This is a genomic window from Pseudoduganella sp. R-31 (assembly GCF_049913235.1).
Taxonomy (GTDB): Bacteria; Pseudomonadota; Gammaproteobacteria; order Burkholderiales; family Burkholderiaceae_D; genus Rugamonas.
Map to the genome: position 1 here is coordinate 4,429,213 of NZ_CP183986.1, position 57,671 is coordinate 4,486,883.

31 protein-coding genes (2 of these 31 only partly in view) are annotated in these 57,671 nt (G+C 60.0%); 9 read left to right on the forward strand and 22 right to left on the reverse strand.

Annotated features, from left to right (window positions below):
• Positions 1–2,735, reverse strand: partial view of a hemagglutinin repeat-containing protein gene (locus ACN9MY_RS20035; protein ID WP_426337648.1) — the 5' portion only. The gene continues 1,669 nt to the left of window position 1, outside the view; the window shows 2,735 of its 4,404 coding nt (coding positions 1–2,735); it begins with the start codon at positions 2,733–2,735; the stop codon falls past the left edge of the window.
• A 50-nt stretch (positions 2,736–2,785) separates the two neighbouring features.
• Here ACN9MY_RS20035 and ACN9MY_RS20040 point away from each other — a divergent pair, with 50 nt between their 5' ends.
• The 3 genes from ACN9MY_RS20040 (at position 2,786) to ACN9MY_RS20050 (ending at position 5,582) form a co-directional block, all read left to right on the forward strand.
• Positions 2,786–4,033, forward strand: a complete 1,248-nt coding sequence (locus ACN9MY_RS20040) for an AAA family ATPase (RefSeq protein ID WP_426318418.1) — start codon at positions 2,786–2,788, stop codon at positions 4,031–4,033.
• On the forward strand, positions 4,033–4,647 hold the full coding sequence (locus ACN9MY_RS20045) for a DUF4276 family protein (protein WP_426318419.1): 615 nt from the start codon (positions 4,033–4,035) through the stop codon (positions 4,645–4,647). The genes ACN9MY_RS20040 and ACN9MY_RS20045 overlap by 1 nt, the downstream gene beginning before the upstream one ends.
• Positions 4,648–4,850: 203 nt before the next feature.
• Positions 4,851–5,582, forward strand: a complete 732-nt coding sequence (locus tag ACN9MY_RS20050; protein ID WP_426318420.1) for a transposase — start codon at positions 4,851–4,853, stop codon at positions 5,580–5,582.
• A gap of 407 nt (positions 5,583–5,989) precedes the next feature.
• Here the strand turns inward: ACN9MY_RS20050 and ACN9MY_RS20055 are convergent, their stop codons facing one another.
• Together ACN9MY_RS20055 and ACN9MY_RS20060 are read right to left on the reverse strand one after the other, a co-directional pair.
• A complete protein-coding gene (locus ACN9MY_RS20055) occupies positions 5,990–6,271 on the reverse strand; it encodes a hypothetical protein (protein ID WP_426336028.1) in 282 nt (93 codons plus the stop codon).
• A gap of 13 nt (positions 6,272–6,284) precedes the next feature.
• Positions 6,285–11,348 (reverse strand): hemagglutinin repeat-containing protein, encoded by a 5,064-nt coding sequence (locus ACN9MY_RS20060; protein WP_426336029.1) that lies wholly within the window; start codon positions 11,346–11,348, stop codon positions 6,285–6,287.
• Positions 11,349–11,395: 47 nt separating this feature from the next.
• Between ACN9MY_RS20060 and ACN9MY_RS20065 the strand changes: the two genes are divergently transcribed.
• On the forward strand, positions 11,396–12,319 hold the full coding sequence (locus ACN9MY_RS20065) for an integrase core domain-containing protein (protein ID WP_426336030.1): 924 nt from the start codon (positions 11,396–11,398) through the stop codon (positions 12,317–12,319).
• A 334-nt stretch (positions 12,320–12,653) separates the two neighbouring features.
• On the opposite strand, the gene ACN9MY_RS20070 is transcribed toward ACN9MY_RS20065, so the two are convergent.
• Positions 12,654–12,995, reverse strand: a complete 342-nt coding sequence (locus ACN9MY_RS20070) for a hypothetical protein (protein WP_426318422.1) — start codon at positions 12,993–12,995, stop codon at positions 12,654–12,656.
• A gap of 10 nt (positions 12,996–13,005) precedes the next feature.
• Positions 13,006–17,988: a hemagglutinin repeat-containing protein gene (locus tag ACN9MY_RS20075; protein ID WP_426336031.1), complete on the reverse strand. Its 4,983-nt coding sequence runs from the start codon at positions 17,986–17,988 to the stop codon at positions 13,006–13,008.
• Positions 17,989–18,035: 47 nt separating this feature from the next.
• On the opposite strand from ACN9MY_RS20075, the gene ACN9MY_RS20080 reads away from it, so the two are divergent.
• On the forward strand, positions 18,036–18,959 hold the full coding sequence (locus ACN9MY_RS20080) for an integrase core domain-containing protein (RefSeq protein WP_426318424.1): 924 nt from the start codon (positions 18,036–18,038) through the stop codon (positions 18,957–18,959).
• Between the two features lie 473 nt (positions 18,960–19,432).
• On the opposite strand, the gene ACN9MY_RS20085 is transcribed toward ACN9MY_RS20080, so the two are convergent.
• Together ACN9MY_RS20085 and ACN9MY_RS20090 are read right to left on the reverse strand one after the other, a co-directional pair.
• A complete protein-coding gene (locus ACN9MY_RS20085; protein WP_426318425.1) occupies positions 19,433–19,855 on the reverse strand; it encodes a hypothetical protein in 423 nt (140 codons plus the stop codon).
• Between the two features lie 2 nt (positions 19,856–19,857).
• Positions 19,858–24,210 carry a hemagglutinin repeat-containing protein gene (locus ACN9MY_RS20090; protein ID WP_426336032.1) on the reverse strand — a complete coding sequence of 1,451 codons (4,353 nt, stop codon included), beginning with the start codon at positions 24,208–24,210 and terminating at the stop codon, positions 19,858–19,860.
• Here ACN9MY_RS20090 and ACN9MY_RS20095 point away from each other — a divergent pair.
• Complete coding sequence (locus ACN9MY_RS20095; protein ID WP_426336033.1) at positions 24,148–25,071, forward strand: integrase core domain-containing protein; 924 nt, start codon at positions 24,148–24,150, stop codon at positions 25,069–25,071. The genes ACN9MY_RS20090 and ACN9MY_RS20095 overlap by 63 nt on opposite strands.
• A gap of 296 nt (positions 25,072–25,367) precedes the next feature.
• Here ACN9MY_RS20095 and ACN9MY_RS20100 read toward each other — a convergent pair whose 3' ends face one another.
• The 4 genes from ACN9MY_RS20100 to ACN9MY_RS20115 all read right to left on the reverse strand — a co-directional run bounded on the left by ACN9MY_RS20100 (position 25,368) and on the right by ACN9MY_RS20115 (position 43,778).
• On the reverse strand, positions 25,368–25,769 hold the full coding sequence (locus ACN9MY_RS20100; RefSeq protein ID WP_426318428.1) for a hypothetical protein: 402 nt from the start codon (positions 25,767–25,769) through the stop codon (positions 25,368–25,370).
• Positions 25,766–40,828: a hemagglutinin repeat-containing protein gene (locus tag ACN9MY_RS20105; RefSeq protein ID WP_426336034.1), complete on the reverse strand. Its 15,063-nt coding sequence runs from the start codon at positions 40,826–40,828 to the stop codon at positions 25,766–25,768. The genes ACN9MY_RS20100 and ACN9MY_RS20105 overlap by 4 nt, the downstream gene beginning before the upstream one ends.
• A gap of 5 nt (positions 40,829–40,833) precedes the next feature.
• Positions 40,834–42,480 (reverse strand): ShlB/FhaC/HecB family hemolysin secretion/activation protein, encoded by a 1,647-nt coding sequence (locus ACN9MY_RS20110; protein WP_426162280.1) that lies wholly within the window; start codon positions 42,478–42,480, stop codon positions 40,834–40,836.
• 233 nt (positions 42,481–42,713) lie between these two features.
• Entirely contained in the window at positions 42,714–43,778 is a 1,065-nt protein-coding gene (locus tag ACN9MY_RS20115) for an alkene reductase (protein ID WP_426336035.1), read from the reverse strand.
• Between the two features lie 105 nt (positions 43,779–43,883).
• Here ACN9MY_RS20115 and ACN9MY_RS20120 point away from each other — a divergent pair, with 105 nt between their 5' ends.
• Positions 43,884–44,762: a LysR substrate-binding domain-containing protein gene (locus tag ACN9MY_RS20120; RefSeq protein ID WP_426336036.1), complete on the forward strand. Its 879-nt coding sequence runs from the start codon at positions 43,884–43,886 to the stop codon at positions 44,760–44,762.
• Here ACN9MY_RS20120 and ACN9MY_RS20125 read toward each other — a convergent pair.
• The 6 genes from ACN9MY_RS20125 to ACN9MY_RS20150 are packed head-to-tail and all read right to left on the reverse strand — an operon-like array spanning position 44,722 to position 51,923.
• Entirely contained in the window at positions 44,722–47,889 is a 3,168-nt protein-coding gene (locus ACN9MY_RS20125; protein ID WP_426336037.1) for an efflux RND transporter permease subunit, read from the reverse strand. The genes ACN9MY_RS20120 and ACN9MY_RS20125 overlap by 41 nt on opposite strands.
• Before the next feature lie 9 nt (positions 47,890–47,898).
• Positions 47,899–49,077: an efflux RND transporter periplasmic adaptor subunit gene (locus tag ACN9MY_RS20130; RefSeq protein ID WP_426336038.1), complete on the reverse strand. Its 1,179-nt coding sequence runs from the start codon at positions 49,075–49,077 to the stop codon at positions 47,899–47,901.
• The gene (locus tag ACN9MY_RS20135) at positions 49,074–50,303 is read right to left on the reverse strand and encodes a TolC family protein (RefSeq protein ID WP_426162285.1); all 1,230 of its coding nucleotides are present in this window, start codon (positions 50,301–50,303) and stop codon (positions 49,074–49,076) included. The genes ACN9MY_RS20130 and ACN9MY_RS20135 overlap by 4 nt, the downstream gene beginning before the upstream one ends.
• A 54-nt stretch (positions 50,304–50,357) precedes the next feature.
• Complete coding sequence (locus tag ACN9MY_RS20140) at positions 50,358–50,678, reverse strand: hypothetical protein (RefSeq protein WP_426162286.1); 321 nt, start codon at positions 50,676–50,678, stop codon at positions 50,358–50,360.
• A gap of 9 nt (positions 50,679–50,687) precedes the next feature.
• Positions 50,688–51,182: a DinB family protein gene (locus ACN9MY_RS20145; protein ID WP_426162287.1), complete on the reverse strand. Its 495-nt coding sequence runs from the start codon at positions 51,180–51,182 to the stop codon at positions 50,688–50,690.
• A 15-nt stretch (positions 51,183–51,197) separates the two neighbouring features.
• A complete protein-coding gene (locus ACN9MY_RS20150; protein ID WP_426318434.1) occupies positions 51,198–51,923 on the reverse strand; it encodes a substrate-binding periplasmic protein in 726 nt (241 codons plus the stop codon).
• 93 nt (positions 51,924–52,016) lie between these two features.
• Here ACN9MY_RS20150 and ACN9MY_RS20155 point away from each other — a divergent pair, with 93 nt between their 5' ends.
• Positions 52,017–52,853 (forward strand): universal stress protein, encoded by an 837-nt coding sequence (locus ACN9MY_RS20155; protein ID WP_426318435.1) that lies wholly within the window; start codon positions 52,017–52,019, stop codon positions 52,851–52,853.
• Here ACN9MY_RS20155 and hppD read toward each other — a convergent pair whose 3' ends face one another.
• Positions 52,854–53,921, reverse strand: a complete 1,068-nt coding sequence (gene hppD, locus ACN9MY_RS20160) for a 4-hydroxyphenylpyruvate dioxygenase (RefSeq protein WP_426318436.1) — start codon at positions 53,919–53,921, stop codon at positions 52,854–52,856.
• A 122-nt stretch (positions 53,922–54,043) separates the two neighbouring features.
• Here hppD and ACN9MY_RS20165 point away from each other — a divergent pair, with 122 nt between their 5' ends.
• On the forward strand, positions 54,044–54,562 hold the full coding sequence (locus ACN9MY_RS20165) for an Lrp/AsnC family transcriptional regulator (protein WP_426318437.1): 519 nt from the start codon (positions 54,044–54,046) through the stop codon (positions 54,560–54,562).
• Between the two features lie 6 nt (positions 54,563–54,568).
• Here ACN9MY_RS20165 and ACN9MY_RS20170 read toward each other — a convergent pair whose 3' ends face one another.
• From ACN9MY_RS20170 to ACN9MY_RS20185, 4 genes are all read right to left on the reverse strand, one after another.
• On the reverse strand, positions 54,569–56,281 hold the full coding sequence (locus ACN9MY_RS20170) for an FAD-binding oxidoreductase (protein WP_426336039.1): 1,713 nt from the start codon (positions 56,279–56,281) through the stop codon (positions 54,569–54,571).
• Positions 56,278–56,970 carry a PepSY domain-containing protein gene (locus ACN9MY_RS20175; RefSeq protein WP_426336040.1) on the reverse strand — a complete coding sequence of 231 codons (693 nt, stop codon included), beginning with the start codon at positions 56,968–56,970 and terminating at the stop codon, positions 56,278–56,280. Before ACN9MY_RS20175 ends, ACN9MY_RS20170 begins: the two co-directional genes overlap by 4 nt.
• 93 nt (positions 56,971–57,063) lie before the next feature.
• On the reverse strand, positions 57,064–57,417 hold the full coding sequence (locus ACN9MY_RS20180; RefSeq protein WP_426336041.1) for a hypothetical protein: 354 nt from the start codon (positions 57,415–57,417) through the stop codon (positions 57,064–57,066).
• A 6-nt stretch (positions 57,418–57,423) separates the two neighbouring features.
• A protein-coding gene (locus ACN9MY_RS20185) for a copper-binding protein (RefSeq protein WP_426162295.1) crosses the window boundary here: on the reverse strand, positions 57,424–57,671 show its 3' portion. The gene runs 100 nt beyond the window's last position; only the last 248 of its 348 coding nucleotides appear in the window; its start codon lies beyond the right edge, outside the window; it ends in the stop codon at positions 57,424–57,426.

Sequence of the window (57,671 nt, forward strand, 5' to 3'; positions counted from 1 at the left end):
ACGCCGGCATTCAATGCGCGACTGTAAACGCCGCCCGTGCCCCAGTCCTTCAGAGTTTTCTGTGCCTCTTCGCTTGCTTTTGTGGCAGCCAACTTCTGTTCGTCCGTGCTTTTCGGATCTTTCAGCGTATCTTCCGCGTCTTTTTGCGCTTTCGCCGCGCCGATTGCGATGTCACCGGCGATCTGCTTACCGGTCGCAATCACGGTTCCCGTTGCGGCCGACATGGCTTGCTGATCTTTCAGCAGCTTCTGCAAATCTGGCAGCTTGTCGAGCGCGGTGTTGGCTTTGGTCGCATCGGTATTGATGCCCAGGTCCTTGACGGAATTGGTCGTCACGCCACCAATGGTGATCTTGCCGTCGGTGACGGTGGCGTAGGTAGTAGAGCTGTCGCTGCCCTTCTCAACCGTCGGCAATCTTGGCGCGACGTTGCCGTCCTTGGCCGTGCCGAATGCCTGCGTCTGCTGGCTTACCGGCAGGATCTTGCCATCTTCCCCCCTGAGCAACTTGCTGCCGCCGCCAGTGCCACCTGCCACACTGACGTTGCTGGCCGAGTACGTCATCTTGTTTTCGATATTGGACGTGGTCAGCTTGTTGGTCGTCAAATCGGAGGCGGCTGCATTGGTGCTGGCGATGGCGCCGCCTTTCAGGTCGATCGTATCGGCCTTGACGTGGTAGCCGCCGTCGCCTGCGAACAGGCCCGATTGCTGGCCAACGCCGGCGTAGGTGCCTTTGCCGTTTTGCTGAGACACGTTGCCCGAAGCACTCCACGCGTTGCCGATCGCGACCTGCACGCGTACACCAACGTTGGTCTGCTTGCTGTCGAACGCACTGGTGTCCTGCAGGCTTTCCACTGCCAGCTTGCCGCCAACGTCGGTGTTGATGGTGTTGGCTGTGGCCGTTGCGCCTTTCAGCGTGGTGTCGCCCTTGCTGCGAATGTTGATCGTGTCGGCTTTGAGCTCGGTATTGTTGTTGATCGTGCTGTCGTTCTTGTTGTGGCCCTTGCCCATGTTGGCCGCGGCGTAGACGTACACGCCGGTCTGTGCGCCAACCTGGAAGCCAACACCCGCCTCAACACCGGAGCTCTTGTTCTTGCCGTCGCTGTGCAGCGTGCTTTGGCTGGCGTCGAGCACGATGTTCTGTGCTGCGTCAAGGCTCAGGGTCTTGCCGGCATTGAGCGTGGCGCCGGTGGCGTGGATGTCGCCGCCGGTGGCCGTCAGGTTGACGTTGCGGCCGCCATTGATGGTGCTGCCCTGCGCAGTGCTGTCGTTGCCGTTGCTGGAATTGCTGCTGCTGGCGAAGCCGATGCCGGCCTCGCCCTTGACCAGGATGCCGCTGCCGGCGCCACCCCTCAGGCTTTCGATCGCGCTGTAGGCCTGGTAGCCGTTGGCGGCGGCCGCCATGCGCTGCATCTCTTTCAGGCGGCCGTCGGATTTGCGCGCTGCTTCCACGTTGTTGGCCAGGTCAATCAACGGGGAGCTGATGCGGGCGAAGGTGCCGATCTTCAGGTCGCTGTTCGATTCCTGGTGGCTGCCGGTGTTTTGCAGCGCCGTGATGTCGATCGACTTGGCGGTGATGTTGACGTCATTGCCGGCCAGGACGTTGCTCGAGGCCTGGGTGTACTTCTTCCCTGCGCTCAGGTTCACGTCGCCGTTCAGGCTGGAGACGTTGGACGCCACCTGGGTCACCTGGTCGCTGTTGTCCTTGTGCTTTTCGTTGTGGTAGCCGGAGAAGCGCTCGGTGTCGGAAATGACGACCTTGCCGATGGCCTTGTTGTTGCTCTGGTTGGCGTTGTGCAGCGTGTCCTGCGCGCTGGTGATGGTCAGGTCGCGCGCAGCGTTGATCGACAGCTTGCCGTCCGAGACCACGCTGGCGCCGGTCAGTGCGATGTCGCCGGTCTGCGTGGCCATGGTGGTGCTGCCGCCCACCGACAGCTTGGTGCCGGTCACGGTGTCGGTGGCGCCGTTGCCTTTGCCATTGTTGTTGAGCGAGCCAATCACCTGCGTCGAGCGCGTGTCAATACTGAAGCCCGACTTCTTGGTGTCCTGCGACCTGCTTTCCGTGTTGTGGGCCACGTCGAACTTGATGCTGTCCTTGGCCAGGATCAGGGCATTGCCTTCGGCGCTGATCTGGGCGCCCTGGCTGGTGATCGAGCCGTCGGTGGCGAGGATGGTCAGGTCTTTTCCGGCAAGGAGCGTGCTGGTGCGCGCTTCGCTGGTGGCGTGGTTTTGCGTGCTGTTCGTCTTCTTCGTGCCGAACTGGGTGTTGACGACCGCCAGCGCTGCCGCGGCGCCTTCTGCCGCGCCTTCCGCCTTGGCGAATTCCTTGCCGACGAAACTGCCGGACTTGGAGTTTTCGGTGCTGGTCTTGTAGGCGTCCTTGAAGGCAGCCAGTGGGTTGACCGTGAAGCCTACGCCAAAGCCCGAGGATTTGCCCTGGGTATTGGCCTGGCTTTGCATGGTGTTCTGCGCTGCGGCCAGGTCGACGTTCTTGCCGATCAGGGTCAGGTTTTCCTTGGCGGCGATGTCGGAGGCGACCACTTGCAGAGTTTCGCCGGACTTGAGCTTGACGCTGCCGTCCAGCGCGCCGATGCTGGAGGCGTGCTGCGTGACCGTCTCCTGCGCGCTTTGCGAGGAAGTGTTCGACTTGCCATAGCCAGTACTGAGGTTGCCCGACGAGTAGCTGACTGTCTGGCCGATGGCGTCGGTATCTAGAATGCAAGGCCTATCTGTTAAAATCCTCGTCTAAACTGAGCCCGCCTTAGCGGATCATAATTTGAGGGAAAGTGATGAGCGTGCAAGCAAAGCCAGGTCAGAAGCGAGGCATCCCGCGCATTGAATCTTTGCGTGTTGAAAACTACCGCGCGCTGCGTAAAGTCGAATTAGACAATCTGACGCCGATGACAGTTCTGCTTGGGCCTAACGGAAGCGGTAAGTCCACCATTTTCGATGTATTTAATTTCCTCTCCGAATGCTTTCAGTTTGGCTTGCGTCACGCGTGGGACCGACGCGGCCGTGGAAAAGAACTTAAAAGCCGCGGCTCCACGGGCCCTATCGTTTTTGAGCTGAGGTATCGCGAGCAACCGAAGGATCCCGTTATTACGTATCACTTGGCGATTGATGAGGGATCGAAGGGACCGGAAGTTGTCGAAGAATGGTTGCAGTGGCGTCGCGGACAGCATGGCCAGCCGTTTCGCTTTTTGGACTTCCGCCGCGGAGCGGGGCGTGCGGTAAGCGGCGAACTGCCTGACGCTGAAGACCAGCGCAAGGACACCACACTCCGCTCACCGGATTTGATTGCAGTAAACACCTTGGGGCAATTGGCCGAGCACCCACGGGTCGCAGCGTTACGAGAGTTCATCACAGACTGGTATGTCTCGTACCTTTCGATCGACCAGACCCGCAATCAACCCGAAGCTGGTCCGCAAGAGCGGTTGAGTAAGGGCGGCGAGAATCTACCGAATGTAATCCAGTATCTCAAAGAGCAACACGGCGAACGCCTTGAGCACATTTTTTCCGTTTTGCGCCGCCGCATCCCACGTCTGGAACGTGTAGAGGCCGAACCAATGCCGGACGGGCGACTGCTATTGCAAATTAAGGACGCGCCGTTTGAGCAGCCGGTGCTCTCTAAGTTTGCCTCTGACGGAACCATGAAGATGCTGGCCTACCTGACCATTTTGTATGACCCGGAGCCACCGCGTTTTATTGGCATCGAAGAACCGGAAAACTTCCTGCATCCTCGCCTGCTGCCGGAGCTAGCCGAAGAATGCCGCGCCGCAGCCGAACGCTCGCAGTTGCTTATCACCAGCCACTCGCCTTTCCTGCTAAACGCTATGCGCGCCGAGGAGGTTCGAGTTCTGTACAGGGATGAGCAGGGATTTACCCAGGCAGTCAGAGCAAGTGACATCCAGGGTATTTCAGAGTTCGTGAACGCTGGCGCGTCCTTAGGGCACCTGTGGATGGAGGGGCATTTCGGCTTAGGCGATCCTTTGATCAACCAAGGCGCTCCGCGGCCGGCGAAAAAGGGGCGCATCTGATGATGGAAAAGCTGATTGTTTTCGTCGAAGAATTTTCGATGGAAGCAGCACTGGAAAGGCTTTTGCCCAACCTAATTGGCGACTTGGAATATCAGATCATTCGCTTCCAATGCAAAGATGATTTGCTCAAGCAAGCGCCCATTCGCCTGAGAGCATATGCGTCCTGGCTACCGGAAGGCTGGCGTATTCTTGTGTTGGTGGATCGTGACGACGACAACTGTGTGGCGTTGAAAGCGATCCTGGAACAGATGGCGGCAGCGGCAGGCTTACGGACCAAAACCGCGGCAGGCATTGGCCGGCGTTTTCAAGTAGTAAATCGCATCGCCATTGAGGAACTGGAAAGCTGGTTCTTCGGCGATTGGCAAGCAGTGCAAGCCGCCTATCCGAGAGTCCCAGCAACCATCCCCCAAAAAGCCAGCTTCCGTGACCCTGACGCAATTGCCGGGGGTACGTGGGAAGCATTGGAGCGAGTTCTCAAGAAAGCGGGCTATTTCAGCACTGGCATACGCAAGCTGGAGCTGGCTCGCGCCATTGCCAGCGAGATGGTCCCTAACAGGAATAACTCGCGAAGTTTTCAGGCATTTGCCAATGCCATTGCGGCGGCCATGGTGTGACGCCGGCTGGTCATTTGGTTCGCCTCTAGGCCTTTGCCGTCCACGTGTATTACCTCTATTGGCTGTTGCACTTCTTCGACCAATTCTTGGCGTGGCTATTGTTGGCAAGGCTTAGGTCGTATCGTTTCCGACGCGTTTCCCGTGCCAGTCCACAGCGCCACCACCGCCGCAAGCCAACTTGGGTAGTGGCTGAAGTCATCCGCTTGAAAGCCCTGACTGATTTGAGCTGCCAGAAGCTGGCCGACACTTTTAACCGCCTGTATGGCAGCCAACGCGGCGTCACAGTCAGTAAGAGCTGGGTAGCCTTGGCCATCAAAAGGCACCATTACAGCATCGCCGATCTGCGCGAGCAATGGAAGCGACAGCAACCTGCCCATTTGCCCCGCAACAGAATCTGGGGACTGGACTTGACAGGCAAAGCCGATGAAGCGGGCAATATCCACCCGATACTTGGCGTAATCGACCATGGCAGCCGACTTGCGCTCTGCATGCAGGCATTGCCTGACAAACGTTCGGTCACGATCCTACGCTGTCTGTTGCAAGCCATCGGCAGCTATGGACTGCCACGCGTGATCAAAACGGATAACGAAGTGATTTTTCGTTCGTGGATATTCAGGACAACATTGTCCCTACTTGGCATTCGCCAGCAATTTAGTCAGCCGGGCATGCCTTGGCAGAACGGCCGTATTGAACGGCTGTTTGGCACATTGAAGGAAAAGCTGCATCAACTGAGAGTGGAAGATTCCGCGGCACTGCGACTGGCCATCAACGACTTCTGCTTCTGGTACAACGTGGTCAGGCCGCACCATCATTTAGATGGACGCACACCTATGGAAGCTTGGCACGGCATCGATCCGTATCGGCAAAGGCCAAAGCGCGCCTACCTTTTTGAAGCCTGGGACGGCTTATTGAAAGGCGTGTGGTTGCGACATTAGCCGGATGGTAATCTTTGGAAGGAGACGGGAGTGATCGTCCAGGACTTTCCTCGCCCTGGACTTTTTCTTTGCTCATTGATTGAGCAATGATGGTAGATCTGTCGGGTCATAGGGAGAAGATGCCGGGTTTGCATCGTGGAGGTGCCATCAAGCAGCGACTTTCGTTGAAAAATCGCTGCTTTAATTGTTGCCCAATCCTTTGTGGACGTGTGGATGGGGCAGTGACGGCGCTGTCCACGGCCGCCGCGGCCGCGATCGTCAATTTCGCGCGAACTATGGTGATCTGCATAAAAAGTGGACAAAAAAAATGGCGCGATCCTCCTGGGCGACCGGCTCGCATCAGCCGGCGTCCACGAAAATCGCGCCTCTTTTCTGAGAAAACGGGCTAACCCGTAGGCCCGCTTCCCTTATTGATCATTTGGACAGGACACAAATACCACTCGATATATGTCATTAAGCCAAGCATGCACCTCTTCAAGCGATTCAAACTCGTTAAACGTGAGGGAATTCACAAGCCGCGTAACATCATCTTGACTCGAAAGCAGCGATTCAAATTGCTTCTTAAGCTCTACGATATCGAACTTCTTGCTTCCATCCTTAACGTCATCAGCAAGCTCATCAACTTCAAACCACTCAACGTGACAATAGTCACGCAAAACTGACCTAATTGGCTCCGGCAATTCGTTCATTAAATATCCCTTCTCATTCTTTGGGTTCCGGGAACATCGTGTTGAACTCCCAGCTCCCCTTTGCGTCTTGCTTGTAACGTATGATCATATATGAATCCTTCCCAAAGATTGTATTTCCCGAACCAAGTGGGGCATTCTTTGGCCCATATCTCGTAACGCCAGTAACAAAGTCCCTAAAATCATCACCGAACATGTCACGCAATGGGATTTCAACTTGTGCTCGCCCTGTTGTTGACGCCGACGTGACGTCGATAAATTGCTGACTCCTTCGAGCATAGTCTTCAGCAAATACATATGCCTCATTGGTCTTAACTTTGGTCGCGTGCCGAGCATACTGATGCTCTCCACCATGTACGCCGTCAACGGTAGTTCCCGTCATGGGATCAAGGCCCTCTACGGCACGCTCTTTCAATTGTTGGCCGCTCACAGCAGGCCCGTGCCGCTGAACGCCGTGTCCTTGGTCAATAAGCTCCTGAATTCTGGCCTCAGTTTGGCTGACTATAACTGCCTCACTTGCGGAACTCTCCACCGAATCGACGATCAGCGGCCGGCCGGAATTCGTTGACGGTAATGCCGACTCCCCACCCGCTACCTGCGAAGGGAGCGAACTCGCATTAGTACCTATCTTTCCCGTTTGTACGTCAGATGTCCCATTAGCCACTAATTTCGCATCAAGCGCGCCCTGTGGAATCACGCTGCGGCCAAGATCATCGAAAGTCAACTCGACAGGAATAGCTCTATTTGCATTGGCAGCCGAAGCAATTGCATCAACAGTAGAAGGCGCCGATTTAGCTATCCCTGCCTCTTGCACGAAAGACGGCACTGGCTTCGGTGAAACTGAAGAAGCGATAGTCTGGTCAACAGACGCCGTCGACGCATTTCCTACCGATACCCCCGCTTTCACTTCGTTAGTCGTGGTCACCGCTGGAACTTCCCAGCTTTGGACGCCTGGGCGCCATGGCATCTTACTATTTGAACCGGCAATATTGAAGTCCAAGCTTGTGCCCGCGACTAAATCGCCCTGTGCAACAGTCGATTTACTCATTGTGCCGCCGAGAGTTACTTCGGACTTCGCCGAATTAAATCCCATGACTGCTTCTGCCGCCTTAGCCTCGCTGCCAATTTTTGGCAATCCAAACATTGCATCAACTGCTTCTGTCGAAGCTCGCGCGGCCCTCGTCGCATCGGCTACAGAATTCATCGTACGGGCAGTAACCCATAGCTCCTCCGCACCAGCAACCAAAGCATATCCCCGTGCAAGCACCCCCATCGGCAATGTCAAAATGTTCAACGCGCGCTCAGTCTCATATGCTTGCCTCGCACGGTAATCCTTGGTGCCTTGATCGCTTTCGATTAAAGCAGAGCTCCAAGCAGTTACAGCTGAGGGAGGTGTCCAACCGACTGCCGCGCCGGTAACCCCGTCGCGATGCTGTCCAGCACTGCGATCCAGTTCCACGTAACCCGACTGTGGAACATCTTTCTTCGTCTGGGCTAGATCCTTCTTCGCCTGGGGCAAATCGCCCACCCGAAGCAAGTTATACTCGCGCACGATAGTATGCGATTTTCCGGCGGCAACTTCCGCAGCTTCTATACTCGAATTGGCCATTGCCCACAATTCAGCCGCACGAGCTTTATCACCCTGTTGATCCAGATTCTTGGCAATACGGAGGAATTCGCTGGCTTCGGATCGAAGTTTGCTCTCAACACTCTTGCATTGTGTCAGGTTAGAACATTCAGCAACCTGATCGAGTGTCCGACGACGATACTCTGGGAACTCTAGCGTGGTAACTTTGCTCGGGTTTTTCAGTGCGTTGTTTTCGACAGCGTTGGATGCCACTTGCCCACCGATCGCGGCATCAAGCATGCTTCCGCCATTGGTACCTGACAGCAGTGCCCCAATAGCGCTCGATAATGCGAGAACGTTATTTGCTTGTTCCGGCGTGAGATTGTCACGTTGCAGCACTCCGTTTTCATCAAAGGCCTGCGGATAAAGTTCCTTTGTCAGCACCTGGGCTGCGAGTTCGCCTCCACCGCCGGCCAGCGCACCGCCTGCCGCATTGCCGCCATTCGCATAGGCCAAGGCGGCGCCCAGCACCGCATGGCTCAGGTTTTGCAGCGTCTGGTTTTCGTTGCCATCTTTCTTGAAGTATTCGCCAATTTCGGCGGCAAGATACGGCGCGGCGGCATTCGCAGCGATCTGCGTAACGCTTTGCCCTGCCACCGAGCCGACCAGAATGCCAGTGACGACATTCAATGCGCGGCTCTTGTCGCCGCCGACGCCCCACTCTGCCTGGACCTGTTTGGCGGCATCAATTGTTTTTTCTGCTTCCGCTCTTTGCTCTGCCGTGATATTCGGCTTTTTCAACGTTTCTTCCGCGTCTTTTTGCGCTTTCGCCGCGCCGATTGCGATGTCACCGGCGATCTGCTTACCGGTCGCAATCACGGTTCCCGTTGCGGCCGACATGGCTTGCTGATCCTTCAGCAGCTTCTGCAAATCTGGCAGCTTGTCGAGCGCGGTGTTGGCCTTGCTCGCATCGGTGTTGATGCCCAGGTCCTTGACCGAATTGGTCGTCACACCACCAATGGTGATCTTGCCGTCGGTGACGGTGGCATAGGTCGTGGACCTGTCGCTGCCTTTCTCCACCATCGGCAATCCTGGCGCGACGTTGCCGTCCTTGGCCGTGCCGAAGGCCTGAGTCTGCTGGCTTACCGGCAGGATCTTGCCATCTTCACCCCTGAGCAACTTGCTGCCGCCGCCAGTGCCACCGGCCACACTGACGTTGCTGGCCGAGTACGTCATCTTGTTTTCGATGTTGGACGTGGTCAGCTTGTTGGTCGTCAGCTCGGAGGCGGCAGCATTGGTGCTGGCGATGGCGCCGCCTTTCAGGTCGATCGTGTCGGCCTTGACGTGGTAGCCGCCGTCGCCGGCGAACAGGCCCGATTGCTGTTCCACGCCTGCGTAGGTGCCTTTGCCGTTTTGCTGAGACACGTTGCCCGAAGCACTCCACGCGTTGCCGATCGCGACCTGCACGCGTACACCAACGTTGGACTGTTTGCTGTCGAACGCACTGGTGTCCTGCAGGCTTTCCACGGCCAGCTTGCCGCCAACGTCCGTGTTGATGGTGTTGGCCGTTGCCGTTGCACCTTTCAGCGTGGTGTCGCCCTTGCTGCGGATGTTGATCGTATCGGCTTTGAGCTCGGTGTTGTTGTTGATCGTGCTGTCGTTCTTGTTGTGGCCCTTGCCCATGTTGGCCGCGGCGTAGACGTACACGCCGGTCTGTGCGCCTACCTGGAAGCCAACGCCCGCTTCAAGACCGGAGCTCTTGTTCTTGCCGTCGCTGTGCAGCGTGCTCTGGCTGGCGTCGAGCACGATGTTCTGCGCTGCGTCCAGGCTCAGGGTCTTGCCGGCATTGAGCGTGGCGCCGGTGGCGTGGATGTCGCCGCCGGTGGCCGTCAGGCTGACGTTGCGTCCGCCATTGATGGTGCTGCCCTGCGCTGTGCTGTCGTTGCCGTTGCTGGAATTGCTGCTGCTGGCGAAGCCGATCCCGGCCTCGCCCTTGACCAGGATGCCGCTGCCGGCGCCACCGGTCATGCTGTTGATCGCGCTGGCTGCCTGGTAGGCGTTGGCGGTTGCCGCCATGCGCTGCATCTCTTTCAGGCGGCCGTCGGATTTGCGCGCTGCTTCCACGTTGTTGGCCAGGTCAATCAACGGGGAGCTGATGCGGGCGAAGGTGCCGATCTTCAAGTCGCTGTTCGATTCCTGGTGGCTGCCGGTGTTTTGCAGCGCCGTGATGTCGATCGACTTGGCGGTGATGTTGACGTCATTGCCGGCCAGGACGTTGCTCGACGCCTGGGTGTACTTCTGCCCTGCGGTCAGGTTCACGTCGCCGTTCAGGCTGGAGACGTTGGACGCCACCTGGGTCACCTGGTCGCTGTTGTCCTTGTGCTTTTCGTTGTGGTAGCCGGAGAAGCGCTCGGTGTCGGAAATGGCGACCTTGCCGATTGCCTTATTGTTGCTCTGGTTGGCGTTGTGCAGCGTGTCCTGCGCGCTGGTGATGGTCAGGTCGCGCGCGGCGTTGATCGACAGGTTGCCTTCCGAGACCACGCTGGCGCCGGTCAGTGCGATGTCGCCGGTCTGCGTGGCCATGGTGGTACTGCCGCCGACCGACAGCTTGGTGCCGGTCACGGTGTCGGTGGCGCCGTTGCCTTTGCCGTTGTTGTTGAGCGAACCAATCACCTGCGTTGAGCGCGTGTCGATGCTGAAGCCCGACTTTTTCGAGTCCTGCGACCTGCTTTCCGTGTTGTGGGCCACGTCGAACTTGATGCTGTCCTTGGCCAGGATCAGGGCATTGCCTTCGGCGCTGATCTGGGCGCCCTGGCTGGTGATCGAACCGTCGGTGGCGAGGATGGTCAGGTCTTTTCCGGCAAGGAGGCTGCTGGTGCGCGCTTCGCTGGTGGCGTGGTTTTGCGTGCTGTTGGTCTTCTTCGTTCCGAACTGGGTGTTGACGACCGCCAGCGCTGCCGCGGCGCCTTCTGCCGCACCTTCCGCCTTGGCGAACTCCTTGCCGACGAAACTGCCGGACTTGGAGTTTTCGGTGCTGGTCTTGTAGGCGTCCTTGAAGGCAGCCAGCGGGTTGACCGTGAAGCCTACGCCGAAGCCGGAGGATTTGCCTTGGGTATTCACCTGGCTTTGCATGGTGTTCTGCGCTGCGGCCAGGTCGACGTTCTTGCCGATCAGGGTCAGGTTTTCCTTGGAGGCGATGTCGGAGGCGACCACTTGCAGCGTTTCGCCGGATTTGAGCTTGACGCTGCCGTCCAGGGAGCCAATGCTGGAGGCGTGCTGCGTGACCGTCTCCTGTGAGCTTTGCGAGGAAGTGTTCGACTTGCCATAGCCCGTACTGAGATTGCCCGACTTGAAGCTGACGCTGAAGCCGGACTTCTTCTCTTCCCTGGTGCTGGCGGACTTGCTGGCTTCCTCGGCGCTGACGATGCGCAGGCCACCTTTGGCGTCGATGCTGAGGTCTTTGTCGGCCAGCACGGTGCTGGCCTTGATCAGGGTGTCGCCGCGCCCGGCCAAGCTTTAGCTGTGGCAAGATCGCGCCTTTCCAATCTCGAAGTTCTGCAATGGATTTGCTTCTTGCGATTGCGCTGTCGCTGAACCTGGCACAAATGATTACAGGCCGGCATTTCCTTTGGACTCTGATGCTCGCTGTTCGCCGTCCAAAGAGTGGTGGTCGCCGCCATCGTCGCATCAAACCTGCGCAGACCAATCGACGCAAACCGCAGTGGGTGGTGGATGCCATCATTCGCTTGAAAGCCTTGCAGCCAAAGGCCAGCAACCGCGTGATGGCAGCCCAGTTCAACAGGTTCTATGCGGCATCGCGCCGCATGACCGTTTCCAGCTCCTATGTCCACTACACCGTGCGGGATAACCAGTTGGCCATTCTGCGAAAGCGCCGCGAAATCAAAGCGCAGATCCCATCTAACCAGCCCTGCAATGCGATCTGGGGTATCGACATGAGCGGCAAAGTCGACGCAGCGGGCACGCTTCACATGATGTTCGGCATTCTCGATCACGGCAGCAGAAAAGCACTGTCATTGGTCACCCTCCCTAACAAAACATCGTGGACGCTGCTTGGGTATCTTTGCCTGGCAATTGGACGCTATGGCAAGCCTCTTGCGATTCGCAGCGACAACGAGCGTGTTTTCACTTCGCGCGTGTTTCAGTGGGCGCTGCGCGTTGCCGGCATTCGTCATCAGCGCATTAAGGCTGGCTGTCCTTGGCAGAACGGCCGCATCGAGCGCTTCTTCGGCACACTGAAGCAATCACTCGATTGTTGGCAGGTGGAGAACCAGCGCCAATTGCAAAACGCGCTTGATGTCTTCCGCGATTGGTATTGTTGCATTCGTCCGCATGCACATTTGGACGGTGCGACGCCAGACGAGGTTTGGCAAGGGGTAGATCCGCATCGACGCATGCCAATGCGCGTGGAATGGTTCGCGGCGTGGGATGGCTTGCTGACTGGGTTTCGAATACGCCGACGGTGATGTAGTTCGCAGTTTCTAAGAGTGACGGCGCTGTCCACAGCCGCCAGGGAGGCGATCGTCAATTCATCGCGAACTATGGTGATCTGCTTAAAAAGTGGACAAAAAAATGGCGCGATCCTCGTGGGCGACCGGCTCGTGCCAGCCGGCGTCCACGAGAATCGCGCCTTATTTCTGAGAAAACGGACTATTCCATTGGCCCGCTTCCCTTATTGATCATTTGGACAGGACAGCAAATTGCTGCTTGAATCGGGCGACAACTACCTTGACACGCGCCGCCTTATTGATCGTTTGGACAGGACATGAGAAAACGGGCTAGCCCGTAGGCCCGCCTCCCTTATTGATCATTTGGACAGGACAATAACGGATGGTCGTGTAAGTACCTGTTAAGTTCACTGATGGCAATTCCTGGCGCCCCAACATTAAGCCATTGAGCAAACTCGTCGGGAAATGCGCTCACCCATTTACCATCTTTCATGATCGTATCTACGCGATTACCAAACTCTGAGACAAATCTCAAATGGTATTGGGCAATTGTCCACAGCTTTGCAAGCTCTCGATCCGCTGGCGCACCTTCGAAATCTTCGCTGGTATACGCGGACTCCCCTTCCAAGAGCAAGAGAATGTCCACGGCACGGCCGGCGTTGACAGCTCTCGCAATTAAATCTGATTTGTTCATATCATCAATTCTAAGGCGTAAATTTAACATATTCGGAGCTTGTGAAGATTACATTTTTATATCCCATTGCGTGCATCGATTTCCCAAGAGGAGTCTGCCACACAGCATCCGCAGGGGTAGCCCCCGCATCTCTGGCCGCCCGAAAAGCTTTAAGATTCGTCAACCCGAGTTGTGCCGATACTGAGTTTACGTCATTTATACCGGCAGCTTCAATCGCGTTTGAAATCATCTCGCTCCCCACGCCACGACCAACTATAGAAGTCTCGTACCAATGGATGAATAAATCGCCGTTAGTTGAATTGAAGGTCCCGAGCAAATTGCTTCGTGCCGCAACACTATTCACAACTGCGCCTGTAGTCTTATCAAACTTTTGCCGTGAAGTCAGTTCGATCTCTACGGTAGTGCTCAACGGCTTCACTGAGGTTTCATAATTCAACCCCGTGCGATTCGCTGGAATGAAGCCACTTCCCTCATTTCCTCCAGATTCCGCTGCACCCAGTTTTCGAGTACCAGCGTCTTGCGAGCCTCCTGACGAAAGGCCACCCTTCCCAACGTTATCGTTACTCTGCAAGCCAGAAAGCGATTGCCCTGGCTCTCGCAACGCGACGGAGGGATTGACCGCGTTCTCCGCTGAATCAATAGCCGACGAATTACCTGAATTTGTTGAGGTCGGAACCGGCTCAGCATTTGCCTTAGGTAGTTGCAAGCTCGCTTTGGTAACAAGGTTTCCGCCCTTCGAGTCAGAAACGCCGTTAGCCACTGACCGCGCGTCAAGCTCACCCAGCGGAATAACGCTACGGCCGAAATCATTGAACGTCAGCTCAACAGGGACAACCCTGCTTGCGTTCGAAGCGTCGGCAATGGCTCCAATCGCTGCAGGATTTGCTGTTTGAGCTCGAATCGCGGACGAAGAACTCGTCGGACTCGAAGTCTGCTGCTTTGCTATTGCCGAAGAAGCAGCGGCCCGACCATCGAGAGTCGTTGCTACCTTGGTTACTGCTCCCGTTTGGGACCAACCCCATTTCCCATCCGCCATTTCACCAAGTAGCGATCCGTCTCTCCCCATCAATTGGGTCACACTTCTTGGTAACGCGGCACCATCTTCGGCCATACCTGCTACCAGCCTGGTTCCTGTTCCCAGCCCTCTCGTAAAGACGCCTGCTTCGGCAGCGACCGGAATGAGTGACCATGCGGATGCACCAAGTTGTTCAGGATCTTTTCGGTAAATAGCAAAGATAGTTGAAACGCCAGGCGCCGAGTCAATCATGCCGCCTGCATAGTGACCAGCAGTCGCAAGTGCGCCCTTCGTCACGACAGATCGCAGGAAATCGGACTTCGGAATATAGGGTGTTTCGATACCCATCGCATCGACGTTCGAGCCAAAAATCAGCTCTTTGGAGATGCCCACCACGTCCATGGCTAATTTCCCAGGCCCAGCTAAACTCCCCACCGTCATCTCATAGCCAGCTAATCCGAGGCCCTTTGCTGCCTTCCCAACCGGGTTGAACGTAAAGAAGCCTTCCTCCTCTCCAATGCTCTGCGCTTTTCCAGGAGTCCTGTTCGCCGCTCTTATGAGTTCGGCCACCTTCTCATCGTTTTCCTTCGACAGCGCGAGATATTTCCGATTGATGGCGGTCGCTTCCGTAAACGAACATTTGCCATGATTCCGCTGGGCGCAGAGCGCAAGCTCTTTGTCCTTTTCGTCCATTTGCTTCCGGCTCAAATTGTTGTTCTCGACAGCATTCGTCGCAATCTGACTACCGACTGCGGCATCAAGGAGACTACCGCCTGCGGTACCAGACATCAAAGCGCCAATAGCGCTCGATAAAGTGCTAATGTTATTTGCTTGTTCCGGCGTGAGCTTGTCACGTTGCAGCACTCCGTCGGCATCGAATGCTTGCGGATACAGTTCCTTTGTCAGCACCTGGGCCGCGAGTTCGCCTCCGCCGCCTGCCAGAGCACCACCTCCAACGCTGCCGCCGTTCGCATAGGCCAAGGCGGCGCCCAGCACCGCATGGCTCAAGTCCTGCAGCGTCTGGTTTTCGTTGCCCTCTTTCTTGAAGTAGTCGCCAATTTCAGCGGCAAGATATGGCGCGGCGGCGTTCGCCACGATTTGTGTGCTGCTTTGTCCGGCTACCGAGCCGACCAAAATGCCGGTGACAACGTTCAGCGCACGGCTCTTGTCGCCGCCGATACCCCACTCTGCCTGGACCTGTTTGGCGGCATCAATTGTTTTTTCTGCTTCCGCTCTTTGCTCGGCCGTGATATTCGGTTTTTTCAGCGTATCTTCCGCGTCTTTTTGCGCTTTCGCCGCACCGAGTGCGATGTCACCGGCGATCTGCTTACCGGTCGCAATCACGGTGCCCGTGGCTGCAGACATCGCCTGCTGATCCTTCAGAAGCTTCTGCAAATCAGGCAGTTTGTCGAGCGCAGTGTTGGCTTTGCTCGCATCGGTATTGATGCCCAGGTCCTTGACCGAATTGGTCGTCACGCCACCGATGGTGATCTTGCCATCTGTGACGGTCGCATAGGTGGTGGAGCTGTCGCTGCCCTTCTCCACCATCGGCAGGCCTGGCGCGACGTTGCCGTCCTTGGGCGTACCGAAGGCCTGCGTCTGCTGGCTTACCGGCAGGATGTTGCCATCTTCACCCCTGAGCAACTTGCTGCCGCCGCCAGTGCCGCCAGCCACGCTGACGTTGCTGGCCGAGTAGGTCATCTTGTTTTCGATGTTGGACGTGGTCAGCTTGTTGGTCGTCAGCTCGGAAGCGGCTGCATTGGTGCTGGCGATGGCGCCGCCTTTCAGGTCGATCGTATCGGCCTTGACGTGGTAGCCGCCGTCACCTGCGAAAAGGCCCGATTGCTGGCCAACGCCGGCGTAGGTGCCTTTGCCGTTTTGTTGAGACACGTTGCCCGAAGCACTCCACGCGTTGCCGATCGCGACCTGCACGCGTACACCAACGTTGGTCTGCTTGCTGTCGAACGCACTGGTGTCCTGCAGGCTTTCCACGGCCAGCTTGCCGCCAACGTCGGTGTTGATCGTGCTGGCCGTTGCCGTTGCGCCTTTCAGCGTCGTGTCGCCCTTGCTGCGGATGTTGATCGTGTCGGCTTTAAGCTCGGTGTTGTTGTTGATCGTGCTGTCGTTCTTGTTGTGGCCCTTGCCCATGTTGGCTGCGGCGTAGACGTACACGCCGGTCTGTGCACCGACCTGGAAGCCAACACCCGCCTCAACGCCAGAGCTCTTGTTCTTGCCGTCGCTGTGCAGCGTGCTCTGGCTGGCGTCCAGCACAATGTTCTGTGCTGCGTCCAGGCTCAGGGTCTTGCCGGCATTGAGCGTGGCCCCGGTGGCGTGGATGTCGCCGCCCGTGGCCGTCAGGCTGACGTTGCGGCCGCCATTGATGGTGCTGCCCTGCGCGGTGCTGTCGCTGCCGTTGCTGGAGTTGCTGCTGCTGGCGAAGCCGATCCCGGCCTCGCCCTTGACCAGGATGCCGCTGCCGGCGCCACCGGTCATGCTGTTGATCGCGCTGGCGGCCTGGTAGGCGTTGGCGGTTGCCGCCATGCGCTGCATCTCTTTCAGTCGTCCGTCGGATTTGCGCGCTGCTTCCACGTTGTTGGCCAGGTCAATCAGCGGTGAGCTGATGCGGGCGAAGGTGCCGATCTTCAGGTCGCTGTTCGATTCCTGGTGGCTGCCGGTGTTTTGCAGCGCCGTGATGTCGATCGACTTGGCGGTGATGTTGACGTCATTGCCGGCCAGGACGTTGCTCGACGCCTGGGTGTACTTCTGCCCTGCGGTCAGGTTCACGTCGCCGTTCAGGCTGGAGACGTTGGACGCCACCTGGGTCACCTGGTCGCTGTTGTCCTTGTGCTTTTCGTTGTGGTAGCCGGAGAAGCGCTCGGTGTCGGAAATGGCGACCTTGCCGATGGCCTTGTTGTTGCTCTGGTTGGCGTTGTGCAGCGTGTCCTGCGCGCTGGTGATGGTCAGGTCGCGCGCGGCGTTGATCGACAGGTTGCCTTCCGAGACCACGCTGGCGCCGGTCAGCGCGATGTCGCCGGTCTGCGTGGCCATGGTGGTGCTGCCGCCGACCGACAGCTTGGTGCCGGTCACGGTGTCGGTGGCGCCGTTGCCTTTGCCATTGTTGTTGAGCGAGCCAATCACCTGCGTCGAGCGCGTGTCAATACTGAAGCCCGACTTCTTGGTGTCCTGCGACCTGCTTTCCGTGTTGTGGGCCACGTCGAACTTGATGCTGTCCTTGGCCACCATCAGGGCATTGCCTTCGGCGCTGATCTGGGCGCCCTGGCTGGTGATCGAGCCGTCGGTGGCGAGGATGGTCAGGTCCTTGCCGGCAAGGAGGGTGCTGGTGCGCGCTTCGCTGGTGGCGTGGTTTTGCGTGCTGTTGGTCTTCTTCGTGCCGAACTGGGTGTTGACCACCGCCAGCGCAGCCGCGGCGCCTTCTGCCGCGCCTTCCGCTTTGGCGAACTCATTGCCGACGAAACTGCCGGACTTGGAGTTTTCGGTGCTGGTCTTGTAGGCGTCCTTGAAGGCAGCCAGAGGGTTGACTGTGAAGCCTACGCCAAAGCCGGAGGACTTGCCTTGGGTATTCACCTGGCTTTGCATGGTGTTCTGCGCTGCAGCCAGGTCGACGTTCTTGCCGATCAGGGTCAGGTTTTCATTGGCGGCGATGTCGGAGGCGACCACTTGCAGCGTTTCGCCGGATTTGAGCTTGACGCTGCCGTCCAGGGAGCCGATGCTGGAGGCGTGCTGCGTGACCGTCTCCTGTGCGCTTTGCGAGGAAGTGTTCGACTTGCCATAGCCAGTACTGAGGTTGCCCGACGAGTAGCTGACGCTGAAGCCGGATTTCTTCTCTTCCCTGGTGCTGGCTGACTTGCTGGTTTCTTCGGCACTGACGATGCTCAGGCCACCTTTGGCGTCGATGCTGAGGTCTTTGTCGGCCAGCACGGTGCTGGCCTTGATCAGGGTGTCGCCGCGCCCGGCCAAGCTTTAGCTGTGGCAAGATCGCGCCTTTCCAATCTCGAAGTTCTGCAATGGATTTGCTTCTTGCGATTGCGCTGTCGCTGAACCTGGCACAAATGATTACAGGCCGGCATTTCCTTTGGACTCTGATGCTCGCTGTTCGCCGTCCAAAGAGTGGTGGTCGCCGCCATCGTCGCATCAAACCTGCGCAGACCAATCGACGCAAACCGCAGTGGGTGGTGGATGCCATCATTCGCTTGAAAGCCTTGCAGCCAAAGGCCAGCAACCGCGTGATGGCAGCCCAGTTCAACAGGTTCTATGCGGCATCGCGCCGCATGACCGTTTCCAGCTCCTATGTCCACTACACCGTGCGGGATAACCAGTTGGCCATTCTGCGAAAGCGCCGCGAAATCAAAGCGCAGATCCCATCTAACCAGCCCTGCAATGCGATCTGGGGTATCGACATGAGCGGCAAAGTCGACGCAGCGGGCACGCTTCACATGATGTTCGGCATTCTCGATCACGGCAGCAGAAAAGCACTGTCATTGGTCACCCTCCCTAACAAAACATCGTGGACGCTGCTTGGGTATCTTTGCCTGGCAATTGGACGCTATGGCAAGCCTCTTGCGATTCGCAGCGACAACGAGCGTGTTTTCACTTCGCGCGTGTTTCAGTGGGCGCTGCGCGTTGCCGGCATTCGTCATCAGCGCATCAAGGCTGGCTGTCCTTGGCAGAACGGCCGCATCGAGCGCTTCTTCGGCACACTGAAGCAATCACTCGATTGTTGGCAGGTGGAGAACCAGCGCCAATTGCAAAACGCGCTTGATGTCTTCCGCGATTGGTATTGTTGCATTCGTCCGCATGCACATTTGGACGGTGCGACGCCAGACGAGGTTTGGCAAGGGGTAGATCCGCATCGACGCATGCCAATGCGCGTGGAATGGTTCGCGGCGTGGGATGGCTTGCTGACTGGGTTTCAAATACGCCGACGGTGATGTAGTTCGCAGTTTCTAAGAGTGACGGCGCTGTCCACAGCCGCCAGGGAGGCGATCGTCAATTCATCGCGAACTATGGTGATCTGCTTAAAAAGTGGACAAAAAAATGGCGCGATCCTCGTGGGCGACCGGCTCGTGCCAGCCGGCGTCCACGAGAATCGCGCCTTATTTCTGAGAAAACGGACTATTCCATTGGCCCGCTTCCCTTATTGATCATTTGGACAGGACACGCAGCGGACTTGGAAGATGGCCGCCAACCAGTTTGCCATCCTGTTTGGGGAACGTTTTACCAACGCGATCAATTAACTAAACCGCGACCCCGGCACACAAAATTCCTGACAGGTCCCGTGGGCGACCGGCTCGTGCCAGCCGGCGTCCACGAGAATCGCGCCTTATTTCTGAGAAAACGGACTATTCCATTGGCCCGCTTCCCTTATTGATCATTTGGACAGGACAGGACAGCAAGCATTGAGCTAGCTCACTCCTTTTTCCTTCAAATGCAATTGATACAGAACGTCGGAAAGAAGAATTATGTCTCTTGCAGCGTCACGTTCCAGCGACGGAAGTTCGTTACGAATAATCTCCGTCGCCATTTGAAAATCATCGACCTCTCGCGCTTTCATCTCGAGCTGTGTCGGGTAAATGATAAATCTATTCTGCTGAAGTCGGTCAATTACCCATTTCGTCTCACCTCCATAGCAACGAATGCCTTCTTGCATCAGTAAGAAGATCCGGTCAGCATCCTCGGGGTGCATATGAAATGAGGCATACAACAATGCCATTCCATCATCTGCACTCGGCCCTGCTCCAAACCATCCTCTTCGTCCAACCTCACTAAGAAGATCCATAAAGATCCAAGCCGCCGACGTTCTCGCACTATATGGACGATCTCCCATTGTTAAAATCCTTTCTTTTGCAATTGCGGTACCTTGGGGTTTTCAAGATCTGGATGATAAGTCCTCCACGACACACCTTTCTCATTGAGTGATTTCAGCATTTGCAGGTACTCTGCTTGCGGAACCGGCGAATTAGAGAGCAGTGGATCGTAAAAGTAGCGACCATCAGTGTAGACCGTATGATATGAGAAGTTCAGAGTTCCATTCGCACCAGGTACATTGATTCCGTTACCCATTTGCCAATCGTACTCCTTTGGCCATTTGGCATCGCGGCCTGAGAACACAACGAGTTTTCCTTCTCCTCTGGCGGCCTTGCTTAACTCAAGTGCACAATCTGTGCAGTAATAATCCTTCTTCATAATCAGGCTGTTTGACGCCAATAGCTCGCTTGCACCCGCATTTGGCATTTTTGTAGGGCCGGATAGTTCAGCTAGCAACGAACTTGAGTCAAATGAGTAAGTAATCTCGACAGGAGCTACCCTCTTAGAGTTAGCTGCCGAAGCAATTGCTTCAATTGTTTTCGGAGCCGAGTAGTTAGGGACGGCAGTTGACTTTTGTGTTGCCTTAGCAACAACAGGCTCGCCAGTCGATACTTTCGGACCACTTCCCACCCATACCCCTGCTTTCGCTTCAGAAGTCGCGGCGCCAGTTGGAATTTCCCAGAACTGCGGTGCGGTGCCCAGTTCACGATCTAAGGCCATCCTTGCCATGCGCTGCTCGCCAAGGAATGCTTCTCCGAGGGTACCCAAGTATTTACTCCCACTCGCAGCAAACCTTGCAGGAATTAACACCGATACTTCACTCCCCAATCCGAGCAACAGCCCTTCCGAGGTGCTCTTGGACACCGTGTCGTGGAATGATTCAGGCCGCTGAACGGGCCCGATCACTGACATGTTCAAATCTCGAATCGGCCCTTTATCTGTGCTGATGGCATAGACCACGCCTCCATACGAACCGCTCACCAGATTACCCATTGCACTGGCTTGCCCGGCATAGAAGTTGCACTGCACCTGATTACCCGAAAGGCAAGCCTTCAGCAAGTTGTCATCACGCTGTCGCGAGCGCGAAGTCAGTTCATCGCGCGTCTTGCACGCATTGCTGTCACCCGAATTACAAGCTACAACTGCACGTTCGTAGCGTTCTTTCTCCGACAGAGTTACAAGGTTCGGTTTTTTGTGATCGAGGTAGTTGTTTTCGACAGCGTTTGTCGCAACTCTTCCGCCGACGGCTGCGTCATACATGCTGCCACCGGCGACTCCGGACAGCAACGCGCCGATCGCGCTGGACAGCGCCGTAACGTTGTTTGCTTGCTCCGGCGTGAGCTTGTCACGTTGCAGGACTCCGTTGGCATCGAATGCTTGCGGATACAGTTCCTTTGTCAGCACCTGGGCCGCGAGTTCGCCTCCGCCGCCGGCCAGCGCACCACCTCCAACGCTGCCGCCGTTCGCGTAGGCCAAGGCGGCGCCCAGCACCGCATGGCTCAAGTCCTGCAGCGTCTGGTTTTCGTTGCCCTCTTTCTTGAAATACTCGCCAATTTCAGCGGCAAGATATGGCGCGGCGGCATTCGCAGCGATCTGCGTAACGCTTTGCCCAGCAACCGATCCGACCAGGATGCCGGTGACGACATTCAGTGCGCGGCTCTTGTCGCCCCCGACGCCCCACTCCGCCTGGACCTGTTTAGCGGTATCAATTGTTTTTTCTGCTTCCGCTCTCTGCTCTGCCGTGATATTCGGTTTTTTCAGCGTTTCTTCCGCGTCCTTTTGCGCTTTCGCCGCACCGATTGCGATGTCACCGGCGATCTGCTTGCCGGTCGCAATCACGGTTCCCGTTGCGGCCGACATGGCCTGCTGATCTTTCAGGAGCTTCTGCAAGTCGGGCAGCTTGTCGAGCGCGGTGTTGGCCTTGCTCGCATCGGTGTTGATGCCCAGGTCCTTGACCGAATTGGTCGTCACGCCCCCGATGGTGATCTTGCCGTCGGTGACGGTGGCATACGTGGTGGAGCTGTCGCTGCCCTTCTCCACCATCGGCAATCCTGGCGCGACGTTGCCGTCCTTGGCCGTGCCGAAGGCCTGCGTCTGCTGGCTTACCGGCAGGATGTTGCCATCTTCACCCCTGAGCAACTTGCTGCCGCCGCCAGTGCCGCCAGCCACGCTGACGTTGCTGGCCGAGTAGGTCATCTTGTTTTCGATGTTGGACGTGGTCAGCTTGTTGGTCGTCAGCTCGGAAGCGGCTGCATTGGTGCTGGCGATGGCGCCGCCTTTCAGGTCGATCGTATCGGCCTTGACGTGGTAGCCGCCGTCACCTGCGAAAAGGCCCGATTGCTGGCCAACGCCGGCGTAGGTGCCTTTGCCGTTTTGTTGAGACACGTTGCCCGAAGCACTCCACGCGTTGCCGATCGCGACCTGCACGCGTACACCAACGTTGGTCTGCTTGCTGTCGAACGCACTGGTGTCCTGCAGGCTTTCCACGGCCAGCTTGCCGCCAACGTCGGTGTTGATCGTGCTGGCCGTTGCCGTTGCGCCTTTCAGCGTCGTGTCGCCCTTGCTGCGGATGTTGATCGTGTCGGCTTTGAGCTCGGTATTGTTGTTGATCGTGCTGTCGTTCTTGTTGTGGCCCTTGCCCATGTTGGCCGCGGCGTAGACGTACACGCCGGTCTGTGCGCCAACCTGGAAGCCAACACCCGCCTCAACACCGGAGCTCTTGTTCTTGCCGTCGCTGTGCAGCGTGCTTTGGCTGGCGTCGAGCACGATGTTCTGTGCTGCGTCAAGGCTCAGGGTCTTGCCGGCATTGAGCGTGGCGCCGGTGGCGTGGATGTCGCCGCCGGTGGCCGTCAGGTTGACGTTGCGGCCGCCATTGATGGTGCTGCCCTGCGCAGTGCTGTCGTTGCCGTTGCTGGAATTGCTGCTGCTGGCGAAGCCGATGCCGGCCTCGCCCTTGACCAGGATGCCGCTGCCGGCGCCACCCCTCAGGCTTTCGATCGCGCTGTAGGCCTGGTAGCCGTTGGCGGCGGCCGCCATGCGCTGCATCTCTTTCAGGCGGCCGTCGGATTTGCGCGCTGCTTCCACGTTGTTGGCCAGGTCAATCAACGGGGAGCTGATGCGGGCGAAGGTGCCGATCTTCAGGTCGCTGTTCGATTCCTGGTGGCTGCCGGTGTTTTGCAGCGCCGTGATGTCGATCGACTTGGCGGTGATGTTGACGTCATTGCCGGCCAGGACGTTGCTCGAGGCCTGGGTGTACTTCTTCCCTGCGCTCAGGTTCACGTCGCCGTTCAGGCTGGAGACGTTGGACGCCACCTGGGTCACCTGGTCGCTGTTGTCCTTGTGCTTTTCGTTGTGGTAGCCGGAGAAGCGCTCGGTGTCGGAAATGGCGACCTTGCCGATGGCCTTGTTGTCGCTCTGGTTGGCGTTGTGCAGCGTGTCCTGCGCGCTGGTGATGGTCAGGTCGCGTGCGGCGTTGATCGACAGGTTGCCGTCCGAGACCACGCTGGCGCCGGTCAGCGCGATGTCGCCGGTCTGCGTGGCCATGGTGGTGCTGCCGCCCACCGACAGCTTGGTGCCGGTCACGGTGTCGGTGGCGCCGTTGCCTTTGCCGTTGTTGTTGAGCGAACCAATCACCTGCGTCGAGCGCGTGTCAATACTGAAGCCCGACTTCTTGGTGTCCTGCGACCTGCTTTCCGTGTTGTGGGCCACGTCGAACTTGATGCTGTCCTTGGCCAGGATCAGGGCGTTGCCTTCGGCGCTGATCTGGGCGCCCTGGCTGGTGATCGAGCCGTCGGTAGCGAGGATCGTCAGGTCCTTGCCGGCAAGGAGGCTGCTGGTGCGCGCTTCGCTGGTGGCGTGGTTTTGCGTGCTGTTGGTCTTCTTCGTGCCGAACTGGGTGTTGACAACCGCCAGCGCAGCCGCGGCGCCTTCCGCCGCACCTTCCGCCTTGGCGAATTCCTTGCCGACGAAACTGCCGGACTTGGAGTTTTCGGTGCTGGTCTTGTAGGCATCCTTGAAGGCAGCCAGCGGGTTGACTGTGAAGCCTACGCCGAAGCCGGAGGATTTGCCTTGGGTATTAGCCTGGCTTTGCATGGTGTTCTGCGCTGCGGCCAGGTCGACGTTCTTGCCGATCAGGGTCAGGTTTTCCTTGGCGGCGATGTCGGAGGCGACCACTTGCAGCGTTTCGCCGGATTTGAGCTTGACGCTGCCGTCCAGCGCGCCGATGCTGGAGGCGTGCTGCCTTGCCGCCTCCGCGTCCAGCGAGGCTTTGGTCGTGGCAAGATCGCGCCTTTCCGATCTCGAAGTTCTGCAATGGATCTGCTTCTTGCGATTGCTCTGCCCTTGAACCTGGCACAATTGATTACAGGCTGGCATTTCCTTTGGATTCCAATGCTCGCTGTTCAGCGTCCAGAGAGTGTTGGCCGCTGCCACCGTCGAATCAAACCTGCACAGTCCAATCGACGCAAACCGCAATGGGTAGTGGACGCCATCATTCGCCTGAAAGCCTTGCAGCCAAAGGCCAGCAACCGCGTGATGGCAGCCCAGTTCAACAGGCTCTATGCGGCTTCGCGTCGCATGACCGTCTCCAGCTCCTACGTTCATTACACCGTGCGAGATAATCAGTTGGCCATTCTGCGAAAGCGCCGCGAGATCAAAGCGCAGATCCCTTCTGGCCAGCCCTGCAATGCGATCTGGGGCATCGATATGAGCGGCAAAGTCGACGTAGCAGGCACGCTGCACATGATGTTCGGCATTCTCGATCACGGCAGCAGGAAGGCACTGGCATTGGTCGCCCTCCCTAACAAAACATCGTGGACTTTGCTCGGCCATCTCTGCCTCGCAATTGGGCGCTATGGCAAGCCGCGCGCGATTCGCAGTGACAACGAGCGCGTCTTTACTTCGGGCGTATTTCAACTGGGACTACGCATCGCTGGCATCCGTCATCAGCGCATCAAGCCTGGCTGTCCTTGGCAGAACGGTCGCATCGAACGCTTCTTCGGCACGCTGAAGCAATCACTTGATTGTTGGCAGGTCGCGAACCAGCGCCAATTGCAAGCCGCGCTTGATGTTTTCCGCGATTGGTATTGCTGCATTCGGCCGCATGCACATTTGGACGGCGCGACGCCAGACGAGGTTTGGCAAGGGATAGATCCGCATCGACGAACGCCAATGCGCGTCGAGTGGTTCGAAGCGTGGGATGGCCTGCTGACTGGGTTTCGAATACGCCGGCGCTGATGTAGTTCGCAATTTCGAAGAGTGACGGCGCTGTCCACGGCCGCCGGGGCCGCGATCGTCAATTCATCGCGAACTATGGTGATCTGCTTAAAAAGTGGACAAAAAAATGGCGCGATCCTCTTGGGCGACCGGCTCGCATCAGCCGGCGTCCACGAAAATCGCGCCTCTTTTCTGAGAAAACGGGCTAGCCCGTACGCCCGCCTCCCTTATTGATCATTTGGACAGGACAGCGCGCCTTCCTACACAGCCTTTTTCACATTGCCCGAGTCAGAATTGCCGGTATTTCGAGGTGCCCATCATTTGGACAGGACAAATCGGAAGCAATCTTCTTCATCCTGCTCCAGTTGATTCACTCGCGTCACTTCACCTTGGCCATTCACGTAAATCCATTCATCCCATTGATCAACGGGTATAAAGCAACGAAATTTTTGCTCGATCGCTATTTCAATAATTCTATCCACGACATCTGAATTCGGAACGGTGTACCGATATAGTTGCAATAGTTGAGCAGCGTCACCTAATACGCGAGAATGTACACAAACACAATCCAGCATTGAACCATCTAACTCTTCCGTTAATCCGTTAAATTCGTCAATGCTAAATATTTTGATTCGTTCAATCGAACATTCGAACACTCTACTCAAATGGAGACTGAGCTGATCAGGAGTACATGCTTCGGCCAACAATAGATCAATCATTTATTTATTTCCTTATAAGCTTGAAGGGCGGCGGCTTTTGCCTCGGGGGTAATACCCATGTTTTTCATAATTTCACCTGCTCTTGGTGTGTCACCAAACTTATTCAAGACAGCATACGCTTTGTATCCACCGCGGTCCATTGGGTAAAGCCCAGGACCGGATTTCGGATAAAGAACACCGTCATGCGTACCATAGGTGCGGCCATTTACGATGTATGTATCGCCAACCTGTTGCGCACGATTTGCTCTAATTTCGGCAACGTCCGCTGCCACATCAACAACAGCTCGATCAATGAGCGTATTCTCATCTTTTGCAACGGAAGATTGCGTGACTTTATCAGCATAATGCCGGGCTACAGGAGATTTTAAATCGGCAGGTGATTTATTGGCAGACTTCTTTTCGGCCTTACCCGCGGCTGCAATGTTTTGCTCATCGATATCCGCTGTAACTGGCGACTTATCAGGCGCAACAGTTTTCACCTCATATAGTGGATCATTTGCCGCTATCTCACCTTTGCTGACTTGCTTAGTCTCCCCAGATACAAGCTTCTGCTTGTTAGTTTGCGATACAGCAACTCCTTTTGGCAGCGCAATGCCTTTCTGAATTCCCCTTGCAATTAAAGGTGCACCTTTTCCCACAATCAATGAAGTCAGCAGCATTCGCTCTTTACGAAGCCAAAGCGCGTCCCTAACAAGACTGTCGCAAGTGCTAGAGCTCACCCCTGCGCAATTCTGCTGCCGAAAATTCGCGATTTCCTCCGCCTTTTGAACGTCACTACCAAACAAAGAGGCGTCACCATAGACTGTCCCTAACCTGTTCACATTGTCTTGTCGGCCAAAGAAGATCTTGTATTCGTTGTAGTCCAATTCATTGCTGATTTCACGTGTCGATGCCGCTTGGCTTTCAAGGTCCCGCACGCACTGCACATCACCGGCAAGAGTACAGGACTCGATTTTCGCAATATTCGCGTTTGACTTGGCGATGTACTTGTTACGGATATCTCTATAGTCAGCATCCGGACAGCCTCCCTTTTGTTTGGTGCATTCCTCAAGCTCCTTATTCATCGCAGCCATTTCAGGGCGCTTCAAGAAGTTGTTCTCGACTGCGTTAGTCGCCACCTGACCACCTATTGCGGCATCGCGAACGTTTCCACCGGCCGCACCGGACATCAACGCGCCGATGGCGCTGGACAAGGCTGTGACGTTATTCACTTGCTCGGGCGTGAGCTTGTCACGTTGCAGCGCCCCATTTGCATCAAATGCCTGCGGATACAGCTCTTTCGTCAAGATTTGCGCGGCCAGTTCGCCGCCGCCGCCGGCCAGTGCACCACCAACTGCGCTCGAGTTGTTTGCAACCGCCAAAGCTGCGCCCAGCACTGCATGACTCAAGTCCTGCAGCGTCTGGTTTTCGTTGCCCTCTTTCTTGAAGTAGTCGCCAATTTCAGCGGCAAGGTATGGCGCGGCGGCATTCGCAGCGATCTGTGTGCTGCCCTGTCCCGCTACCGAGCCGACCAGAATGCCAGTGACGACATTCAGTGCGCGGCTCTTGTCGCCACCGACGCCCCACTCTGCCTGGACCTGTTTGGCGGCATCAATTGTTTTCTCTGCTTCCGCCCTCTGTTCAGCCGTGCTGTCCGCTTTGGCCAGGATTTTTTGCGCTTCTGCTTCCGCTTTGCGTGCTTCGTCCACGAACTCACTGGCGGCTTGCTTTGAGGTTGCGATCACCGTGCCGGCGGCGGCCGACATGGCTTGCTGATCCTTCAGGAGCTTCTGCAGGTCAGGCAGCTTATCCAACGCGGTGTTGGCCTTGCTCGCGTCGGTATTGATGCCCAGCTCCTTTACTGAACTGGTCGTCACGCCGCCAATGGTGATCTTGCCGTCGGTGACGGTGGCATAGGTGGTGGAGCTATCGCTGCCTTTCTCCATCATCGGCAAACCAGGGGTGGTATTCCCGCCCTTGCTACTGCCAAAGAGCTGCTTTTGCTCACTCCATGACTTGGTGCTGCCGTCTTCATTTTTCGCACCGAACTCGCTGCCGCCGCTAACGCCACCCGCCATGCTGACGTTGCTGGCCGAATAGGTCATCTTGTTTTCGATGTTGGACGTGGTCAGCTTGTTGGTCGTCATCTCGGAGGCTGCAGCATTGGTGCTGGCGATGGCGCCGCCTTTCAGGTCGATCGTATCGGCCTTGATATGGTAGCCGCCGTCACCGGCGAACAGGCCCGATTGCTGGCCGACGCCAGCGTAGGTGCCCTTGCCACTTTGCTGAGACACGTTGCCGTTGGCGCTCCAGACACCAAAGCCTACCTGCACGCGTACCCCTACGTTGGACTGCTTGCTGTCGAACGCACTGTTGTCCTGCAGGCTTTCCACGGCCAGCTTGCCGCCAACGTCGGTGTTGATCGTGTTGGCGGTTGCCGTTGCACCTTTCAGCGTGGTGTCGCCTTTGCTGTGGATGTTGATCGTGTCAGCTTTGAGCTCGGTGTTGTTGTTGATCGTGCTGTCGTTCTTGTTGTGGCCCTTGCCCATGTTGGCTGCGGCGTAGATGTACACGCCGGTCTGGGCTCCGACCTGGAAGCCAACGCCCGCTTCAACGCCAGAGCTCTTGTTCTTGCCGTCGCTGTGCAGCGTGCTCTGGCTGGCGTCCAGCACGATGTTCTGGGCTGCGTCCAGGCTCAGGGTCTTGCCGGCATTGAGCGTGGCGCCGGTGGCGTGGATGTCGCCGCCGGTGGCTGTCAGGTTGACGTTGCGGCCGCCATTGATGGTGCTGCCCTGCGCTGTGCTGTCGTTGCCGTTGCTGGAATTGCTGCTGCTGGTGAAGCCGATCCCGGCCTCGCCCTTGACCAGGATGCCGCTGCCGGCGCCACCGGTCATGCTGTTGATCGCGCTGGCTGCCTGGTAGGCGTTGGCGGTTGCCGCCATGCGCTGCATCTCTTTCAGGCGGCCGTCGGATTTGCGCGCTGCTTCCACGTTGTTGGCCAGGTCAATCAACGGGGAGCTGATGCGGGCGAAGGTGCCGATCTTCAAGTCGCTGTTCGATTCCTGGTGGCTGCCGGTGTTTTGCAGCGCCGTGATGTCGATCGACTTGGCGGTGATGTTGACGTCATTGCCGGCCAGGACGTTGCTCGACGCCTGGGTGTACTTCTGCCCTGCGGTCAGGTTCACGTCGCCGTTCAGGCTGGAGACGTTGGACGCCACCTGGGTCACCTGGTCGCTGTTGTCCTTGTGCTTTTCGTTGTGGTAGCCGGAGAAGCGCTCGGTGTCGGAAATGGCGACCTTGCCGATTGCCTTATTGTTGCTCTGGTTGGCGTTGTGCAGCGTGTCCTGCGCGCTGGTGATGGTCAGGTCGCGCGCGGCGTTGATCGACAGGTTGCCTTCCGAGACCACGCTGGCGCCGGTCAGTGCGATGTCGCCGGTCTGCGTGGCCATGGTGGTACTGCCGCCGACCGACAGCTTGGTGCCGGTCACGGTGTCGGTGGCGCCGTTGCCTTTGCCGTTGTTGTTGAGCGAACCAATCACCTGCGTTGAGCGCGTGTCGATGCTGAAGCCCGACTTTTTCGAGTCCTGCGACCTGCTTTCCGTGTTGTGGGCCACGTCGAACTTGATGCTGTCCTTGGCCAGGATCAGGGCATTGCCTTCGGCGCTGATCTGGGCGCCCTGGCTGGTGATCGAACCGTCGGTGGCGAGGATGGTCAGGTCTTTTCCGGCAAGGAGGCTGCTGGTGCGCGCTTCGCTGGTGGCGTGGTTTTGCGTGCTGTTGGTCTTCTTCGTTCCGAACTGGGTGTTGACGACCGCCAGCGCTGCCGCGGCGCCTTCTGCCGCACCTTCCGCCTTGGCGAACTCCTTGCCGACGAAACTGCCGGACTTGGAGTTTTCGGTGCTGGTCTTGTAGGCATCCTTGAAGGCAGCCAGCGGGTTGACTGTGAAGCCTACGCCGAAGCCGGAGGATTTGCCTTGGGTATTAGCCTGGCTTTGCATGGTGTTCTGCGCTGCGGCCAGGTCGACGTTCTTGCCGATCAGGGTCAGGTTTTCCTTGGCGGCGATGTCGGAGGCGACCACTTGCAGCGTTTCGCCGGATTTGAGCTTGACGCTGCCGTCCAGGGAGCCGATGCTGGAGGCGTGCTGCGTGACCGACTCCTGCGCGCTTTGCGAGGAAGTGTTCGACTTGCCATAGCCAGTACTGAGATTGCCCGACTTGAAGCTGACGCTGAAGCCGGATTTCTTCTCTTCCCTGGTGCTGGCGGACTTGCTGGCTTCCTCGGCGCTGACGATGCTCAGGCCACCTTTGGCGTCAATGCTGAGGTCTTTGTCGGCCAGCACGGCGCTGGCCTTGATCAGGGTGTCGCCGCCGCTGGTGACGACCACGTTGCCGCCTTTGATGGTGCTGCCGACTACCAGCGTGCTGGCGTTGTAGTCGGTGGCGGTGCTGCTGCGCTTCTTGGTGAGGCTACGCGATTCGCTGTGCATCGCAATATCGGACAAATGCGTCTCGCTCACGCTGGCAATATTCAAGTCGTTGCTGGCCTTGAGCGTCAGCGTGCCGCCTGCCGCAACGGTGCTGCCCATGACATTCAAGTCGCTGCTTTGACTAATACCTGCGCTAACCAGCAGGTCGCTGGAGGAAGAGATCTTTGCACCAACCACTGCTTGATTCTCGTGGATATCCCTGGACCAGTTCTTCCCTCGCTGCCCTTGTTCATTGGTCTTCACTTCGTCAGTAACGGCGCGAATGTTCACACTGCCGCCTGCCAGCAGCTTGCCTGCATCCATTGAAACCTGGGTACCGGTGAGGTTCAGGTTACCCGTCGCTGCCATCAGCAAGTCTCCGCCGACATTGACGCGGCTAAGCTGATTGTACGTGGCACTGTTGTTGATCGTGGTTCCGTCAATCTTCCCGTATTCGGTACTGCCGGTCTTGACGGTATCGAAGCTGATATTGTTGCCGGCGAAAATGGAAGCACTCGCGCCAGCGTTGATCGTGCCTGCCAGGTCGGTTAAGTTGCGGCCCGCGTCCATTATCAATCCACCGGTCGCACTAATCACGGCCTGGTTTGAGAGCGAAGTGTAGCTGCCGCCGTTCACTTTGGACGACCACTTGCTGTCCACAGTCAGGGTCTCGTTCTTGATGTCACGCCCAGCTTGCAGCGCCACATCGCCGCCTTTGATGGTTCCGCCGCGATTGATAATGTCTTCGCCAGCCAGCAGCAAGGTGCGGCCATTGCCGCCGTCAATCACGCCGCCCTGGTTCATGATGGTTTCGCTGACGTTGATCGTCACGCTAGCACCAGTAACGAGTGCGCCACTATGCTTGATTGCGTTAGCGTCGACGTGTGCGAGATAAACCTTCGGCACCAGCACAGTTTCGATGGAGCCGTCCGGCAGTTGCACGGCCTGGCTTTCCAGCCAAACGATATCGCTGGTCAGATGGCTGACTTGCTCAGGGCTCAGGGAAATGCCTGGACGCAAACCGAATTGCTGTGCGAAGCTAGCTGCGTTGTTCAGCATCTGCTTGTACAGGCTGTCATCGGCAGGGCCGGCACTTGGGGCCCGCCCGGTCAGCTCGGAGAGCTGCTCACGAACCAGTCGTTGTTCATAGAAGCCATCGCCCAATCGTTTCTGGGTAGTTGCATGATCAAGAGCCAGCTTATCGAGCAGGTAGTCGCTGCTGGTCCATTGGTCTTCTTTGGCGAATTGCGGGCGCGTTTCGAACAGGTATTGGCCGCTCGGGTTGGGGTTGCGCAGGAACAGTCCACCGGGCGAGATCTTTTTCACGCTGGTGATATTTTCGCCCTGCACTGCGCCGGCGGATTGGCCAATTGCAGTTCCCGCTGATGTATTGGTGTCGCCCAGCTTGCTGTGTTGGGCTTGGTTGGACATACGGCCGAAGAACGAACCCTGGCGCGCCGGCGCGACCGAGTGCGTGGATCCTTCAACGTTTAATCCACTGCCATCTCCACTACCGAAAACCGAGCCTCCGGCCAGGAGTTGATTGGACACGCCGCTATTGCCCGCGAGGCCCGCCCCGGAAAGATTGCCCCCCGTACCAGATGCACCGGCATTGCCAGCCACGTTGGCATGCGCACCCAATGCACTGCCGGAAAAGTGACCGCCGACTCCGCCGCCGAAACCTCCGCTAGCGCTGGCGTCGGTGCCTGCGCCATTGGCGCCATTGGCTCCGCTGCCGATCACATTCACGGAATCACGGATATTGCCAACCGTACCTGCGCTCACATCCACATTGCGGAAGCTGCGAGCGTTGATGAATACGCCCTGGCCACCTTGTATCGTCCCGGCGCCTGAACCGATTTCCGTCGGGATTACGGTATTGGTCCATGCTACGGTGCTGGAGCCTGTGTAGGTAGTAAAGGTACCGTCGAAAGTGTGCTTGCGTAGCAGTTTGGCCCCGCTGCTGACAATGGCAGGCAGGCCGTCAACTTTCAAGGTACCGACGGCTCTTATTTCGCTAAAGCTGTTGTCCAGTGTAGCGGTGACCGTCAAATGCATATTTCCGCCAGACAGGATCTGGCCAGCTTTACCGGTATCAGCTGAAATCTGGTCCTCCACGACAGTGTGGTGCGCCACACGCTTCTCTTCCAATTGATCATACGTCTGCGTCCCCGTATGCTTTTGTGTATCTCGCTTGATAGTGTGCTGTGGATCGTCATATCCTGGAATGGTCACCATCCGGATGCAGTTGGTACTGCAGCTGCCATATGCTGTCGAGAAGTCATATTCCTTCGTATTCCCCCAGTCAAGGTTGCCATCTGGTGGTCGCACATATGCATCGGTAGAAACCCCGCCCTGGTCAGGGTTAGTGATAGTCCGTCCGTCCCAGTAGTAGATAACCTTTGTGCCATCGCTCATTGGGATTCGGCTGCGCGAAGCCCACTTGCCAGCCAAACCACTAGTGGCGTTAAAGAAAGCCGAATCATTCGCGTGCGTTCGGATCTCGGCACGAGTAATCTCATATCCGTCGGGCGTGACGTACTTTTCCGATTTCAGAACATCATTCGGGTTGACGAAATAGACTTCGAACGGAAGATAGTTGGATGACCGCGGATCATACTGGTTGTGGTTTCCGCCGGGGTTGTACCAGCTCGGCATCGTCATATTCACCGTTTCGTCCATCGTCTTGACTTGGACGATCGATACGTTGTCCCGCACGTTCCTCAACGAGACGGTATTCAACGCCAAGTCGCCGTTCGCCTCGATGGTGGACGAGGAGTTATTCACCAGCGCGGTGCCGCCGCCATTGGTAGCACCAACAGCCATATTGGCGGCGCTATACAGCGTGCCGCCCTGGACGTTGTTCAGCGTTCCATCCACGCCCAGCGCCATGTTGCCGGTGGAGCCGATCAGCGCATTGGCGCCGGTGTTATTGAGGCTGCCGGTGCGGACGGTCACATTGCCGCCGACAATGCCGCTGGTGTTGCTGATGTTGGCGGCAACCAGGTCTACCGCGCTTTCGCCATTGATTTCGCCGGAGTTGGCCAGATCGCCGGCCGCACGGATCGCGACGGCGCCGCCCTCGATCACAGCACCGGCCTGGTTGGTCACCTGGTTGCCACTCAGCGCGAGCGTTCCCGCTGCGCCGAGGGTGCCGTTGTTGATGATGTTGCCGGTGACTGTCAGGCTCAGGTCGCGGTTCGAGTGAACTTGCTGTGTGCCCGCATTCTGGACGTAGTCGCCGTTCATGCTGATCGCGAGGTCGCGGCCGCCGAAGATTTCTCCCAGCGCGCCGACCGTGCCGGCCGAAACGAACAGATCGCGGTCGGTGGCGATGCGGCCACCGGAGTTGCTCAGTTGTGGCGTGTTCAGCGTCAGATCGGCACCGGAACCGCCTGCGGTGCCCAGCGTGCCGCCGTCATTATTGACGTACAGCGCAGAGATGAAGGCATTACCGCCGGATAGCACCTGGCCGCTATTCACGAAACCTGCGCCGGCCTGGTTGAAGGTCAGCGTGCCGCCGCTATTGACCTTGCCTTGGTTGTTGAGCTGTTGGGTGATCGCCAGGTCCATGCCCTGGCCCGATGCGATGGTGCCGGAAACGCCATTCCACAGCGTGGTACCGGACAGCAGCAGGTTGCCCATGCCGGCAATCGTGCCGTTACTCGTGATCGCGCCGCGGCTCAGGAGCCTGGTGTCGCCCCTGCCTTTATTGGCGATACGGCCAGTGCCGTTGTCGATGGAATCGCTGTTGATGGTCAACGTGCTTCCCGCGCCGACTGCTTCGATCACGCCGCCATTGTTTTGCAGCGCGCTGCCCGAAGTCAGTTGCAGGTCGGTTCCTGCCTGCACAATGCCGCCAGCATTGTTCGCTACGCCCGCAATGGACAGAGTTGCTGTGCCGTCGGCCACGAGCTGGCCGCTGTTGGTGAAGGAGTTCGTTGTGATGGCCAGTTCGGCACCGTGGCCGGCAACCGTGGACACCTGGCCGCTATTGGTAAAGCCGGACGCCTTGACCAGCGCCCTGCCCTTTGCCGCAACCTGGCCGCTGTTGCTGAAGGTGGCCGCCGCTTCGTCGAAGGTCAATGTGCTGCCGCTGCCGATGGTGCCTTGGTTGTCCAGTTGCTGGTTCACGTCCAGCAGCATGGCCGTACCGGAGCCGAACTGGCCGCCGGCCTGGTTGAGCAACGTGTTGGCGTGCAGGTCCAGCGCGCCGTTGCCGGCGATGGTGCCGCTGTTGGCAATGCCGCCAGCACTGGAGATCGTGGTATTCCCGCTTCCCGAATTGACGATACGGCCGCCGCTGGCCACCGATTGGGCATTGACCGTCAGCTTTGATGCCGTGCCGGCGGCTTCAATCGTGCCGCTGCCGTTATTCAATGCACTGGCCGCATTCAGGGCCAGGTCGCCACCGGCGTGCAAAGTACCGCCATTGTTGGCAACGGTGCCGTTGATCGTTGCAAGCAGCATTCCGTCGGCGGAAACTGCGCCGCCGAGGTTGGACAGGCTGTTGGCTTGCAGCGTAACGCCTCGGCCAGTGCCGCTGACGGTGTACAGCTGGCCGCCATCGTTGGCGATGCTGGACGCGATGATGCTCATCTCGCCGCCGGAGCCCATGCGGCCACTGTTGGCGAACGTTGCGCCAGCCTGATTGAAGGTCAGCGCGCCGCCACTGCTGATCGTGCCGCCCTGGTTGTCCAGTTGCTGGCGGACGAGCAGGTCCAGCGTGGTGGCGGCGGAAACTACACCGCCAGCCTGGTTCTGCAAGGTCTGCGCATTGAGGACCAGTGCGCCGTTGCCGGCCATGGTGCCGCTGTTGATGATACTGCTCGCGCTCGTGATGCTGGTACGCGCGTTGCCAGCGTTGACAATTCGGCCTGCCAGGTTGTTGATCGAGCTTGCCTGCACGTCCAGCTTGGAGCCGGCTCCAAGTGCTTCCAGCGCTCCGCTGTTGTTCGTCAGCGCGCCGCTTGCGTTGACCGTCAGGTTAGCAGCCGCTTGCACCTGGCCTTGGGTATTGTCGAAACCTGCGCCAGATATCACGCTTGTGTTACCTGCAGCTGCAATCGCGCCGCTTCGGTTGCTCATGGCGCCAACGCTGTCCAGCGTAATGTTCGCGCCGCCTGCGGTGGCGGTTGCGATCTGGCCGCCGTTGTTATTGATGTTGGCGGCATGGATGTTGATGGCGCCTGCCGCAGCGATTTGGCCGCTGTTGCTGAATTGCGCTGCCGCCTGGTCGAAGGTCAGCGTGCCGCTGCTGCTGATCTTTCCTGCGTTGCTCAGGGACTGGCGCACTCCGAAGTTCAGGTTGGCGCCCGAGGAAATGCTGCCGGTGGTCGCGTTATCCAGCGTGGCTGCAGCAATATTGAGCGCGCCGTTGCCGGCAATTTGACCGCTGCTGGTCACTGCGCCGCCAGCGGTGAGCGTCGTTGCGCCGGTGCCAACGTTGACGATGCGCCCCGTTCCGTTGTCGATGGCGCCAGAGTTGATGTCCAGCGTGCCGGACGATGCGGACGTTTCGATCACGCCGCCCTGGTTGCCCAAGGTTCCGCGCGAAGTGATATTTGCGCTGCCATCGGCAACGATGGCGCCGCCGGTGTTGCTGACGCTATCTGCGTCCAGGTGCAAGTCGCCGCCGCCATCCTTGACGGTCACCAGTTGGCCGCCATCGTTGGTGAAGGCGCCAGTTGCAAGGCTTGCGTCCGTGCCGCTGACAAGCTGGCCGCTGTTGCGGACCGCTTTGCCCGCTGCGTTAAGCGTGAAGGTGGTACGGCTGCTGATGGCGCCCGCATTGTCCATGCCGTGGCCGACAGTCAGGTCCAGCTTGCCGCCAGATGCGGCGATGCTGCCGTCCGTGCGGTTGGCCAGGTCGGCAGCTGTCATGGCCAGGTTGCCATTACCGGCAATCAGGCCGGCATTGTCCAGCGTTGCGTCGACGTTCACCGTTGTGGCGTTGGAGCCCACATTGACGATGCGGCCGGTGCCATTTGCCAGCGAACCGGCGTGCAGGCCGAGGGTAGCGTTGTTGGCCAGGGCCTCCACCACGCCGCCGTTGTTGCTGATTGCGCCCGCGGCATCGATATCCAGCGAGCTGCCCGATTGGAGGGTTCCTTGCGTGTTATCGAGCTTGCCGTTGCTGTCGATGGTGGCTGCAGCATCGGACATGATCACGCCGCTGCGATTACTGATCGAGGCGGCATCAATAGTGATTGCTGCACCGGAGTTTTTGGCGGTGGCGAGCTGGCCACCGTCGTTGACCAGGTCTCCCGCATGCAGCGTAAGCTGGCCCTGCGACACAACCAGCTTGCTGTTGGTGACTGTCGCGCCATTGGCGTTGACTTGCAGCGTGCCGCCGCTGTTGATGGTGCCGGCGTTCGCCAGGGAGCCGGTCACGGTCGTGGTCATGCCTTGCGCCGACGCGATGGTACCGTTGGCCTTGTTCTCGAGCGTGGCGGCGGAGAGATCCACTACACCGTTGCCTGCGATCGTGCCATTGCTCGTGATGCCGTGTACCGCGTCCACCGTAGTGCTGCCGGTACCGACGTTGACGATGCGGCCGGTGCCGTTGGCCAGGTCGCCGGCCTTCAGGTGCAAGCTGCTGGTGGAGGAAACCGTTTCGATATTGCCGCCGTCGTTTTTCACGGTGCCGCCGGCTTCCATTCCCATGTCCGAACGGGCCTGCAGCAGGCCATTGTTGTTGACGATGTCGCCAGCAACGTGCAGGTCCGCTTTATTGTCGGACATGATGGTGCCGCCCTGGTTGCTGATGCCCTGGGCGTTGAGGTTCACGCTGGCGTTGGAGCCTTGGGCCGTGGCGAGCTTGCCGCCGTCGTTGTTCAGGGTGGCGGTCGTGAGGTCCACGGCGCCCCCAGCAACGATGGTGCCGCTATTGCGCAGGTTCAGGCCGGCCTGGTTGGCCTGCAGCGTTCCGGCACTGCTGATGGTGCCGGCGTTATCCAGCGAGGCATGTACAGCGATCGCCATGTTGCCAGCGGCGCTGACGGCACCTTGCGCCTGGTTGCGCAAGCTGTCTGCGGAAAGCTCCAGATTGCCGTTGCCGGCGATCTGGCCGCTGTTTTCAATATGTCCGTTTGCGGCCAGGCTGGTTGTGCCGGTGCCGACGTTGACGATGCGGCCCGCCGTGTTGTCGATCGAAGCGGCGTTCAAGTGTACGGTGCTGCCAGCGCCGGATGCCTGAACCAGGCCGCCGGTGTTGGTGATCGCGCCGCCGGCGCCCAGCTGCAGGTCGTGCGCGGCCTGGATTTCGCCGGCGCCGTTGTCGATGGCTCCGGCAGAATTGATCGCAGTGTCTGCGCCGGAACTGATGATGCCACTGCGGTTATCCAGCTTGCCAACATTGGACGCGATGCCCGAGCCGCGGGCAGTGATGATCTGGCCGTCGCGGTTATCGAGCTCACGCGCGTTCAGGGTTGCCGCGCCTTTTGAAGTGATGGAGCCGCTGTTGCGCAGCAATGCGCTCAGCTGGTCGAAATTCAGCTTGCCCTGGGTGCTGATCTGGCCATCCAGGTTGACCAGCTCAGAACGCACTTTCAGGTCCAGGTCCGACATGGCGGTGATGGTGCCGGCGGCGCCATTGGTCAAGCTCTCCGTGCCAAGGGCCAGGCTGCCATTGCTGCCGATCAGGCCATTGTTGACGATGTAACGGCTGGCCGTGAGCGAGGATTGTCCCGTGCCGGTGGATACAATGCTGCCTGCCCGGTTGGCCAGGTAATCGCCGGACGCGGTCAATTCGTCGCGGCTTTCAATGCGGCCGCTATCGTTGTTGATGCCGCCGCCGGCGCGCAGGTCCAGTGCGCCGCCGGAACCGAGATAGCCGCCGACGTTGTTCACGTCACCTGCAATGCGCGCCGAAGCGTTGCCGTCTGCGCGGATGGTACCGGCGTCGTTCAGCAGCGAGCCCGAAGTGATGTCGATGCGGCTGGTGCTGCCTTCGGCGGTGGCAATAGTGCCGGCGCGGTTATCGATCGAGCCGTTCTCGATCTTCAGCGGCCCTTTTGCAAGGATCTCGCCGGAATTCACCAGCGCTGATTGGCTTTGCGACATGGTGAAACTGCCGCCGTTGCTGATGCTGCCCTCATTCTTCAGCAAGGAGGCGACGTTCATATTGACGTCGCCCGTAGCAGTCATGCGGCCTTGCCGGGTGTTGGTCAGCGTCGCGGCATCGACGTTCATCGCGCCGTTGCCGCCGATAATGCCGCTGTTGCGGATCGTCGCTGCATTCAGCGCCAGCGGGCCGGTGCCTGCATTGACGATGCGGCCGGTACTGTTGTCGATCGCAGCAGCTTTGACGGCGAGGCTGCTCTGACTGCCCAGCGTTTCGATGGAGCCGTCCTGATTGAGCACCGTGCCGCTGGCTTCCAGCGTCAGGCCTTTGCTGGCCTGGAGCTGGCCGGCAGTGTTATCCACGCCGCCTGCCACCTGCAAGCTTGCCTGGCCGCCGGTTGAAATCTGGCCATGCTGGTTGGCGAGCGCCGAGGATTTCAACGACAAGTCGCCGGCAGCGGCAATGGCGCCGGAAGTGTTGGTCAGCGCGCCGGTTTCCAGTTGCGCGCTGCCGCCGATGCGCCAGTCGCCCTGGTCGGTGGTGGTGGAGCTGCTGCTCAGGATAAGGTTGCCGCCGACATTCAATTTGCTGCCAGTGCCGGAGATCTCTCCGGCGCGCAGGGCCAGGTTGCCTGATATTTCCAGTTTGCCGCCGGCTTGCCGGAGCTTTCCGCCGACATTGATCGCCGCATCGCTTGCGCCCAGGTGGAGCATGTTGCCGCTATCGTTATTCAGGTAGCGGGCGACGTCGATGGACAGCTTGTTCGCTTGCAGCAGGCCGTTGCTATTGTCGAATTCGCCGAGCGAGGCGCTAAAACCGCCGCCGGCCAGCAAGCGGCCGCCCTGGTTGCTCAGGGCGGAGAGTCGCAGCGTCGCATCCTGCTGCACGCCGACCTGGCCCTGGCTGTTGTCGAGGACCCCGCCGTCGACTTTCAGGGTGCGCAGGTTGACCTGGCCGCGCTGGTTGGTCAGGGTTGCGGCGTCCAGGTTGATGCCGCCGGTGGCGGTGACCAGGCCGTGCTGGTTGTCCATTGCGGCGAATCTGAGTTCGCCCTCTGGCAACTCGGGAACGGCGGTGCCGCCAGTGCCGGAGCCAGTGCCCGTGCCGCCCGTGCTGCCGGAATCGGTCGTACCACCTGTGCCGCCGCCGGTTCCGGCGCCAGTCCCGCTGTCAGTACCGCCGCCGGTCGAGCCGCCCGTTGCGTTGGACGCTGCTTGTCCCAACACGCCGTCGGAGTTATTGGCGCTGCCCGTGGTCACGTTCAGCGCGGACGAACCGCCCTGCACAATCTTGCCGTCCGCGTTCAACAGGGTGCCGTTGGCGCTACCCAGCTCCACCCGGCGCGCCTCGATGCTGCCGCCGCGGTTATCGAAGTCGCCAGTCACCGCCGCAATCAATTGCCCGCCGGCGTTGATGCTGCCGCCGTTGGTCACGGATGCCGATTTGAGCGCCAGGTCTTCACTCGCCTGGATCTTGCCCTTGTTCTCGATCGCGTCACGCATCGTCATCTGCATGCCTTTCGATGCCGCCAGCGTGCCGGTATTTTCAAGACGCCCCTCGGACGTGACGACCAGTTGTCCCGCCGCCGCGCCGATCTCGCCCGCGTTACGCACGCCGACACCTGCTTCGGTACCTACCAGGAAAATCTGGTTGGCGTACATGCCGCCCAGGCGCGAAGCGTCGATCGCGAACTGCGGCGCAGCATCGGCCGCCTTGCCGACCTCCGTCACCGTTGGCGATTCCCCCTCCGCCACCTTGTTCACGCCGGTGACCACGTTCAGGCGTTGCGCCCACAGGGATGCATTCAGCACCAGGGAACGGCTGATCAGCGCTGTATAGTCGGTCTTGCTCGCATCCAGTCCCGCGCCGTCGATGGCGATCTGCCCGCGCTGCACGTCATAGCCGGTCAGGCGGCCGTCCATCATCAAGGGAGAACCCGTGGTAAGCGTCGCGCGGCTGACGTTGATAAAGCCGCCGCCATCCACCGAAATACCGGACGGGTTGGCGATCACCACTTCCGCCTTCTGGCCCGCCACTTCGATATAGCCTCGCAGCGCGCTGGGGTTGCTGGAATTGACCTCGTTCAGGATCACCCGCGCGGAACCCGCTTTCAGCCATGGGTTGCCTTCGACCCAGCCGCCCAATTCAGTCTGCACGTTGACGCGCGAGTTGTTCAGGATGGCGCCGCCCTTGGCCACGTCAAACTGCGAGTAGACGTTGCGCGACACGCCGGCCGCACTCGGCTCCCGTACGTTCACCTGCGGCACGCCGTTGGCGGCCTTCAGCACAATGGCCTGGTTCTGGCTTGGCGCCTTGGGATCGGCGATGATCTGTGCCTGCACGTGGCTGGCCCAGAGGAATCCGCCGAAGGCTGCGCCGAACAACAGGGTCAGCCGGCGCAGCGCTGGATGTCCGAACGCGGCCGGAACCGAACTATCGAGCGCGCCGGACTGGCCGGCGCCCTTGACGCAGCTGCGGGCGCACTCGCCCACAGCCATCAGCATGCCACGAGCTTTATTGAAAACGATACGGTAGCGAAGTTTATTCATGATGCTCAGAATTCGACATTCAGGTTGAAGCCAGAGGCAACGCTGGCGGTGCGGAAGGCGTCCGGCTTGCTGACCGGTTTGCCCGCGAAGAAGTCGGCGCTCAGGCCGCCGAACTGGCCGCGCCAGCCTAGGGCGGCGCCGGTCAGGTGGGTGCCGCGCAGCAGCGGCGCTGACGGACCGGATACGACGCCGTGGTCCAGTGCGAAGTAAAGCTGGTGGCGGGTGGCGGGGATGCTCCAGCTCAGGTCATTGCGCAGCAGCCAGCCGCGTTCAGCGGACAGGCTGGCCTCGCCGTCGAAACCGCGCACGGTATAGCGGCCGCCAATGGAAAAGCGGTCTTGCGGAATCAGCTTGGTGCGGTTCCACTGGCGGCGCCAGGCAGCCTGATAGGACAGCGATTTGGTCAGGGGCCAGTTCAGCGTCACGTCGGCATTGAAGATGCGCGGGCGCGCAGTGCCTTCGTCGAAGGCTTCCTCCTGCGCCGGCAGGCTGCCGTAGGAACGCGTGCCCAGCTTCCAGGTCAGGTTGCTGTCCAGCGTGGCAGCGCCGATGAATTCCTTGTGCGCGACGCCCGCGACGAAACCGGCCATGCGGCGCCGCTGCACCTCGACTTCCATGTCGTCGATGTAATTGCGGCTGCCGCGCTGGTAGGTTTTCAGCGACAGGGTGGTCTTGCGCGTCGCATCGCGATACACCAGGCGCGAGAGCTTCAGTTCGGCGGTATTGCTGGTGCCGCGATAGAGGTAGTCATGGAAGGCGCCGGCCACGGTCTGGCGATAGCGGTAATCATTCAGTTGCAGCGAGAGCAGCCAGTAATCGAAGGGTACCGAGTAATGCAGGGCATAACCGCTGGTGCCATAGTCGCCTTCCGGGCTGTCGCCATGCAGGTTGCGGTTGAGGGTCAGGTAGAACAGGTCCTGTAGGCCAAAGGGATTGTCGACCGAGAGCGTGATGCCGCCCTGGTAGGTACCGGTCGAACGGCTGCCGCTATCGTCCACCGATGCGCTGAAGCGATAGGCGCGGCCGCCCTTCCACTTCACCTGCAGGTCGCTCTCGCCTGGCTGCTCGCCGGGCACGATCTCGATGTCCGCTTGCGCACCCGGCACGCGCTTGAGGTTTTCCAGGCCCTGCTCGATATCGCGCAGGTTCAGCAGTTCGCCCGGCGCCATCGGCAGCGCGTTGTCGAACGATGGCTTCTGCTCCGGATAGCGCAGCGCGCGGATGCGGCCTGGGACCAGTTTCAGGTGCAGCTCGCCACCCAGCAAATCCTGCGGCGCGGCCAGCACCCGGGCTGTGACATAGCCCTGCGCCACCAGCGCGTTCTGCACTTCGCCCACCAGGACGTTGATGCCGGCGCTGCCCAGGCAGCGGCCCAGAGCCCCGTCGGCGGCTTTCAGCGCCCACTGGAACTGCTCGGCCATCTCGCCTTCCAGGAACACGCGGCGGATCGGGAAGCATGGCGACTCGTTTTCCGGCCAAGCGGCTTGCGTCGGCGTCACTTCGCGCTGCAGGCGCACGTCGGGCTTGGCCTCGTCCTGGCGCGCGCGTTCGCGCTCACGCTGTTCCTGCCGCTGCAGTTCCTGGTTTGCCAGTGCAGGATCGACCTGCGCGAACGCAGGCAAAGCTGCGCCAAGGCCGAACGCAAATTGCACGGCCAAACTTATTCTTTTGCACAACATCTATTGATCTTATGGAATTTTTTCAGCCGGCAGTATACCTGCCAATTCCACAGAACTAGATGATTTACTTATATAAATTTATTATTTGGTGAAGGTTTAATCGCAATATGATGGACATGAGTGACAATTGGAGAGAATTAATCCAGTTAAAATCTCTCCAAAGGCGCAAAGATAATCACACTTCCATCAAAATCAATGACTTGTGGTTATTGAGGCGCAAGGTTGGGATAGTCGGTGTAGCCAGCCGCGCTGCCGCCAAAGAAGGTATTGCGGTCGGCAAGGTTGATCGGTGCGTTGGTCTTCAGGCGCGTAACGAAGTCCGGATTGGCGAGCACCATCTGGCCGTATGCCTCCACGTCCGCCAAGCCGGATTCGATGTCGGCGCCAATCTGCTCGCGCGGCCGGCCGGGGCGGTTCAGTACGAGGAGGCCTTTCCACAGTTTGCGGATGTCCGCCAGCAGCGCTTCATCGCCCTGGTGCATGATGTGCAGGTAGGCCAGGCCAAGCTTGTCCAGTTCAGCCACCAGGTGGCGATAAAGCGCGGGGCCCTCCGTGCCTTCGTCGATGCCCCACAGCGTAGTGCCGGGCGACAGGCGGATGGCAGTGCGGTCGGCGCCGATCTCGCCGGCAATGGCCTTCGCCACTTCAATCGCAAAGCGCGCACGGTTGGCGATGGAGCCGCCGTATTCGTCATCGCGCACGTTCGCACTCGGTGCGAAAAACTGCTGCACCAGGTAGGCGTTGGCGCCGTGGATCTCGACGCCGTCCGCGCCGGCTTCGATTGCCCGGCGCGCTGCCATGCGAAAGTCGTCAACCGTCTGGCGCACTTCTGCGGTGCTGAGCGCACGCGGCACCGGGATGTCCTGCATGCCTGCCGGCGTGAACATCGGCGTGTTCGGCGCAATGGCGGACGGCGCCACGCCCTGCCGGTGGTGCGGCGTATTGTCCGGATGGGACATGCGGCCCGCATGCATCAACTGAATGAACAAGCGACTGCCTTTTGCATGCACCGCATCCGCGACTTTCTTCCAGCCCGCCACGTGGGCATCGGTATGGATGCCCGGCGTCGCCATATAACCCTGGCCGTCTTCCGAAGGCTGGGTGCCTTCGGTCACGATCAGGCCGACGTCGGCGCGCTGCGCATAATATTCGGCCGCCAGTTCGCCTGGCGTGCCGTCGTACTGCGCGCGGCTGCGCGTCATCGGCCCCATGGCGAGGCGGTTGGCCAGCGTATAGCGACCCACTTTGACGGTTTCAAACAGTTTGCTCACGACAGTATTCCTTGCAAGTGATTGGAGATACGCCATCATCCACCACCTTCCAAATGAGATAAATATGGTAAATTGCAGAACATTGATCCATAGATGGAGCAATCAGTGGAGTATCTGAACGACATGGCCTTGTTCGTGGAGGTGGTGAAGGCCAAGGGTTTTCGCGGCGCCGGGGACGTGCTGGGGATTCCGAATTCAACGATTTCGCGCCGGATCGCCGCGCTGGAAAAAGCCATCGGCCTGCGGCTTCTGCATCGCACGACCCGCAAGATCGAGCTGACGGAGGCGGGCCAGGTCTATTTCGAGCGCTGCAAGCGCATCATCGATGAAGCGCGGCTGGCGCATGAACAACTGGGCGGCATGCTGGCGCAGCCGGCAGGCGTGCTGCGGGCTTCGCTGCCGGTCGATTTCGCACAGACCTACCTTGCGCCCTTGATCGCGGAATTCGCGCAACGCTATCCCGGCATCACCTTTGAGCTGGACCTGACGCCCCGCCTGGTGGACCTGGTCAGCGAACCATTTGATGTGGCGATACGCATGGGTGAGCTAGTGGATTCGCAGCTGATTGCGCGCCAGTTGGCGCTGCTCACGCCCAAGCTGTATGCCTCGCCGAGCTACCTTGCGCAGCACGGCGAGCCGCACGAACCTGCGGACCTGGAACGGCATGCCTGCCTCGGCCTGGCGAAATCCACCATCTGGACCCTGCTACGTGACGGACAAAGTGAATCCGTCGCGGTGGCCGGCCGCTTTGCCGTCAACAACGTCGGTATGTTCCGGCGCCTTGCTGCGCTCGACATGGGCGTCATCCTGTTGCCGGAAGAAGTCGTAGCAGACGATCTTGCGGCAGGACGCTTGCAACGCATCCTGCCGCAATGGCATGGCAAGCCAACACCGGTGTATGCCTTGACCGAAACACGCCTGGTTCCGGCAAAGACGGCGCGCTTTATTGAGTTCCTGCGAGAGCGCCTGGGGCAAGCGGGCTGACCTCTTCCTTGCGGGTGTAAGCCAGGCGGTACAGCAAGGGCAACAGCAGCAGCGTCAGCGCGGTGGAGGACAGCACGCCGCCGATCACCACGGTAGCCAAGGGGCGCTGGACTTCCGCACCGGTGCCGGTCGCAATCGCCATCGGCACAAAGCCAAGCGATGCCACCAGAGCCGTCATCAGCACTGGCCGCAAACGCACCAGCGCGCCGTTGCGCACGGCGTCGGCCAGCGGCTGCCCCTGCTCACGCAGGCTGCGGATGAAGGAGATCATCACCAGGCCGTTCAGCACAGCGACGCCGGACAGCGCGATGAAGCCCACTGCTGCCGATATCGACATCGGAATTCCCCGCATCCAGAGCGCGAAAATGCCGCCGGTCAGCGCAAATGGAATGCCGGTGAACACCAGCGCGCCATCGCGAGCGTTGTTAAACATCAGGAACAGCAGCGCGAACACCAGGGCAAGCGATGCCGGCACCACTACCTTCAGGCGTTGCGCAGCATTCTGCAGGTTTTCGAATTGCCCGCCCCAGGCCAGCCAGTAGCCGGCCGGCAGTTTCACCCCCTTCAGGATAGCCTGCTGCGCTTCGTCGACGAAGGAGCCGATGTCGCGGTCCTGCATATTGACGGTCACCACCACGCGGCGCTTGCCCTGTTCGCGGCTTAGCTGGTTCGGGCCGGGCGCCGTGTCGAAGGTCGCAATCTCCGCCAGGGTGACGTAGGCCGGACGTGCGCCCTCCTTCTTCGGCAGCGGCACCGGCAGGCGCTTCAGCAGTTCGATGTCCGAGCGCAGCGCTTCCGGCAAACGCACCACGATGTCGAAGCGGCGGTCTCCCTCGAACATGGCGCCCGCCTCGCGGCCTGCGGTCGCAGTGGCGATCAGCTCCTGCACTTCGGCGATATTCAGGCCAAGGCGCGCGGCCCGTTCCCGGTCGACCTGTATCTGCAGCATGGGCAGGCCGGTGGTTTGTTCGACCTTGACTCCGGAGGCGCCCGGAATCCTGCCAAGGATGGCGCCGATTTCGGCAGCCTTCGCATTCAGCACATCGAGGTCGTCGCCAAACACCTTCACCGCAACATCGCTGCGAACGCCGGAAATCAGCTCATTCACGCGGAGCTGGATCGGCTGGCTGAATTCGTAGCTATTGCCGGGCAATTGCTCCAGCGTTTCCCGGATGGCGGCCAGCAGTTCCTCGCGGCTGCGCTTCGGCTTTGGCCATTCCTTTTCCGGCTTGAGCATGATGTATCCGTCCGAAATACTTGGCGGCATCGGGTCCGACGCGATTTCCGCCGTGCCGGTGCGGGCGAAGACGTTGGCAATTTCGGGGAATTTTGCCACCAGCGTCTTCTCGATCTGTTGCTGCATCTGGACCGATTGACCCAATCCGGTACCGGGAATGCGCACGGTCAGCACAGCGAAGTCGCCTTCGTTCAGGTTCGGCACAAACTCGGTGCCAAGGCGCGTCGCCAGCAACGTGGACAGGGCCAGCACCAGCCCCGCCGCGGTAAACACTACCGGGCGGTTGGCCATGACATAGTCCAGCAGCTCGCCGTAACGGCGTTTGGCTGCCAGCATCAGGCGACCTTCTTCCTCGCGCACCGATTTGTTCATGAACAGCGCCACGGCGGCCGGCACGAAGGTAATCGACAGCAGCATGGCGCCAAGCAAGGCCGTCACGACGGTGAAGGCCATCGGGTGGAACATCTTGCCTTCAATCCCGGACAGCACGAAGATCGGCAGGTACACGATCATGATGATCAACTGCCCGAACAGCAGCGGCCTGCGCGCCTCGTGTGCGGCGGCGAAGACTTCCGCAAAGCGTTCTTCGCGCGTCAGCGGCCGTCCGGCATGCTGTTGCGCGTGCGCCAGGCGTCGCACGCAGTTCTCCACGATCACCACGGCGCCATCGACGATGATGCCGAAGTCGAGCGCGCCGAGGCTTAGCAGGTTGGCGCTAACGTTATTGGCCACCATGCCGGTGAAGGTAAACAGCATTGACAGCGGAATCACCATCGCCGTAATCAGCGCCGCTCGCATATTGCCGAGGAAGAGGAACAGCACGCCGATCACCAGCACCGCGCCTTCCAACAGGTTTCGCTTGACGGTATCGATCGCCTTTTCCACCAGCACCGTGCGGTTATATACCGGCGTCGCCGATACTCCGGCCGGCAGGCTGCGGTTGATCTCGACCATCTTCTTGTCGACCGCCAGCGCCACCGCACGGCTGTTCTCGCCGATCAGCATGAACACGGTGCCCAGCACCACCTCGCGCCCGTTGCGGGTGGCGGCCCCGGTGCGCAGTTCAGCGCCGACGCCCACGGTTGCGACGTCGGCGATGCGCACGGCCACGCCGTCGATGGTGGAGACCACGATATTGCCGATGTCGGCCACGGACTTGAGCTGGCCTGGTGCGCGCAGCAGGTATTGCTCGCCTTCCTTCTCGATATAGCCTGCACCGACATTGCCGTTGTTGCGCTCCAGCGCCGTCACCACGTCCGACAGGTTCAGGCCATACGACGCCAGCTTGGCCGGCGTTGGCGCGACCAGGTATTCCTTGTCGTAGCCGCCGATCGAATTGATCTCGGTGACACCGGGCACGTTGCGCAGTTGGGGCTTGATGATCCAGTCCTGGATTTCGCGCAGGTCGGTCGGCGTGTAGGGCGTGCCGTCCGGCTTGCGTGCATTCGGCGCCGCATCCACCGTCCACAGGTAGATTTCAGACAGGCCGGTGGCGATGGGGCTCATGGTCGGCGTCAGTCCGGCCGGAAGCTGGGAGCGCGCATCCTGGATGCGCTGGCTGATCAACTGGCGGGCAAAGTGGATGTCCGTGCCATCCTTGAATACCACCGTGATCTGCGACAGGCCATAACGCGACAAGGACCTGGTCTGCTCAAGGCGCGGCAGGCCGGCCATCAGCGATTCGATCGGGAAGGTGATGCGCTGCTCCACTTCCAGCGGCGAGTAGCCGGCGGCCGCGGTGTTGATCTGCACCTGGACGTTGGTGATGTCCGGCACGGCGTCGATCGGCAGCTTCTTGTAATTGACCGCGCCCAGCACGGCCATCGCCAGTACGGCGAACATGACCATCCATCGGTGGCCGATGCAGGCCTGGATAATTCGGCTTAACATGGCGGCTCCTTAGTCTTCATGCTCGGCAGCGCCCTTGCCCTGCTCCGCCTTGATGGTGAAACTGTGGGCGGCGGCGTACTTCGCATCCCTGCGCAGGCCGGCAGTGATCTCCACCAGCTTGCCATCCGAACGGCCGACCGTGACAGGCACCGGCGTGAACGCCTGGCCATCGCGCTGGAAGACGACCTGCGTGCCGTTCAGCACTTGCAGTGCTTCCTTTTCCACCGCGACCGGCACTTCGGCTGAACCGGTGATCACGTCGACATCCACGAACAGGCCGGGACGCCATGCCAACTCCGGATTGTCCAGCACAACGCGGGCGCGGGCGGCGCGGGTCTGTTCGCCGATCAGGGCGCTGACGAAACTCACCCTGCCTTTGACCGCGGCATTCGAGGCGGCCGAGTGCAACACGGCTTCCGTGCCGACCTTGACGATCTCCAGGTCCTTCGCAGGCACCACGACTTCCGCCCATACCTGGCGCAGGTCGGAAACCGTGAATACCTTGGTTTCCGCGCCGACCGCCTCGCCAACTGCGATGTGCTTGTCGACGATCAGGCCATCGAAAGGCGCCCGGATTTCGAGGCGGTTGTATGGCCCCTTGCCGGAACCGCCAGCGCCGATGGCCACCAGCTTTTGGCGCGCATTCTGCACGGCGATGCTGGCTTCATGCCACTCCTGCTCCGCCTTCAGGTAGTCCTGGCGCGCCGAGACCTTGTCTTCCCAAAGCTTCTTTTCGGCCTCGTAGACCGAGTGGGCCAGCGCTGCACGCTTTTCGGCGGCGGCCAGGCTGCTGCGCTGCTCGGATACGTCGGCGCTGGCCAGCACCGCCAGTAGCTCGCCCCTGCGTACCTGCTGGCCAAGATTGGCCTGCACTTCCTGCACAATGCCGTCCACGCGCGGCGTGACGTGCGCAGTGCGATCCTCATTCAGTTTGACTTCGCCCGGCAGGCGAACGAAGGTTTCCAGGCGCGCCGCGCCGGCCGTACGCACTTGGATATCGGCCGCCGCAACCTGCGCGTCGGTGAACGGGATTGACTGCGTGCCGGCAGGATGTTCCTCGTGGTGTTCGCTCGCCTCGGCACCGGCTTTCGCGGCCGGCGCGATGCGCTCCCAGCCCAGAACTGCGCCCGCAAACAGGGCGGCAACGGCCACCATGGCCGCAATGGTGATTTTTTGACGCTTGTTCATTTTGAATCCTTGATGTCCAGGTTGCCAACCAGCTTGGCCAGGTCGGCCCGGGCGCGATAGAAGTCCGAAATGGCCCGCAGGTGCTGGCCCTGCGCCTGCACCCAGGTGCGCTGGGCATCGAGCACTTCGACGTAATTGAATTTGCCGGCTTCGAAGCCTTTCATCGCCGCATCGGCAGCATATTGGGCGCCGGGCAGCACGTCTTCGCGCACCAGGCGTTCCTGCTGCACGGCCGCCTGCATGCGAGCATGGGCCTGCATGGCCTCTGTGCGAATACGCTGGCGAGTCGCTTCCAGCTCCGCGCCGGCCTTGTCGGCACGGCGTTGCGCTGCCAGGATCGCGCCCTGGTTGCGATTAAACAGCGGCAGTGGGACGGACAGTCCGATGATGTTCTGGCGGACGCGGTCGCGCTCCGGACCTTCGCTGCGCTTGCTGCCGACGATCAGCGAAACGTCCGGCATGCGTGCGGCGCGCTCCATACGCAGGGACGCCTTGCCCGCCTCGACTTCGGCAATGGCCCGCTCGATGGCTGGCGCGGAATCAATCAGGTCTTCCAGCTGTCCGGCGGGGAGGCCGGCTTCGGCTGGCGAGGCAGGCGCCGCCAGCACCCCGATTTCGCTACCGGTGTTGCCGAGCAGGCTGGCCAGCCTGATACGCGCCTCGTCCAGTTCGCGCTGCGCTGTCACGCCCTCGATGCGCCAGTTGGCTTCCGCCACGCGGGCTCGAGCCTCTTCCACCGGCGACACCTTGCCCGCCAATACGCGGCGCGCGGCGGCTTCGCTGGAGCGGCGCCCGCTTTCGCTGACCTGCATAGCCAACGCAACATGCTGCTGCGCGAGCCATGTTTGCTGGTAGGCGGCGACCACTTCCGCCTCGATTCGCGCCCGGCCGACGGCCAGATCCAGTGCCGCCGTACGGCTGCCAGCCTGCGCCGCCTCCATGCGCGCGGCGCGCTTGCCGCCCAGTTCAAGCGGGATTGATAGCTGGACGGTCGAAGAACCGCTCTCGCTGGTTTTCCCTTCGCGCAGGTAGTCCAGCGAAGGATTGGGCAGCAAAGCTGCCTGCCGTCCGGCCGCGTCGACGGCTGCGACTTCCAGCGTCAGCGCCCGCAGCTCGGGATTGCCTTGCCGCGCACGTTCCAGCGCTTCGGCAAGCGTCAATGATGGTTGCGCCCACGCGGGGGCCAGGCAAATGGCCGCCAGCAAGGGCACGTAAATGGCTTTCACGATGTTGCTCCTTGATGATTGATGGGGAACGGCTGCATGCGGCAGCCGGATCAATCAGCGGAGCCTGTCGGGACGCGGAGGAATATCCGGGATGAAGGAATGGAAAGGCGGCTCCGGCGAAGGCACCGGAGCGATCGAATCGACTTGCTGGCGCCCGTCAACCAGGTTGGCGACAAACGGCGCATGCGAGTGATGGCAGAAGTCGCACTGCGTGCAGCAGGCACTATCCGAGCCTGCCGAATCAGCCGCCGCAGCCACATGCTCGTCGAACTGCGACACATTGATTTTCAGACAGCAGCTATCCGTCGCCGCCAGGGTCGCCTGGAGCGGCAGCACTAGTAACAGCAGGATAACGAGGAAGCGCCGGATATTCATTTGGCCAGATTATAGCAAGCGGCGCCCCGGTTCGCTGACGTGCAGGAATTTCGTCAGGATATCGCGCGGCGGCGTCACCGAGATATTCTTGAGCACCTGGCCCACGTTGCCGCGGTGATAACCACCATGGGTAATCACATGCATCAGCATTTCCTCGCGCGACATCTGGCCGGTGTCGCCGTCGGTGAACCTGAACTGCAGCCTTGCGGACAGCGCAGCTTCATCCAGGCTGGCGACATACTGCTGGTACCAGCCGTCCGTTTCGATGACTGCAGCGCGCAGCTCCGCCAAAGCCGGCGTGGCCATGGTGTTGGTGGCCTCGTAGCCATGCGCCTCGCCGAGCAGGTGCGCGCGGAAGATCCGGTCGACGACGTAGATATGATTCAGGGTACGGATGGCGGTGTGCAGGTCTGCTTCCGAAGTAACGGACGCCAGCACGTCGAACAGTTCGACATTGGCCCAGGCCTTGTAGTCGAACAGTGTTTTGAGAATGGGCAGTGACATGGTTTTCAAGTGTAGTTAGCGATAGCGGCGCAGCAGCCGGTCGATGCTGCCATCGGAGACCAGGCCGCCGATGGCGCGCTGGACATCGTCGAACGGGATTGCAGATTTTTTCGAGAACGCACATTGCGCCTTGAAGGGATCAAACTCGAAGTCGATCCGCAGCTTGTGCTGGGGCTCTGCGCGCATCAGGTATTCCGCCGTCATGCGGCCCATGATGGCGTATTGCATGCGGCCATGCTGGATCTTCGAGATATTCAGCTCCATCGAAGGCGCATCCTCGCGCACGAACGCACGTCCCAGCGCGGCATCGATCATCGAATAGGAATACCCCAGCACCGTGCCGACCGGCTTGTTGGCCAGGTCGGATAGTGCCCGTACCGCAGGCGCTTCCGGCCGTGACACCAGCACGCCTGCATCGGGCATCAGCGGCTGGCTCCAGTTGAAAGTGCCGGGCAGCCAGCGCGGCAGTACGTAGCAGACGCCATCGGCCCGTCCGCTGGCCAAGTATTCGGCCACCCGCTTGGCGGGAACGCTGACGTAACGCGCCTGCCGCCCCATGCGATGCGCAATGCCGTCGCCAAGGTCCTTCAGCAGGCCATCGACCATCTCCCCGTCCTGGAAACGGGACAAGGGCATATTGTGGTTGGTCGCGGCGACAAACACCACTTCCCCCTGGCCGGCAACTGCTGCAGGGCTCAAGGCAAGCAACAGGCAGGAAGGCGCGAGACAAGAACGTAACATAAAGACATGATATCAGACGAGCTTGACCCAAGTCATGGATCATGCGTGGCAATCGGGCGCACACTTGTACCAACATCAACACAGGAGGACATCATGTCTTACCGCACCATCGTAGTCCATGCCGACCGGGCGGCCAACGCCGAAGCCCGCATCGCGCTGGCGGCAGCCATCGCCGCGCGTGAAGAAGCCCACCTGGTCGGCGCCGCGATGACCGGCATGCCACGCTCGATGCTGGCAGGCCGCAGTTACGAAGGCAGCGGCGTATTCCTGGCCGACTACCTGCGCCGTGCCGAGGAGCGCGTGCAACTGGCGCTGGAGCAATTCAAGTCCCAGGCCGACCGCCTTGGCGTCCAGTCTTTCGAAGCGCGCAGCAGCAACGACGACGAATATGCCGGCCTGTGCATGCAGGCGCGCTACGCCGACCTCGTGGTACTGGGACAGGCTGCAGCCGCCGACGACAATCAGGATAGCCTGCTGCCGGACCTGCCGGATTACGTGCTATTGAATTGCGGCCGCCCGGTACTGCTGGTGCCGCGTACGGGACGCTTCCCGACCATCGGCAAGCGCGTGATGGTGGCCTGGAACGGCAGCGTGGAGGCGGCAAAGGCCGTCACAGCCGCCCTGCCCCTGTTGCGCGGCGCGGAACAGGTCACGCTGGCAGTGCTGGGCAATAGCGCCGATACCCTGGGCGAATCGCCGGGAGCCGATATCGCCCTCTACCTGGCGCGGCACGGCGTGAATGTGGAAGTCCTGCGCAGGCCAGAGCCGGCCGATCCCGGCAAGGCCATCCTGTCGCTGGCAGCCGACTTCAATGTCGACCTGCTGGTGATGGGCGCCTACGGCCATAGCCGCTTCCGTGAAATGATGCTGGGCGGCGCCACGCGCACCATACTGGCAACGGCGACGCTGCCAGTATTGATGGCGCATTGATTACGCGGTCAGCACGCCGCGGCGCATCTGGTCCAGCTCAATCGACTCGAACAGGGCTTTGAAGTTGCCTTCGCCGAAGCCCTGGTTGCCCTTGCGCTGGATGAACTCGAAGAACACCGGGCCAAGCTGGTTTTCGGAGAAGATCTGCAGCAGCAGGTCGCCTGGCTTGCCGTCAATCAGGATCTTGCGCTCGCGCAGGGCCTGCAGCTGCTCGCCATGGCCGGGGATGCGCCGGTCGACCAGTTCGTAGTAAGTGTCGATGGTGTCGAGCAGCTTCACACCGGCGCCGCGCAGGCTGTCCACGGTCGCGTACAGGTTGTCGCTGCCCATGGCAATGTGCTGGATGCCTTCGCCGCGATACGCATCGAGGTATTCCTGGATCTGGCCGGGGCGGTCGGTGCCTTCCTCGTTGATCGGGATGCGCAGCTTGCCGCAAGGGCTAGTCATGGCCTTCGACTTCACGCCGGTGACCTGGCCTTCGATATCGAAATAGCGCACTTCGCGGAAGTTGAACAGGCGCTCGTAGAACTCGGCCCATTCGCCCATGCGGCCTCGGTGCACGTTGTGGGTCAGGTGGTCGATGTAGGTCAGGCCATGGCCTTTCGGGTTCTGGTCGACACCCGGAATCGGCTCGAAATCGACGTCGTAAATGCTGATATTGCCGTTGCCCGGCCAGCGGTCCACCAGGTAGATCAGCGAATCGCCGATGCCTTTGATGGCCGGCAGGTTCAGTTCCATCGGGCCGGCCTTGCTCTCAAAGCCCCAGGCGCCAAGTCGCAGCGCGCGCTTGTAGGCATAGGCGGCATCTTTCACGCGGAAGCCGATGGCGCAGACCGATGGGCCGTGCAGTTCGGCGAAGCGCTGTGCGAAGGAATCCTTTTCAGCGTTCAGCAGGAAGTTGACTTCGCCCTGGCGGTACAGGGTCACATCCTTGCTGCGATGGCGCGCCACCGCGGTAAAGCCCATGGCTTCGAAAGTCTTGCCCATTGCGACTGGGTCCGGCGCCGCGTATTCGATGAATTCGAAGCCGTCGGTGCCCATCGGGTTGTCCCACAGTGAGTCGGTCATTTGCTGTCTCCGGAAAGGTGTGTAGATAACGGATATACTACGCACTGCTTCTGGATTTTTTGCGCACTATGAGCACTTGACGACGCTATATATGCGCATTTTGCGCACCAACAAAGGAACTGATGATGATTACCGTCGACCGCCACGACCTGTCCCTGCTGAACGAGCTTCAGCGCAATGGGGAGGCGACCAACGCCGCCCTGGCTGAAGTGCTGCATTTGTCGGTATCGCAGGTTGGGCGGCGCGTGCAGCGCCTGCGCGAGGCAGGGATCATCGACCATTATGCAGCCGTGCTGGAACCGACCACGGTGGGATTGGACGTAATGGCCTTCGTCCATATCACACTGGACCGCCACGGCGAGAAGCGCGGCGACGCCTTCGAAAAGGCGATCCGCGATGTGCCTGAAGTGATGGAGTGCTTCTCCGTGACCGGTGAAGCAGACTACGTGGCGCGCGTCGTATCGCACGACCTGGCATCCTTCGCCGACCTGATGATGAAGGAAATCCTGCTGCTGCCCGGCGTGGTCAACGTCAAATCCAACATCGCGCTGAAGAAGATCAAGCAGTCCACCGTGCTGCCGCTGGAGCACATCGTGCGGCCGAACCCGCGCAAGCAGCGCATCGAGTTCGCCCGCACTTGACAACAGCTAGATCTTGAAGTCGTCGAACGACACCCGCTGCGCGCCCTGCTCCTTCAGCATTTCGCGCGTGGCATGCAGCATCGCGGGCGGCCCGCAAACGTAGAAGTCGCAATCGCGGGCCTGCGGCTGCCGCGCAAGGAACTCATCACGTACCACTTCGTGCGCCCTGCGGCCATTGTCGGACAGCACCACATGCCAACTGAAATGCGGGTAGCGCAGCGCCAGTTCGTCAAATTCTTCACGATACGGCACTTCGCCCGCAGCACGCGCCCCATACCAGAAGCGCACGGTTTCCTTCGCGCCGGATTCCAGCTGCGCGCGAATCATCGACCGTAACGGCGCCATGCCCGCCCCGCCGCCAATGAAGACCTTCTCGTTCCGGCCCCGGCGCAAGGCGAATTCGCCAAACGGCCCGTTGAACGCTACCTGATCCCCCTCCTTCAGGGCGTGCACGTACGACGAGCCGATACCACCGGCGACATGACGCACCAGCAGCGTCACGCAGCCGCCGGCCTGTGCGACCGGCAGCGACAGCGAATAAGACCGGCGCAAGGACTTGCGGGGGCCGAACAGCCCGCGCGCACGGGGAATGTGAAGCTGCACATAGCTGCCGGGGCGGAAATCGGCGCCCGCTTTCTGGTCCGGGCGCAGCACCACTTCACGCAGGGTCGGCGTGATCTCGCGCACGCGCTCCACCGTTGCCGTGCGGCTGACCATCAGTGCCGCACCATGGCTGACCGCGATTTCCATATCGGAGGTCACCGCCATGCCGCAGGCCAGCCGGTGGCCTCGGCGCAGGCGCTGGTCCGGAATGTGATCGCCATCGGACGACGATGCCGGCGGCGCGTTATGGCAGGCGCGCACCTCGCACAGCCCGCAGCTTTGGCCGCCGCCGCAGTTGGACGGCAGCCGTATCCCCGCGCGCGCCAGCGCATCGAACACCGAATCGCCGTGGCGGGATTTGACGATGCCGATGCGCTTTCCGCCCTCATCGAGCACGGTCACCTGCCGCGCCGGCAGCAGGCGTGCCGGGACGAAATCGTGCAGGCGCAGGCTGGTGCACAGCAGCCATATGCCACTCAGCGCCATCCACAAGCCGCCCAATGCAGCCATCAGCAGCAGCGAATTGTTGAAATCTTCACGGCCACCATAGTCCATGATGTGCAGCATCCATGCGATGTCGAACAGGCGCCACGTGGCGTTGCGCCGCTCCAGGATGCGGCCATCGACGGCGGACACGTAAATCGTCGTGGCGTCCGCGTCATCGAAATCAACACGCCAGCTTGCCCCGCGATGCTTGCGAATCTCCAGCGTCGGTTTCGCCACCCATTGCGGCTGCCCGGCCTTTCCTTCGCCAACATAATCGGCACGCGCCACTTCCAGCGCCTGGTCAGCGCCGACCGCAAGCGGCGCGCCGTTGCGCGCATCCAGCAGCCAGCTACCCTCGCCGTTCTTCAGCAGGTAAGCCGGCACTTGCAGCAGCCAGCGGCTGTCGATCGATTCCACCGGCTTGCGCGAAGCCGCCAGCACGTCGGCCGGCGCCACCAGGCCGGTTCTCGGCCACTCCGCAGCCGCCTTCAGCGGCGCCCGATGGGCCATGCCTTCGACCACGTCCTGGTCCAGCAGGCTCATGACCATGCCGCTCACCAGCCAGAGCAGGAACTGCAGTCCGACGACCAGCCCGACCCATTTATGCATTTTCCGCAGTAACGGCGTCATTTCGCGGCCCTCCTGCGCACGGTGAACCACAGCAGCCAGATCCCGCTCAACGCGAACAGGGTGCCGGCAATGGAAACGCTGCGCAACAGCGTGTTGTTGACGTTGCTGCGCTTGTCGTAATCCATGATGTGCAGCATCCACAGGAAATCATAGGCCCGCCACAGGGAATGGCGCTGCGCCACGACTTCTCCCGTCGATGGAGACACATACAGGCTGCTGCCGTTGGAATCGTCAAAATCGACGCGCCATAGCGGCGCGCGGCGCGTAGCGACCTCTTTCGGCAACTGCCGCAGTAATTGAATGCCGCTCACGCTGCCATCGCCCATGTACGCCTGTTGCGCCAGTTTCAGTGCCTGCGACTGGTCCAGCGGGTCCAGTTGCTTGCCGCTGCCCGCATCCACCAGGCCAACGCCACCGGCGTACTTCACCTCATACACCTCCCGCTCCAGCAAATGTTTCAGGCGGAAGCCTGTCATGCCGGGGAATTGCGACGCCAGCTGCGACGGCTGCAGCGCGACGGCTTTTGCCGCCACTGCAGGCCGCTCCACGTGCGACAGGTGGTCGCCGTGGATAATGTCGATCGATATTGCGGCCATATACACGCCGCTCGCCATCCAGAACAATGCCTGGATGCCGACCAGCAGGCCAAGCCACTTGTGTAGTCGGCGTGACCAGAATGCCTGTTTCATAAAGTCCTCATTCTTTGCCCGCCGCACGCAACCATGGCGTGCGGCCTATCCTCCGCCGCGCAAGGCGGCGCCTCTTATGGAAATCCTTGAAACTCAGGAAGCGTGACGGCGCGGGGGGCGTTCCGGGCCATCGGGGATATGGCTGGCATGGCAAGCCGGCAGCAAGCCAAAGTGCGGGTCGGTGCCGTCCCAGGACGCCGACGCGACGTTCGGGTCCGGCAATGCGGCCGAAGCGCAGCAGCAAGTGACGCAGGCGCCGCAAGCCGTATGGCCCACGTCCTGCAGCACGCTGGCGCCCTTCTTTACCGCTTTGACGTCATGGCGCAGCGACTGCCTGGGCTGGTGCTCGCCGATTTCGCAAGACAGTTGCACGACGCTGGCCAGCGCTTGCAGGGGCAAGGCCAGCATCAGCAGCCACAGCATCCATGTCCTGACGAATCGGTTCATGCTTTTTTACTTCGCAACTTCGATGGCGGTGACCGTCATGGCGCCATTGGCATTTTCAACGGTGAAGCGCACCTTGTCGCCGGCTTTCACCTTGTCCAGCATGGCGGCGTCCTTGACGCGGAATACCATCGTCATCGCACCCATGCCGAGGTTTTTCAGTTCGCCGTGCTTGATGGTCAGCTTGCCGGATGGCTTGTCGACTTTCTTGATTTCGCCATCGGTGGTATCGGCCACGGCGCTTGTCGCCTGCTGGT

Excerpts from the sequence above, each read along its gene's own strand:
- ACN9MY_RS20040 (WP_426318418.1), top strand. The coding sequence starts at position 2,786 with ATGAGCGTGCAAGCAAAGCCAGGTCAGAAGCGAGGCATCCCGCGCATT.
- ACN9MY_RS20045 (WP_426318419.1), top strand. The coding sequence starts at position 4,033 with ATGATGGAAAAGCTGATTGTTTTCGTCGAAGAATTTTCGATGGAAGCA.
- ACN9MY_RS20055 (WP_426336028.1), bottom strand. The coding sequence starts at position 6,271 with ATGAACGAATTGCCGGAGCCAATTAGGTCAGTTTTGCGTGACTATTGT.
- ACN9MY_RS20065 (WP_426336030.1), top strand. The coding sequence starts at position 11,396 with ATGGATTTGCTTCTTGCGATTGCGCTGTCGCTGAACCTGGCACAAATG.
- ACN9MY_RS20070 (WP_426318422.1), bottom strand. The coding sequence starts at position 12,995 with ATGAACAAATCAGATTTAATTGCGAGAGCTGTCAACGCCGGCCGTGCC.
- ACN9MY_RS20080 (WP_426318424.1), top strand. The coding sequence starts at position 18,036 with ATGGATTTGCTTCTTGCGATTGCGCTGTCGCTGAACCTGGCACAAATG.
- ACN9MY_RS20085 (WP_426318425.1), bottom strand. The coding sequence starts at position 19,855 with ATGGGAGATCGTCCATATAGTGCGAGAACGTCGGCGGCTTGGATCTTT.
- ACN9MY_RS20095 (WP_426336033.1), top strand. The coding sequence starts at position 24,148 with ATGGATCTGCTTCTTGCGATTGCTCTGCCCTTGAACCTGGCACAATTG.
- ACN9MY_RS20090 (WP_426336032.1), bottom strand. The coding sequence starts at position 24,210 with ATGCCAGCCTGTAATCAATTGTGCCAGGTTCAAGGGCAGAGCAATCGC.
- ACN9MY_RS20100 (WP_426318428.1), bottom strand. The coding sequence starts at position 25,769 with ATGATTGATCTATTGTTGGCCGAAGCATGTACTCCTGATCAGCTCAGT.
- ACN9MY_RS20105 (WP_426336034.1), bottom strand. The coding sequence starts at position 40,828 with ATGAATAAACTTCGCTACCGTATCGTTTTCAATAAAGCTCGTGGCATG.
- ACN9MY_RS20125 (WP_426336037.1), bottom strand. The coding sequence starts at position 47,889 with ATGTTAAGCCGAATTATCCAGGCCTGCATCGGCCACCGATGGATGGTC.
- ACN9MY_RS20130 (WP_426336038.1), bottom strand. The coding sequence starts at position 49,077 with ATGAACAAGCGTCAAAAAATCACCATTGCGGCCATGGTGGCCGTTGCC.
- ACN9MY_RS20140 (WP_426162286.1), bottom strand. The coding sequence starts at position 50,678 with ATGAATATCCGGCGCTTCCTCGTTATCCTGCTGTTACTAGTGCTGCCG.
- ACN9MY_RS20145 (WP_426162287.1), bottom strand. The coding sequence starts at position 51,182 with ATGTCACTGCCCATTCTCAAAACACTGTTCGACTACAAGGCCTGGGCC.
- ACN9MY_RS20150 (WP_426318434.1), bottom strand. The coding sequence starts at position 51,923 with ATGTTACGTTCTTGTCTCGCGCCTTCCTGCCTGTTGCTTGCCTTGAGC.
- ACN9MY_RS20155 (WP_426318435.1), top strand. The coding sequence starts at position 52,017 with ATGTCTTACCGCACCATCGTAGTCCATGCCGACCGGGCGGCCAACGCC.
- hppD (WP_426318436.1), bottom strand. The coding sequence starts at position 53,921 with ATGACCGACTCACTGTGGGACAACCCGATGGGCACCGACGGCTTCGAA.
- ACN9MY_RS20165 (WP_426318437.1), top strand. The coding sequence starts at position 54,044 with ATGATGATTACCGTCGACCGCCACGACCTGTCCCTGCTGAACGAGCTT.
- ACN9MY_RS20170 (WP_426336039.1), bottom strand. The coding sequence starts at position 56,281 with ATGACGCCGTTACTGCGGAAAATGCATAAATGGGTCGGGCTGGTCGTC.
- ACN9MY_RS20175 (WP_426336040.1), bottom strand. The coding sequence starts at position 56,970 with ATGAAACAGGCATTCTGGTCACGCCGACTACACAAGTGGCTTGGCCTG.
- ACN9MY_RS20180 (WP_426336041.1), bottom strand. The coding sequence starts at position 57,417 with ATGAACCGATTCGTCAGGACATGGATGCTGTGGCTGCTGATGCTGGCC.